The organism is Amycolatopsis sp. NBC_00438 (assembly GCF_036026695.1).
Classification (GTDB): domain Bacteria; phylum Actinomycetota; class Actinomycetes; order Mycobacteriales; family Pseudonocardiaceae; genus Amycolatopsis.
Genome location: NZ_CP107923.1, coordinates 3,472,304 through 3,529,974 on the forward strand (window position 1 = coordinate 3,472,304; position 57,671 = coordinate 3,529,974).

The following is a 57,671-nucleotide window of genomic DNA, read 5'->3' on the forward strand; positions in this document are numbered from 1 at the left end:
TGCCCACTTCGCCGTCGACGCCGACCGAGGCCGTGAGGCGGGTGCAGGCGCCGGCCAGGTAGAGTTGGACGTCGCCCGGCGCGTGGACGCCCAGGCCCTTCGCGTACGCGGTCCCGGCGATCGTCATCGGCTTGCCGTCGCCCGCGTTCGCCTCGCCGTTGCTCGTGTCGCGTTCCACCGGGCCCCAGCCGTTGGCCGCGGTCAGGAACGGCAGGTCGCTCACCGCGTCCTGCCCGGCGGGCGGCGCGGCCGGGACCGCGCCGACAATCCGTTCGTCCGTCACGCTCCCGGGCCGTCCGGCCTGCCGGTAGCCGACGCGCACCGTCAGCGCCGAGGTGTCCATGGTGGCGGGAGCGGTGACCGGCCAGGTGAACGTCGCCGACGCGCCGCCGTCGATCCGCGCGACCGAGGGCGGTGCCGCCGCGCCGACGGTCCACCCGGCCGGCGCGGTCAGGACCGGCCGCACCTCCGACGCCGGGGGCGCGCCCGCCGGGACCCGGACGGTGGCCGAAGCCGTGAACGACTGCCCCGCCGTCGCGGTGTCCGGCACCGCCAGCGAGACCGCGGCCGTGGGTGCCGGCGGCATCGCGTACCGGCCGTCGTAGCCGGGCGACGCGTTCTGCCGCACCGACAACGGCGACCGGTGCGAACCGTAGTTCGTCCAGGTGACGTTCCCGAGCCCGCCCGTGCTGCCGTCCAGGTTCCACACCGCGACGGCGATCGTGTTGCGGCCGCCTGCGTTCAGGATCCCGTTCGGGATCGGGAAGCTGTGCTGCGGCCCCAGGTAGTTGACGTACTGGCCGAGCTGCCACCCGTTGACGAACAGCAGCGCCCGGTACTGCCGCCCCGGGTCGTCGGTGATCGTCAGGCCGAGCGAGGTGTCCTGGCCGCGCGGCAGGTCGAGGTTCGCGGTGGTCCGGTACCACGAGACGCCCGGCGCGCTGTCCTTCGCCGGCAGTGTCGCCGGCTTCCAGCCGGCGTCCGGGAAGCCGGGCAGCGACCACCCCGCCCGCTCGCCGTACAGGCCGCCCGTGTTGAGCGGGCCGCGCACGGTGTCGAGGCCCTGCTCCCCACCGCGGACGCCCTGCAACCGCCAGGTCACCGACGTCAGCGCGGACCCGGTCAGCCGCGCCGACGTCAGGCCGCGCGCGGCCTTGCTGCCGTTGGCCGCGCCGTAATCCTCTTCGTGGCCCATGTTCACGGTGAGGACGGAGATCTCGTTGTCCCCTGCCCGCAGCGCACCGGCCGGGAAGGTGAACGTGTGCTGCTGGGTCGTCGAACTGCCGAGGAAGACGCCGTTCAGCCACGCCGAGAACGCGCCCGCCGGTCCCCCGCTCTGGCTGTTCAGCGTGATGCCAGTCTGCTTGCCGTCGCCGGTGAAGCGGCCGCGGTACCAGGTGTTGCCGGTGTGGAAGCCGTAGTCGTCGGCGAAGAGCACCGGTTTCGTGCCGACAGCGGTGCTGCTGTTGCTGGTGGTCTTGTCGGCGACCGGCCACGCCGAATCGTCGAAGCCCGGCGCGCTCTCCGGCGACTCCTGCTGGTGCTTCCAGCCGGTCAGGGCGGGCAGGGTCACCGGTTTCGCCGTCGGCAGGGTGCCCGTGCGGCTGCCGCTGGACGTCGGCCGGGTGTTCACGGGCTGCCCGTTCCAAGTGACGTTCCCAGGGCCGAAGACCTCGAACGCGCCGTCGGTGCCGGTGTCGCCGGTCAGGTCGAGCCGGCCGGGTCCGGCCGTCGCGGTGCGCAGCAGGTCGGTGCCGCGGACGAGCACCGGACCGGCCGCGGTGTCCTGCCGCCAGAACGTCCCGGCCGTCGCCTTGTCCGCGAGCAGCAGGAGCAGCGGCTTCTTGCCCGGCGCGCTGACGAGCACCCGGGTCAGGCCGTCGTGGGTGTAGTTCAGCCGGAGGTCGCCGCGGGCGGCGTCCCAGGTGCTGGTCGCGGCGCCGTCGAGGACCTGCACCTTCGGCTGCTGCGCGAACCGCAGGACGGTTTCGCCCGGCCCGCCGTGGTCGCCGTAGAGCACCGCGAGGTCGCGGCCGCCGATCGTCGCGGACGTCATGATCTCCGACGTCGAGTACTGCAGCCGCGTCTGCCCGAGGTCGTAGCCGGCGACGACGATCTTGGACTGGCGGCCGTCGAGCGTGAGGCCGGTGCCGGGCTGCTGCGGCACGACCGGGTAGTAGTCGGTGCTCGCCGAGAGCAGGTCGACGGCGTCCACGACGACGAACGGCCCGGTCGCCTGGGCGTTCTTCTGCCCGGTGACGGCGATCTTGAGCGTGTGCGCCCCGGCGGGCAGGCCGCGCACCTCGTAGCCGGTGACCTGGTTCTGCTTGCTCGCCGCGTAGAGGTCGACGGTGCTGACCTTGACGTCGTCGAGGTAGACGTCGGCGATCCCGTGGCTCGGGTCCTTCGAGGTGACCCAGCGGATGCCGGCGCCGGTGAACGGGATGCTCACACTGTCCCCGGTGACCTCGGAGAACGACTCCGTGTGCTGGTAGTCGCCGCCGGTGTAGTCGACCTCGGGCCCGGCGTGGGTCCAGGTGCCGGTGTAGCCGACCTCCGTCGCGCGGTCGTCGTAGCTGTAGCCGGCGCGGGCGGCGAGGTCGAGCGCGAGGCTCGTGGTGTTCTTCGCGTTCGACGTCGAATCGGTGTGGCGCAGGGTGTGGAACTGGGTGCGGGTGTCCGGGTTGATCCGGGCGGTGTCGGTGAGCGCCGGGTCGGTCAGCGGCGCCGCGGCGAGGCCTTCGGTCTTCGTCAGCGGGGCGACGGACTGCGTGAAGTAGCCGATCAGCTTGTCCTCGGTGTACTTCGGGTCGTACTGGCGGGCTTCGGTGATCGCCGCGCCGTAGTCGTAGGAGGTGTAGTTCTGCGGGATCGCGCTCCAGCCCCAGGACGTGCCGCCGTGCAGCATGTAGAAGCTCTGGCCGGTGGCGCCGACCGCGATGTTCTGCTTGTAGAAGACGTTCGCGAACTTGTCGTTGATCAGCTGCGCGCACTTCGCGTACCCGGGGCCGCCCCACGGGTCGAACGCGCCGCCCTGGAACTCGGCGGTGATCAGCGGTTTCCCGGGCACGTGGTCGTAGCTGATGTCCGGGACGCCGTTCCACTTCTCCGGGTTGGAGCAGTCGAAGCCCTGCGGGTAGGAGTCGGCGGCATCGACGTCGAGTGCGGCTTCGCCGGCGTTGAAGGCGCCGTTGTTGTTGCCCACCAAGGGAACCGTGATGCCGTCGCCGTGGGCTTTGTCCTCGAGGTGCTTCATGTAGGCCCGGCCGTCGGCGTCGCCGTTGTAGTACTCGTTCTCGACCTGGTAGGCGAGCACGCTGCCGGTGCCGTTGGTCAGCTGGTGGCGCGCGATGATCCGGTCGATCTGGGTCTGCCACTCGTCGGAGTACTTCAGGTAGACCGGGTCGGCGCTGCGGGTGTGCCCGGGCGTGGTGGACAGCCAGGTCGGGAAGCCGCCGCCGTCGACCTCGGCGTTGATGTAGGGCCCGGGCCGCGCGATGACGTAGAGCCCGGCCTGCTGGGCCATGTCGAGCAGCTTGTCGAGGTCGCGGACGCCGGTGAAGTCGTAGACGCCCTGGCGGGGCGAGTGGTAGCCCCAGTCGAAGTAGAGCGACGTCGCGTTGAAGCCGGCGGCCTTCATCTTCTGGAAGATGTCGAGCCACAGGTCGGGGCTGGGCAGGCGGTAGGAGTGAAACTCCCCCGACCAGAGGTACGTCCGGTTCCCGTCGACCAGGAAGGAGTAGCCGTCGTAGGTGACGGTGTGGTTCGCCTTCGCCGGTGGCGGCGCCGCGGACGCCTGCTGCGGGACGAGCACCCCGGCGAGTGCGAAGACGACCGAAAGCAGGGCGGCGAACAGCGTCCGGACGGTGCGCATGGCGAGGTCCTCCTGGATCGGCGGTGAACCAGAATGTCGGATTCACGCAGAATCGAACACAAACGCTAGGGAACCTCAACAGAAGCCGTCAAGATACGACACCAGGATGGATCAAGCCGGAGGTCGGTCGGTAGTGCAGACGGACGCAGCTCGTGAGTGTTCAGGGCGGTTAGAACCGCCCTGAACACTCACGAGGGCCGGAGTCAGCGCGGGCCGGTGCTCTCCCGCACGATCAGCTCGGCGGCCACGAGGTGGCGCGCGCCGATGTCGCCGCCCGCCATGCGGGCTTCCAGCAGCCCGAACGTGCGGCGGCCGACCTCGATGAAGTCCTGGCGGAGCGTCGTCAGCGGCGGGGAGAAGTACGCCGCCTCGGGGACGTCGTCGAAGCCGGCGACGTGGACGTCCGCCGGGACCCGCAGGCCGGCCTCGGTGAACGCGCGCAGCAGGCCCAGGGCCATCTGGTCGTTGGCCGAGAAGACGGCGCCGAGCCCGCGTTTTCCCGCGAGCGCCCGCCCGGCCTCGTAGCCCGACCGCGGGCTCCAGTCGCCGCGGACCACCGCGGGGACCCGCAGGTCGTGGCGTTCGAGGGTCTCGCGCCAGCCGCGTTCGCGGTCCCGCGCCTCGAGCCAGTCCTCGGGTCCGGCGAGGTGCCAGACCGTCTTGTGGCCCAGGGCCAGGAGGTGTTCGGTCGCGCGGCGGGCGCCGTCGTACTGGTCGACGGAGATCACCGGCACCGGCGCGGCCTCGCCGCCGCCGACCGCGATCACCGGGATGTCCGCGGGCGCGGCGTCCAGGGCGCGGCCCGCCGTCACGTGCGGGGCGATGACCACGATGCCTTCGACGGCCTGACGCCGCAGGTTCTCCACCGCGTCGGCGATCGACGACCGCCCGGGACGGCCGACGCTGCAGATCGCGACGCCGTAACCGGCCTCGCGGGCGGCGTTCTCGATGCCGTAGAGGGTGCTCGCCGGGCCGTAGAGGTTGGACTCCAGCGCGACGACGCCGAGGGTGCCGGACCGGCCCGTGACCAGCGTCCGGGCGGCCGAGTTGGGCCGGTAGCCGAGCTTCTGGACGGCGGCCAGCACCCGGACGCGGGTGTCCGGGTGCACCGGCCCGCTCTCGTTGACCACCCGGGAGACCGTCATGTGCGAGACCCCCGCCAGGCCCGCGACGTCGGCCAGGCTCGGCTGGCGCTCCCCCGTCCGCGTCCGTTCCGCCACCCGGCCCCCTCCAGTCGTGCGATCGCTGTGTTCACGATAACGAGTCCCGGTCGGCGGGGCCGGGAACCGCGGGGGCCCGGCGTTCGTTGCCAGTACCTACGGCACCGTAAGTTACGGTCGCGTAGGTGACGGAAGGACGTCCGCTATGCCGGTCCCCGAAAGCACGCGCCTGATGTTCGAGCTGGAGGGCACGGTCGAGGAAAACCTCAACCGCCACCTCGCGGCCGCCCAGGAGTGGATGCCGCACGAGTACGTCCCGTGGAGCCAGGGGCGTGACTTCGCCGACCTGGGCGGACAGGCGTGGGACCCGGAGCAGTCGCGGGTGACGCCGATCGCGCGGACCGCACTCGAGGTCAACCTCCTCACCGAGGACAACCTCCCCAGCTACCACCGCGAGATCGAGCGCGCCTTCGGCCGCGACGGCGCCTGGGGCACCTGGGTGCACCGCTGGACGGCCGAGGAGGGCCGCCACGGCATCGCCATCCGCGACTACCTGCTCGTGACGCGCGCGGTCGACCCGGTCGAGCTCGAGCGGATGCGCATGGAGACCATGCAGGCCGGGTACGAGACCGGCGACAAGCCGCTGCTGCACGTCTGCGCGTACGTGTCGTTCCAGGAGCTCGCGACGCGCCTGTCCCACCGCAACACCGGCCGTTACACGCAGGACCCGCTGGCCGAGAAGCTGCTCGCCCGGGTGTCCACGGACGAGAACCTGCACATGGTCTTCTACCGCAACCTGGTCAAGGCCGCGCTGGAGATCTCGCCCGACGCCATGGTCCGCGCGATCACCGACGAGGTCGTCGACTTCGCGATGCCGGGCGCGGTCATCCCCAGCTTCGTCCGCAAGGCGGCGCTGATCGCCAAGGCGGGCATCTACGACCTGCGCATCCACCACGACGACGTCGTGATGCCGCTGCTGCGCTACTGGAAGATCTTCGACCTGACGGGCCTCGGCGAGGTCGGCGAGACGGCGCGCCAGGAGCTGGCGGACTTCCTCAAGACCCTCGACGCCCAGGCGTCCCGCTTCGAGGAACGCCGCGACGCCGCTGCCGCACGGGCCGCAGCTCGCGGGTTGCCGGCGATCTGACGGAAGCCGCCGGGCCGCTCTCGGACGACGACGCCGCGTCCGGCCGGCGGCCCGACGATCCGGCGGAGAAGGTTCCGGCCGGTCGGCGCCCCCGCCCGGCTCCGAACGGCACGGGCGGGCGAGCGGCTCCGCGGCCGGCCTGCCGCCGCGGCAAGCCCGCCGCGACGGTCGGCGGCAGCCTGCCCGCACGACCCCCGTCGCGGCCTATCGCCCCAACGCGCGGATCCTCGCGAGCCGGCCCCGCGAAGCCCTCGGTCAACGGTGACGCAAAAGCCACCGCAGCGGCCTGCGCAGCCTCGCACTGCCGACCGACGGCCCACCCGGCCGCCGCGCCGGGCGGCGACAGCCTGCCCGCATGAGCCGTCGCAGCCTGCTCTGCCGACCGACGGCCTCACCCGGGCCGCCGCTGCGGGCGGCGACAGCCTGCCCGCATGAGCGTCGCAGCCTGCTCTGCCAATCGACAGCCCCACCCGGGCCGCCGCTGCGGGCGGCGACAGCCTGCCCGCACGACCCCCGGCGCGGCCTGTCGCCCCAGCGAGCGGATCCTCGCGAGCCTGACCCGACCAGCCCCGGTCGACCGCGCCGCACAACCCGCCGCAGCAGCCGGCACTGCCCAGTACCGCCGGCGGCAACCCCGCCTGGGCCACCACGGCAGGCCACCGCTGCGGCCTGACACCGCCGGCCGGCGACCTCGCCGGGCCACCACGGCAGGCGAGGGCAACCGGCCCGCACGGCCACCGCCGGTGCCCGGCCCGGAACCGTGCGGATCTTCACGAGCGCCGACGGCCGATTGCCCGATACGCTGCGGGAATGGCGGCCGCTCCTCTGCTCAATGTCGTCGATGTCGAGGCGACGTGCTGGGCGGGTGCGCCGCCGCCCGGGCAGTCGGCCGAGATCATCGAGATCGGGCTGACCGTCGTCGACCCGGCGCGGCGGGCCCGGCTCGACCGGCACCGGATCCTGGTGCGTCCGGAACGCTCGGCCGTCGGCGCGTTCTGCACCGAGCTGACCGGGCTCACCCAAGCCGACGTCGACGCCGGTGTCAGCTTCGCGGAGGCGTGCGCGATCCTCGCCGCCGAGCACGCGACGACCCGGCGCGGCTGGGCGAGCTGGGGCGACTACGACCGCCGTCAGTTCGAGCGCCAGTGCGCGGCCGACCCGGCCGCCTACCCCTTCGGCCTGCGTCACCTCAACGCGAAGGCCCTCTTCGCGCGCGCCTACCACCTGGCCCGGCCGGTCGGGATGGATCGCGCGCTGGCCATCGCCGGGCTCCCCCTCGAAGGCCGGCACCACCGCGGGGACGACGACGCGTGGAACATCTCGGCGCTCGTGCTGCACCTCATCGGCCGCGGTGGCTGGCCGCGGCCTCCCCAGAAGTGACCAATGGTCACCAGCAAGTGCAGCGCCGCTACCTGCAATCAGCGTGCCAACAAGGTCTAGACCAAACGACCTAACTTCGTTGACTTTACCAATGGTCACCTGCAAGCTCCTCACCACCCGAGGAGGTTGCCCCGTGAACAGACGCTCCCTTGCCGCCGTGACCGGCACGCTCACCCTCACTCTCGTGCTCACCGCCTGCGGCTCCTCTCCCGAACCGGCCGCGGCGCCGGGTGGCGGGCAGCTCACCGTGTGGCTGATGAACGGCGACCTGAGCGACCAGGCCACCGCCGCGATCAACACCGCGTTCGAGAAGGCCACCGGCGCGAAGGTGACCGTGCAGATCCAAGAGTGGGACAACATCAACACCAAGATCAGCACGGCGCTCGCGCAGGACACCACGCCGGACGTGATCGAGATCGGCAACACCGACGTCTCGCTGTTCGCCGCCAACGGCGCGCTGACCGACCTGACCGGGCACCGCGACGAGCTCGCCGCGGGCCAGACCTGGCTGCCCGGCCTGGCCGGACCGGCCACAGTGGACGGGAAGAGCTACGCCGCGCCGCTGTTCGCCGGCAACCGCGCGGTGATCTACGACAAGCAGCTCTGGGCCGACGCCGGGGTCACCGCGCCGCCGACGACGTTCACCGAGCTGACCGCGGACCTCGACAAGATCAAGGCCAAGCACCCGGAACCGGGCTTCTCCGCGTTCCACTTCCCCGGGCAGTACTGGTACGGCGCGCTGCAGTTCGTCTGGGACGCCGGTGGCGAGCTGGCCACGCAGTCCGGCGGCAAGTGGGCCGGCGCGCTCGAATCGCCCGCCGCGCAGCGGGGACTCCAGGCGTGGAAGGACTTCGAGGCCGCGTACTCGACGCCCGCGTCGCGCAACGTCGACACCAAGGCACCCGACCAGGCCGCGATGTTCGCCGCCGGGGGCGCCGGGGCCATCCTCGACACCAGCGTGAACACCGTGCTGAAGAACAAGCCCGAGCTGAAGGACCGCCTCGGCACGTTCCCCTTCCCCAGCGCGACGCCGGGCAAGAGCCAGCCGGTGTTCCTCGGCGGGTCCGACCTCGGGATCGCCGCGAAGAGCAAGAACCAGGACCTCGCGCTCGCCTACCTGAAGGCCGCGGCGAGCCCGGCCGTGCAGCGCGACGCGATCGTCGGCATCGACGGCTGGACGCCGGTGTCCCCGCAGATCATCGACCAGGTGACGCCGACGCTGCCGCCGGTGCGGGCCGCGTTCTACGCCGCCGCGAAGTCGAGCGGCGCCACGCCGGCCACCCCGGGCTGGGCGACCATCGAGAGCGACAAGTCCGTCAACACCTTCTTCGCCGACATCGCCACCGGCCGCAAGTCCGTGGCCGACGCGGCGCGGGACTTCGACGCCCACCTGAGCCAGGCGCTCAACACCACCCAGTGACCGGGTGGGACGTCCGCGGTGGATTGCCGTCCTGACCGCGGACGTCCCACCCACCTGACGGAGGAACGCCGTGAAGGTCCTGAAGCGGCCCGCGCCGGTCGCGCCGCCACCATCCACGCCCGCCCGGAAACGCCGCCGCCCGCTGCTGCCCTACGGCCTGCTCGTGCCCGCTGTCGTCGTCCTCGGGCTGGTGCTGGGGTATCCGCTGGTCCGGCTGCTGCTGATCTCGGTCCAGGAGTACGGCCTGCGCGCGCTGTTCACCGGCACGGCGGGCTGGGCCGGCTGGGACAACTACGCCGCGGTGCTCGGCGACGACCAGCTGGTGCCGGTGCTGCTGCGCAGTATCGGGTTCTGCGCGGCCTTGGTCATCGGGACGCTCGTGATCGGCCTCGGCGTCGCGCTGATGCTGCGGCGGCTCGGGCGCCGGATGCGGGTCGCGGTCACGATGAGCCTGATCGCGGCGTGGGCGCTGCCGAACGTGGCGTCCACGCTGGTCTGGCAGTGGCTCTTCCAGCCGGGCTACGGCGTGGTGAACTGGCTCCTGTCGCGGCTGGGCCTCGGCGACTTCACCCAGCACGACTGGACGACGACCCCGGCGTCGGCGTTCACCCTCGTGTGGCTGCTGGTGGTGTGGCAGTCGGTGCCGTTCGTGGCGCTCACCCTGCACGCCGGGCTGACGCAGATCCCCCGCTCGTACTACGAAGCGGCCACTTTGGACGGTGCCGGGCCGTGGCGGGTGCACCTGAGCATCACCTGGCCGTTCCTGCAGCCGATCCTCGGCCTGGTCACGATCCTCTCGGTCATCTGGGACTTCACCGTGTTCAACCAGATCTGGATCCTCACCCAGGGCGGCCCCGGCCAGGGCACGACGACGCTCGGGATCTGGACGTTCACCCGCGCCTTCAGCACCAACTCCTTCGGCCAGGGCGCGGCGATCGCCGTCGTCTCGGTCCTGTTGCTGCTGGCCATGACCATCGTGTACGTGCGCCGCCTGGTGCGGGCGGGAGAGGACTTCTGATGCGAGCACGGCGGATCGGCACCAACGTGCTGGCTTCGGCGTTCTGCCTGGTGTGGGTGTTCCCGGTCTACTGGATGGTGAACACGGCGTTCAAACCGCGCGGCGACATCCTGAGCCCGACCCCGCAGTTCCTCCCGGCGCACTTCACGCTCGGCAACTTCGCCGACGCGCTCGCGAAACCGGGCTTCACCCGCGACCTGGTCAACAGCGTGGTCGTGACGGTGTCGGTGGTGCTGCTGGCGATCGTCGTCGCGTTCCTGGCGGCGACGGCGTTGACGCGGTTCCGGTTCTTCGGCCGCCGCGGCTTCCTCATCGGCGTGCTGATCCTGCAGATGGTGCCGGTGCCCGCGCTGGTCATCCCGCTGTTCCTCGGGCTCAAGAGCGCACACCTGCTGAACAACCTGTTCGGCCTCACCCTCACCTACGTGGCGCTGGTGCTGCCGTTCACGATCTGGACGTTGCGGGGTTTCCTCCACGGCATCCCCGTCGAGCTCGAGGAGGCGGCCATGGTGGACGGCGCGTCGCGCGGCCGCATCATGGGTTCGGTGCTGCTGCCGCTCGTGCTGCCGGGGCTGATCGCGACCAGCGTGTTCGCGTTCATCACCGCGTGGAACGACTTCCTGTTCGCCTACGTGATCATGAAGGACCAATCCGGTTACACGCTGCCGGTGTGGCTGGTCTCGTTCAGCACCAGCGCCGGGACCGACTACGGCGGCCTGATCGCCGCGTCGACGCTGTTCGCGCTGCCGGTCGTCGTGTTCTTCGCCCTCGTCCAGCGCCACCTCGTCGAAGGCATGACCGCGGGCGCGGTGAAGGGCTAGTGCTCCCTCTCGTCCCCCGGCCCGCCGAACTGGCGCGCCGCAGCGGATTCTTCGCGCTCCACGCCGGGGCGCGCGTCGTGGCCGGCCCGGGTGCCCATCGCGCGGCGGACCTTCTCACCGGACTGTTCGGTTCCGGCCACGGCCCGGAGATCCGGCTGGACCTGCGCCCCGGGTTCGGGTCCGAAGAGTACGAACTAGACGTCGCCGAGGACCGCGTCACGCTCGTCGCGACGCGGGAAGCCGGGCTGTTCCACGGGGTCCAGACCCTGCGGCAGCTCGGCGCGGACCGCTGGCCCTGCCTGCGGATCCGGGACCGGCCGCGGCTGGCCTGGCGCGGGGTGCTGCTCGACGTCGCCCGGCACTTCATGCCGCTGGAGTTCCTCTACGAGTTCACCGACCTCATCGCGCTGCACAAGTACAACGTGCTGCACCTGCACCTCACCGACGACCAGGGCTGGCGGCTGGAGATCGAGGGCCGGCCGCGGCTGACGGAGATCGGCGCGTGGCGCAGCGAATCGATGGTCGGCGCGGCCGGCAGCACGCTCTTCGACGGCGTCCCGCACGGCGGCTTCTACACCCGCGCCGAGCTGCGCGGGCTGGTCGCCCACGCGGCCGCCCGCGGGGTGCGGGTCGTGCCGGAGATCGACCTGCCCGGCCACGTCCGGGCGGCCCTGGCCGCCTACCCGGAGCTGGGCAACCGCCCGGAGCGGCCGCTGCCGGTGTGGACCGAGTGGGGCATCAGCCCCGACATCCTGGGCATGCACGACGAGGCCCTCGACTTCTGCCGCGACGTCCTGACCCAGACCGCCGCGATCTTCCCCTCGCGGCACCTCCACGTCGGCGGGGACGAATGCCCGACGACGCAGTGGGAAACCGCGCCCGCGGCTCAGGACCGCGCGAGGGCACTCGGGCTGGACGGCACCGCCGGACTGCACAGCTGGTTCCTCGGCGAGCTGCACGGGTTCCTCGGCGAACTCGGCCGGAAATCGGTCTGCTGGGACGAAACGGGCCGGTCGCCGGGCCGCCTGCCACCGGCGATGACCGTGGCCAGCTGGCGCGACGCCGCCCACGGCGCGCAGGCCGTCGCCCGCGGCCACCAGGTGATCATGGCGCCGCACACGTCCACCTACTTCGACTACCCGCAGACCGACGGGCCGGGCGAGCCGCCGCGCGAGCTCGTCACCACGCTCGCCGACGTCCACGCCTACGACCCCCTGGCCGGAAACCTGCCCGCCGCCGACCCCGACGACGGCGGCCGGCCTGGCGTCATCGGCACGCAGGCGCAGCTGTGGACCGAGCACGCGCCGACCCCCGACCACGTGCGGCAGCTGGCCTTCCCGCGGCTGTGCGCGCTCGCCGAGTCGGCCTGGTCCCCCGGCCCGCGCGACTATGCTGACTTCCAAGCCCGCTTGGCCGGTCACCTGGATCTGCTGCGCGCGCTGAACGCCCTGCCGAAGGAGCGCGTCCGGTTCCCGGGTGCGGTCCCCACACCCCGAAAGCCGAGAACTTGACCGCAGACGCGCTCGGACCCGACCGGCCTCCCACCGCGAAACGGGACCGGGTCCGCCGCCACCTGCTGAACGTGATCGAGAAGGCCGGCCCGGGCACCGGGCTGGCCTCGGAACGCGACCTGGCGCAGGAGCTGGGGGTGTCCCGCCCGACCGTCCGCGCGGCCATCGACGAGCTCACCCGCACCGGCCTGCTGGTCCGCCAGCGCGGCCGCGGCACGTTCACCAGCCCGCACAAGGTCACCCAGGAGCTCGCCGGCAGCGCCGCGGGCCTGGGGGTGCCCCCGGCGGAGGGGAACTGGACCAGCGAGGTCGTCGCGTTCACGACGGCGCCGGCGAGCCCGCCCCGCGCCGCGCGGCTGGAGGTGGCCACCGGCGCGCCGGTCCTGCGGGTGACGCGCGTGCGGTACGTCGACGAGGAGCCGATCGCCATCGAGCGGCTGGACCTGCCCGCCGAGCTCGTGCCCGGGCTGGCCCCGGCCGACATGGAAGCCGGGAACTTCTACCGGCTGCTGCGGGAGCGGTTCGGGATCACGGTGGCCGAGGCCGAGCAGACCATGGAGCCGGCGGTGACCAACCCCGAGCAGGCCGAGCTGCTGGACGTCCCGGTCTACGCGCCGATCCTGCAGGTCGAGCGGGTCACCCGCGACACCGGCGGCCGGATCGTCGAGCTGACCCGCTCGGTGTACCGCGGTGACCGCTACCGGATCACCTCGAAGCTGCGATTCGACGCCGACTCCGGCTGAAGGCTCACCTCTCCCAGCCGAGCGGTCCGGAGAGCGCTTTCACGACGGCCGTCACGCGGTCCGACGCCTCCGGCCAGCCGGTGCCGGCGGACTGGGCGCTGAGCACGACGACGATGTAGCGCCGGCCCGCGACGAGGCCGCTGGTGTGCAGGTCGCGGCCGGGATCGCAGCACGACCAGCCCTGCTTGACGGCCCAGTCCGCGGCCGTGACGGCGCCGGGGATGCCGAAGTACTGGTCGAAGCCGTCGGCGCCGTGCTCGGTCGCGCCGTCCAGCGCGTGGAGGACGACCTGCCGGGTCGTCTCCGGCGCTTTGTCCATCAGGTACTCGTAGAGCCGGACCAGGTCGCTCGCCGTCACGACGGTGCTCCCCCAGTGCCCGGGATCGACGGGCGGACGGGTCGAGGTCATACCGATCCGGGACGCCCAGCTCGTGACGAGCCCGGGCCCGCCGAGCTTCGACCACAACTGGCTCGCGACTTCGTCGTCGCTGCGCGAAAGCATCTGCGAGACGGTGCCGGCCGGGACGCCCTGCCGGAGGGCTTCGAACGCGATGAGCAGCTTCACCAGCGACGCCGACGTGTAGGTCGCGTCCGGGCGGTAGGAGACGAGGTCGTCGCCGTTCTTGCGGTCGTGCACGAGCACGCTGAGCTTGCCCGGCAGCAGCTTCGCCAGCTCGCCGCCGGACGGCAGGCCGGACGCGTCCGGCGTCGGCCTGGGCTTGGCGTGCGTGGTCGGCGGCGGCGGCGCCGAGGTCGCTGTCGTCGCGACACTGGTCGTCAGCGGCGGCGCCGTCCCGAGCGCCGGCGCGGAGGCGGCCGCGGGCCCGGTCGGGTGCAGTGTCGCGGCCGCGACCAGCATCGCCACGACCGCCCCCGCACACAGCCCGGCCAGCAGCATCACGTTTCGTCGGTGCATACCCGGCTCTTGTCGGCACGCCCCGGCCGTGTTCTCGCGAACCGGCCGGAATGTGGCCTGCGTCTCATCCGGACGCGAAATCGGGGACGCGGGCGAGCGCCCGCGACAACAACTACCGTGACCAGAATCGTCGAACGGCTGGACCGGCCCGACTTCGCCGCGCGGGACCCGAAAGAGGTCTTCGCGCGGCTCTTCGACGAGTACGCCCACCCCCTGCGCGGTTACCTCGCGGGCCGGGTGGGGGTGCACGCCGCGGACGACCTCGTGGCGGAGACGTTCGTCGTCGCGCTGCGCAGACGCGGCAGCTACGACCCGGAGAAGGCGCCGATCCGCGGCTGGCTCTACGGCATCGCCACCAACCTGCTGCGCAACCACGTCCGCCAGGAGGTCCGCGGCTTCCAGCTGACCGCCCGGGCCGGGGCCGACGACCGGCCCGCCGAGAACCACGACGCCGAGGTCGCCGGCCGGGTCGACGCCGCGGCGCGCCTGCGCACCCTCGCCGGCGAGCTGGCCGCACTGTCCGAACAGGACCGCGACGTCCTGCTGCTCACGTCCTGGGCCGGGCTCGAGCCGGCCGAAGTCGCCGAAGCGCTCGGCGTCCCCGCCAGCACCGTGCGGTCGCGGCTGCACCGCGTGCGCCACCGCCTCCAGGCCCTGCTCGTCCCCACCGAGGAGAATGTCCATGAATGAGCTCGACGAGACCCTCGAGCGGCTGCACCACGACGCCCGCACCGCGCCCGCCGACCTGACCGCGGCCCGCGCGAAGCTGATGGCGGAACTGGACGCCGGCGCCACCGTGCTTCCCCTCCGGCCGCGCCGGGTCTCGCGCGTCGCGGTGCCCGTCGCCGCGGCCGTGGCCGGAGTGGTCGCGGTGACCGCCGTCGTCGTCGTGCAGACCGGCTCGTCCGAGCCGCCCGTCGCCGGCCCGGCGCCGTCCGGGCCCGCCCCTGAGTCCTCCTCTGGGTCCGCCCCCGTGTCGTCGCCGGACATCCGGCTGATGTCGGCCGTCGAGGTGCTCACCCGGGCCGCGGACATCAGCGTCGGCGCCGTCGACCAGCCGCTGGCCCCCGGGCAGTTCCGGTACGTCGTCGAGCACACCTGGGTCGGGCGCGGCGTCCAGACCGGGAACGCGACCGGCTACTCCTACCTGTGGGAACAGCAGATCCAGCGGTGGATCCCGGCCGACGAGCACGATGTCTGGCAGGAGGACCGCAAGATCCTCGGCACCGGGAAGTTCCTCGGCGGCTCGGTGCCGCAAGCGCAGGCCCCCGAACCGGAGATCACCGACACCGACCAGGGTCAGTGGCAGGGCCGCTGCGGCGACTTCTTCCCGAAGTCCAAGCCGGCCAAGAAGTGCGACGACCCCACGGACTGGGACAGCCCGGCCTTCTACGCGACGCTGCCGCACGACCCCGCGCAGCTGTACACGAAACTCCAGGACCTGACCAAGGGCCGCGGCTCGACGCCGACCGCGATGTTCCACTTCGGCACCGAGATCCTGCGCAGCGGGATGATGCCCGCCCCGCTGCGGGCCGAGTGGTACCGGGCGCTGGCGAGGATCCCGGGCATGAAGGTGCTCGCGGCCGAGGCCAACCTCGACGGCCGCACCGGCGTCGCGCTCGGGCTCGACGACCGGCACGAGTTGCGGCAGCTGATCATCGACCCGGTCACCGGCCAGTTCATCGGCGAGCGCACGATCGCCGGGACGCAGCCGGACGATCCGTGGATCAAGCCCGGCACGGAGACCGGCGCCAGCGCGATCACCACGGCGGTCGCGGACCGGCTCGGCGTCGCCCCCGCGAAGTAGGCCTCGCGAAGTAGGCCCCGCAAGTCCGTGAAGGCCTCCTTGAGGGACTCTACGTCCGTGAAGGAGGCCTTCACGGACCTCCGGCGTCCGGGGCGTACTACGGTCGGGGTGTGCTGGCCGTCCTGCTGGTGGCGTTGCCCGTCGGGGTCCTGATCGGGACCGTCGGCGTCGGCGGGGTGGTGCTGCCGCCCGCGCTCACCTGCCTCGGCGGCCTCGACGTCCACGCCGCGGCCGGGACCAGCAGCTGGGCGTTCCTGTTCACCGGGATCGTCGGCACCCTCGGGTACGCGCGCCAGCAGGCCATGCCCTGGCGGTTCGGCGGCCTGCTCACCCTCGGCGCCGCGCCCGCGGCCGCCGCCGGGGCGCTGGTGAACGGGCTGCTGCCGGCCGCGGTGCTGTGGCTGGTGCTCGCCGTGGTGACCGCGGGGTCCGGCGCCTACAACCTGTGGTTCCGCGCGAAGACGTCCCGGGTGCGCGACGACCTGCCCGTCGCCGCCACGGTCGCGATCGGCGTGGTGGTCGGGTTCGGCTCGGCGCTGACCGGGACCGGCGGGCCCGTGCTGCTCGTCCCGGCGCTGCTCGCGCTCGGCGTGCCGGCGCTGACGACCGTCGCGGCCGGGCAGCTGATCCAGCTGCCGCTCGTCGGGTTCGCGACGCTCGGCTACGCGGCGCACGGCTCCGTCCACTTCGGACTCGGCACGCTGCTCGGCGTCATCGCCGGCACCGGCGCGCTGGTCGGCACCCGGCTGGCGAAAAAGCTGCGGCAGCAGCACCTCCACCGCGTCGTCTCGGCGGCGCTGGTCGTCTTCGGCGCGTTCCTGTTCGTCCTGGCCGCGCGAAGCTAGGACGACGTCAGCCGCACGCAGCACCGCCCCGGTCGCGGGTCGAGCCGTGCGGTCAGGTCCGCCGAACCCGCTCCGGTCAGCAAGCCCGTCACCAGCGCCAGGTTCATCTCGCAGACCAGCCGCGGGTGCGCCCGCGCCAGCCGGTGGAACGGGCAGTTCCCGAGCAGCACCCCACCGTCCTCGGTCCGCGGCTCGAAGCCGTGTTCTTCCAGCACCGCCGTGAGGCCGGCCGCCGCGGCGCCCAGGTCCTCCCCCAGCTCACGCGCCCGCAGCGCCAGGATCTCCCGCGCCGAGCCGCCGGTCTCGCCGGCCTCCTCGACCGCCCTCGCCAGGAGGTGACCGGCCAGCTCGTAGTCGCGTTCCGGCAGCGAAACCGTCACCTGCCGGTCCGAGCGGCGGTAGAGCTTCGCCGGGCGGCCGGCACCCGGCCCGGTGCGGCCGGTGCGGCGGCCGTGCCCGACGGCGAGGAGCCGCTCGTCCACCAGACGGTCGAGGTGGAACGCGACGGTCGCGCGAGGCACACTCAGCGCGGCGGCGACGTCGTCACGGCTCACCGGCTCGGGCTGGCGGACGACGTAGTCGTACAGCCGGCGCCGGGTCGGCTCGTCGAGCGCGGCTACCGCGGCCAGCGCGCCGGCCTGGGGTTCGTGCATCACCGCACTCTAAAACAAATAACCGTTGACGAAAAGCCGTTCCGGCTTCTAACGTCGGTAGGACTTGGTTTTAGAAAGAAGGGGCTCCCCGTGACTGTCGAACCCATGAGCGAACCGGTTCCCTTCCGGCACCTCGGTGTCGTCCCCAACCGTGACGCCTTCGATCTCCACGCGGCCGAACGCGCGGTGGCCGACCTGCTGCGCGCCCTGGGCAAGGACCCGACGTCGGAGCACCTCGGCGACACCCCGCGGCGGGTGGCGAACGCCTACGCCGAGATGCTGCGGCCGCGCGACTTCAAGCTGACGACGTTCCCCAACGACGAGGGCTACGACGAGCTCGTGCTCGCCAAGAGCATCCCGGTGCAGTCCCTGTGCGAGCACCACCTGCTGCCCTTCCGCGGCGTCGCGCACGTGGGCTACCTCCCGGGCGAGCGCATCCTCGGCCTGTCGAAGCTCGCCCGCGTCGTCGAGCTGTTCGCGCGCGACCTGCAGGTGCAGGAGCGGCTGACCAAGCAGGTCGCCGACTGGCTCCAGGAGCACCTGGCGCCGAAGGGCGTCGGCGTGGTGATCGAGGCCGAGCACCTCTGCATGTCCCTGCGCGGCGTCCGGGCGAGCGGCGCGCTCACCGTCACCTCGTCCCTGCACGGCCTGCTGCGCGAAGAACCCAAGACGCGCCAGGAGTTCTTCGCGCTGACCGGGGTCAACGCCTAGCCACGCGCGTCGCCGCCCGCTGAAGCTCCGGCAACAGCCGCTCGAGACCGCAACTTCAGCGTCGTGAGTGTTCAGGGCGGTTAGAACCGCCCTGAACACTCACGACCAGCCGCGGCAGACCGCTCACCGGTGCCGAAGAACCTCAGACCCGCGGCGTCTAGTCCCGGCGGTGGCGGCCTCCAGGCCCGGTGCCGAGCGCCTGCACCCGGGTCACGAGGTCGCCTCGCCGGGCGCGGCGGGCGTACTCCAGCAGCGCCTCCACCTGGGCCTCCGGCAGCCAGCCCTGGTCCGCGCCGATCTCCAGCGTCAGCAGGTGCGTCACCAGCTCGCGGGAGTCGTCGTCGCATTCGCCCGCCAGTTCGGCGAACCGCAGTGCCGCGTCGGCCGCGCCGTCGCACCACGCCGTCATGGCCAGCAGTGTCGCCGTCGCGGTCAGGATGTCGCCGCGGTGGACGCCACCTTCCGCGGCCAGGTGCTCGGCCAGCTGGAAGCTGTGGGTGCCGACGCCGCCGGCCCCCTCCTCGCGCACCGCTTTCGCCAGCGCGTGGATCTGCTGCGTGACGTAGTCCCCGCTCGAAAACCCCGACATGCCGTCCCCTCCACCCCGCGACGAGTCCCCTGCGGCCCGTGCGGTCATCCCGACAGGTGTACTCCATTCGCGCCCAGATACCTCGGACGCCCCGCCCGTTTCGCCCGGCCGGTCGTGAGATCAGCCCGGACGTCCCGGTTCGGCCCGCCGTTGTGACACGTACACCGCCGCCGACGTCCGCCGCTCGACGCCGAGTTTGTGCAGCACAGAAGAAACATAGTTCTTGACGGTCTTCTCCGCCAGGAACAGCCGCTCGGCGATCTGCCGGTTGGTCAGCCCTTCGGCGACCAGGTCGAGCACCCGCCGCTCCTGCGGGCTGAGCTGCTCGTACCGCGGATCCGGGGCCGAGGCCGTCTCACCCCGCAACCTGTTCATGACGGACGCGGTGAGCGTGGCGTCCAGCAGGGAGCCGCCGACGGCCACCGTGCGGACGGCGTCGATCAGCGAGCGGCCGGAGACCTGCTTGAGCATGTACCCGGCCGCGCCGGCCATGATCGCGCCGAACAGGGCGTCGTCGTCCGAATAGGACGTCAGCATCAGGCAGGCCGGCGGCGGTTCGAGCGTCGAGCGGATCTCACGGCAGACCTCGATGCCCTGGCCGTCGGGCAGCCGGACGTCCAGGATCGCCACGTCCGGCCGGACCTGCGGGATCCGGACCAGGGCCTCGGCGGCCGTGCCGGCCTCGCCGACCACCTCGATGTCCTCTTCGGACTCGAAGACGGTCTTCAGCCCGGTGCGGACCAGCTCGTGGTCGTCGAGCAGGAACACCGAAATCGTCATCGCGCAATCCCCTGTTCGCCGGCGGTCCGTGCCGGCAGGCCGGCCGTCCATTCCAGCCGGGAGCCGCCGCCGTCGGCGGCCACCAGCGCACAAGTCCCGCCCCACCGGGCGGCGCGGGCGGCCAGGTTGGCGAGCCCGCTCGCCCGTCCGGGTCCCGGCGGCGGACCGGTCCCGTCGTCCCGCACCACCAGGCTCAGCCGGGTGCCGGGCCCGTCCACGGTGACGTCGACCGAGCACGACGTCGCGCCGGCGTGGCGGGCGACGTTCGTCAAGGCTTCCCGCAGCGACGCGATCAGGTCGGAGCGCACCGCGTCCGGCACGGCGGCGTCGAGCGGCCCGTCGAACCCGACGCGTGGCTCGAAGCCCAGCGTGTCCCGGGCGTCGACGGCCACCCGCAGCAGCTCGGCGCGGAGGCTGCCCTGCGCCTGCGCGGGCGCCTGCAAGGAGAAGATGCTGTTGCGGATCTCGCGGATCGTGCCGTCGAGGTCGTGGGCGAACCCGGCGACGCGCGCGCCGACCCCCGGGTCGGAGATCAGCCTGCTGACGCCCTCGAGCCCGAGCCCGGTCGCGAACAGCCGCTGGATCACCAGGTCGTGCAGGTCGCGTGCGATCCGGTCGCGGTCCTCGAAGACCGCGAGCTGCTGGCGCGCTTCCTGTGCCCGGGAGAACTCGACGGCGAGCGCGGCGTGCCCGGCGAACGTCTCGGCCAGCTGGACATCGGAGTCGGTGAACGGCGAGCGGTCCCGGAACTTCGCCACGAGCAGCACCCCGAGAGTCTCCTCGCCGACGATCAGCGGCACCGAGATCGCCGAGTCCAGGTCCTTGATCATCGCGGGCATCGGCCCGACGCGGTCACGCTGCTCGTTCTGGACGTGCTCGCCGTAGTCCCGCACGACGATCGGCCGGCGCGTGGTGAACGCGATCCCGGTGGCCGTGCCCTCGGTCGGGATGGTCAGGCCGGTGAGGCGGTCGGCGTCCTCCCCCGGCGGCTCGACGACGTCGAACACCAGCAGCCCCGGCCCCGCGGGCAGCGCGATCGCCCCGCCGGTACCGCCGGCCACGACGCGGGCGCGTTCGGCGATCAGCCGCAGGGTGGCGCGCAGGCCTTGCGTGCCGAGCAGCGCTTTGGTGACGTCGTAGGACGCTTCGAGCCAGCGTTCGCGGCGGCGCATCCCGTCGACGAGCATGGCTTTCTCGACGGCCATCCCGGTCGCCGCGGTGAGCGCGCCCAGCACTTCGCGCCGGCGGCCGGCGAAGCCGCCGTCACCGGGTTCGACCCGCATCGTGCCGAAGGTCTTCGGCCCGGCGCGCACCGGAAGCTCGACGGCACCGTTCGCGCCGTCGGTGTCGCCGGTGTCGCCGGTGTCGTCCGTGTCGCCGGTCGAGGGCCGGCCGTACTCGGCCACCCCGCCGTCGGGTCCGGTCACCTCGAGCCGGCCGTGGCGCGCCCCGACCAGTTCGCACACCGTCGTCACCGCGCGTTCCAGCAACGCCGGCATCTCCAGCTCCCGCGCGATCCCGGCTACTGCGGCCAGGATCGCCGGCATGCCGATTTCGTCCGCCACTTCCCGTTGACTCCGCTGGCGTCGCCCACTCCCGGGGGTATCCCCGGGCCGTCAAGAGTGCCACAGCTCACTGCCCATGTCGGCCCAAGCCGGTGCGTCCATCCGGTGGGTCGCTCGGTGACACGGCGTTGTTACTCCGCCGGGCAGGCCATTCGGTGACCGGTTATCGCTTCGACGGGGATCTGCAGGAACCGGCGGCCCGCTCGGGACGAGCAGGGGCACAGGCAGGCGATCTCCGCGGCGGAGGAATCCCGGAACTCCCCGGCCCGGCCGAGCAGGCTGACGAACCAGCCGGCACCGAGGTCGTCCGCGAAGTCGTCGGCCTCGAACGCGACGACGGCGTCACGCGCGCCGGCGTAGAGCGGGCTGCCTTCGGGGACGGCGAACACGACGGACTCCCCGACGACGGTGAACCGCACCGGGCGGACAGCCGGCATCGCCCGGTGGGTGAAGATCACCCGCCCGAGGCTCGCCGTCCGGAGCAGCGCGAGGCACTGCGCCCGGTCGAGCAGGAGCCCGAAGCCCACATCGTCAGCCATCTCGTCCCTGTGCTTCTCCTGTGAATATTTCCCGGCCACCAGCGTGATCCGCGGCGCGGGGTCGCCGGTAGGGCCGTTGGACCCGCCCGCGACCGGCCCGGCTACGAAACCCACGTGCAGGCACCGTCCGCCAGTGCCGAAAGACCCGGGTCCGCACGGGCGCCCGGCCGGTGCGGCGGACACGCGGCGCGACCTACCGTCGTGACCGTCCGTTGCCGGCGTGAGTCCGAAGGAAGAGGTGAGGCCGATGCCGCCGCATTCCGCCGGGGGTGACTCCCCGCCCGCGGCGACGTACTCACTCGACACCGCGGTCGTCCGGCAGGCCGTCACCGGCAACCGGGCCGCGGTGGCGGGGCTGCTGCGCGAGCTGCGGCCGATCGTGTTCCGCTACTGCCTCGGCCGGCTCGGGTCGTGGCAGGAAGGCTCGTCCGACGCCGAGGACTGCGCCCAGGAGGTGCTGCTCGCGGTCGTGCGCGCGCTGCCCGGCTACCGCTACGAGCTCGACGGGTTCCTGCCGTTCGTCTTCGGCATCGCCGCGCACAAGGTCTCCGACTTCCACCGCCGCCGCGCCCGCGACCGCACCAGCCCGGTCGCGGACCCGCCGGCCGGCCGCTCGGAGGGCCCGGAAGGCACGGACCCCACCGGCGACGAGGTCGAACGCTCGGCCGCGCTCGACTGGTCGTCCGGCCTGCTCGACACGCTCCCGCCGCGCCAGCGCGAGATCCTGGTGCTGCGCATCATCCTGGGCATGACGGCCGAGGAGACGGCGGTGGCGGTGGGCTTGAGCAGCGCCGGCGCGGTCCGCGTGGCCCAGCACCGGGCGCTCACGGTCCTGCGGCGCAACCTGCTGGCGAAGAAGAGCGCCGGATCCGCTTCGTGACGGGACCTCGGATGCTCTACCGCCTGTGCCCGCCGGGTGTGCTGACCTGGTGCGCCGCGCCCGGCGACGCCGTTTCGCTCGCTCCGGCCGCGCTGGACGGGCTGCCCTGGGCACCCGCCGAGGAGCGCACGTTCGGTGCCGACCTGCTGCGGATCGCCGTCCGCCACGGCGTACCGTCCCCGACCGGTCTGGTGCTCGACGCCCGGCACACCGTCGACCTGGGCCGGGCCGACGGCCTGCGCCGCGACCAGGTCGCCGTCGACGACGCCCAGGAAAAGCTGCGGGACACCACCGCGATGCGGCTGATCGAGCAGGCGTACCCGGGCTCGGGCGACCTGGCCGCCCGGCTCGACGAGAAGCTGCGGACCGCGGCCGAAAACACCGCCCGGCAAGCCGAAGAAGACCTCGCCGAGGTGCTGGCGGCGCCGGTGCGGCCGGAGCTGGCCGAGCACTGGCGACGTCTCGGCGGGCGCTGTCCGGACTGAGCGCCGGCCCGTGCGATCATGCGCTGATGCCTCCAGTGCTGATCGTCGTCGGCGGCCTGCCGGCGTCCGGGAAGACGACCGTGGCGACCGAACTGGCCCGCCGCACCGGGTTCTCCTACCTGCGCGTCGACACGATCGAGCAGGCGATCGTCCGCAGCACGCCCCTGAGCATCCCGCTCGGGCCGGTCGGGTACGTCGTCGCCTACGACGTCGCCGCCGACCTGCTGCGGACCGGCGTCAGCGTGATCGCGGAGTGCGTGAACTCCCTCGAGATCACCCGGGACGCCTGGCGCGACACCGGAACGGCGCACGGCGCGCGGGTATTGGAGACCGAGATCGTCTGCTCGGACCCGGTGGAACACCGGCGCCGCGCGGAAACCCGCGACACCGGCATCCCCGGCCACGTGCCGCCGACGTGGCCGCAGATCGTCGGCCGCGAGTACGAGCCGTGGACCCGCGACCGCCTCGTCGTCGACACCGCGGCGCACTCGGCCGGCGAGGCGGCCGCGCTCATCGAAGCGGCTGCGCGGCCTTGACGTCGTCGTCGAGGCGCTCCAGCCGGCGGCCGGTGGTGCGCTGGCCGAGGACCGCGACCAGCGCTCGCCCGGCCGGGACAGCGAATTGGTGCCGGGCGCGTCCGGCAACGTCGGACCAGCGGCAGCTCGGCAGCGATCCGGCGCACCGAGTCGAGGTTGTTCTGCGAACCGCGTTCCCGGATGGCGCGAGGTCCCGCCGTCGAAGGGCACGACAAGAATGACGACGGCGGCATCGCGATATGCGGCGGCGTCTGCCCAATCGCGCCACTCGGGAATGCGCTGACCGTGCCGCGCGCCCGGATTCCGCCGCGTCGCCGGCGGTACGGCCGGCGGGCATTCGAGGTGCTTCACTGAGGGATACGGCTGCCGGTTCGGATCGGTTCAAAGTATTTTCCGCGGGTTTCGACACACCCCCGAATGCTGGACAACCACCCGGTCGAGGCCCCAGGATGACCGCCGTCACCATCTACTTGAGAGCGCAACCAGCGTACCCGAACGGCTACCCAGCGTGACCCACCTGCGGGCCGCCGCGCGTGCGGTTTTCGTACGCCGCTATTCACGCACGCCATTCTTCGCGCATTTCCGGCGACCATTCACGGCCGAGTCCGACTACGGAAACGGAAACCGGACCTGACGGTTCGTGATGGTCGGAAACACCTTCTTGCCCGGTGTCAAACCCCGGTGTAGCGTCCATAACGGAACGATAACCACCCGGTCGACGGCGTGGTCACGGGCAGGTGACCATCCGCGTCCACTGATGTCGGGTCAGTGGGCCGGCCGGGCGTCGTCCCTTCCCTGCCGACGTCTTTCCTGATGGTACGCCCCTGGGCTCGTACCGGTCAGTGTCGCGCTTTTCCCGCCAGCCCGACCCGGAGGATCCATGTCCCGCACCCAAGGACGCCATCGCCTTTCCCGCAGAACGAAGATCGCCACCGGCGGTCTCGCCCTCGCGATGGCCGTCGGCGGCATCGTCGTCGCCACCACGACCGGCAACACCGGACAGGCCAGCGCCGACGAGGTCGACCCCGCCCTCTTCATCGACATCCTGCAGGTGCAGCCGAACCAGTTCGATCCGCGGCCGGTCTACGGCGCGGCGACGGGCACGTTCACCGTCGACTGCGGCCGCAACGAGAACGGCCACTTCAACCCCGACAACTTCATCGCCCAGCCCGGCGTCCGCAACGGCGCCCAGCACCTGCACGACTACGTCGGCAACCTCTCCACCAACGCCGACTCGAACAACAAGAGCCTCTCCAAGGCCGGCACCACCTGCCGCAACGGCGACAAGTCCGCCTACTTCTGGCCCGTCGTGCGCATCGACACCGGCGAGGAAGAGGCGAAGAACGAGCCCGCGAAGGCGCCGGACGGCGACCGGGCCCGGGCCGATCAGGAGGCGAAGACCGTCCAGGTCGCCTGCCCCGACGTCGCCAGCAAGCTGCCGGACGTCCCCGACCAGGCGATGGCCGAGGTGGAGGACAACCTGGACCAGCTCGACACCCAGACCGACGACGCCAACCAGCGCGTCGCCTCGACGCAGGGCCAGGGCGGCGCGGACTTCGTGCGCAACGCGATCCTGACGCCGCTCAAGGACCGGCGCGCCGCGATCCTGGAGCGGATCGCCATCGCGATCGGCCGGTTCACGCAGAAGCCGCGTGACCTGGGCGGCCTCGCGCCGTGCGCGCCGAAGCCGGGCAAGGACACGGGCACCGGCGCGACTCCCCCGCCGCCGACGACCACCGCGGGCGGCGCGCTGCCCGGGCAGGACGAGAACAACGAGCTGCCGGAGAACGACGGCGTGATCCAGCGGCCGCAGAAGGTCCAGCTCACCTTCCGGGGCAGCCCGGTCGGCAAGGTCGTGGCCATGCCGAAGTTCCTGCGCGTGCTCTACGGCGACGCGAAGGTCTCGACCAACGGGCCGGCCAACGCCCGCGCGAGCTGGACGTGCACCGGCTTCGAGAACCGCGTCACCGACAAGTACCCGATCTGCCCGCAGAACAGCAAGGTCAAGCGCATCCACACGTTCCCCAGCTGCTGGGACGGCCAGAACACCGACAGCGCCAACCACCGCACGCACATCGTGTTCCCGGACCAGAACGGCCGGTGCGCCAAGGGGTTCAAGGCCGTGCCGCAGCTGCAGATCTCGCTGACCTACGACATCCCGCACGACATCCAGGTCAAGAAGCAGTACAAAGTGGACTCATTCCCGCAGGAGCACCACAACCCGTTCTCCGACCACGACGACTTCGCGAACGTGATGTCGCAGCGGATCATGAGCGGCCTGGTCAACTGCGTGAACCGCGGCCGGACCTGCCGGGCCTGATCGTCAGGCCATAACGGACACCGAGCGCCCCGTCACCCACTCCGGGTGGCGGGGCGCTCGGGTGCGCAAGAGGCACCGCTCACGCGACGGCCGTGTGTTCCGCACGAACCGGCCCGTGCGGAACACGCCCCGGGAGGTGCGGATCGCATTCCAGAAGACGTCACGGTGCACGGCGGCGACCGAAACTGTGCACGGTACCGACACCGGAGACACCCGCCCCGCACAGGAGGGAACGCAGTCGCAGCCAGCCGTCACCGTGCCGCGGCCCCTTCCCGGGGCCGCGGCACGACCCGTTCCGACAAGGGATCCGCCATGCCTTCCGACGACGTCCGCCCGGAGCTGACCGGGGTCGAGGTCCACGACCTCGAGCCGGCTCTGTGCCTGCTCATCACCCCGACCGGCCAGTACCCGATCACCGGGCCGGCCACGGAGTTCCGCGCGTGGCTCGCCCGCTGCGACGGCACCCGTACCCGCGCCGAGCTGCTGACCGGGGCGGACTCCCGGTACACCGACGTCCTCGACGTCCTCGCCACCGACGGCTGCCTGCGCCCCGCGACGGACGGCACCCGGGCCCGGCGCGCCGCGGTGACCACCGTCCTCATCGCCGGAACGCCCGAGCTCACTGCGCCCCTCGCGCAGATCCTCGCCCCGGCGGGGTACGCCCGGATCCAGACCCTCGCCGACTTCGACGGCCCCTTCCCGGTCAACCCGGCCGACGCCGTCGTCGTCGCCGCGTTCACCCATCCGGCGTACTCCGAACTCACCGCGCTCGACGCCTTCTGCACCGACCGCCGGGTGCGTCTCCTGCCCTTCCGCTGTGAACGCGGCCAGGGCATCGCCGGACCCGCGATCACCCCCGGTGGCCCGGGTCCCGACTTCGCCGACGCGCTCGGCCGGCGGCAGGCCGCGGCCGCCGACCCTCGCCTGGCCGACGCGTTCGCCACCGCCGGCCCCGCGCCCGGCCGGCGGTTCCGCCCGGGCGACGCGCGCTGGATGCTGACCGTGCTCGCCGTCCAGCTCGAGCGCTGGCTCGCCGGCGAACCCGCCGAGACGACCACCGGCGAGCTCGAGATCGACCCCGTCCGGCTGAGCGTGCTCCCCCGGCCGGTGCTGCCGGTCCCGGACCGCCCCCGGCCGGTCGAAGCGCGCGGCCCGCGCCCGGACCTGCTCGTCGACGACCGGACCGGGATCGTGACGGCGGTCCGCGAGCTCCCGCCCGCGCCGGACCTGCCCGCCCGGCTGAAGGTGTGCGAAGTGGACGTCGCGGACATGCGCCGGGTCGCCGACTGGGCCAACGACCGCGACGCGACCGGCGCCTCGTGGCACGACTTCGAACCAGCTCGCGAAGCCGCGCTCGGCCAGGCCGTCCAGCGGTACTGCGCCAGCTGGCAGCCCCCGGACCGCGAGTTCCGGCACGCGAGCTACCTGCGTCTGTGCCGCGACGGCATCCCCGCGCTCGACCCGCGTCGCCTGAACCTGTACTCACCGCGGCAGTACGACACCCCCGGCTTCCCCTTCGCGCCGCTGACACCCGAGACCGAGTGCAGCTGGATCGAGGCCTTTTCCCACACAACAAGGGAAACGCTGTGGGTGCCGGCCTGTCTCGTCTCCCGGCGGCCCGAGCCGGGCGGTGCCCGGTTCACCGAGCCCCTGGCCGCCGGCCTCGCCGGTGGCACCGGGGAAGAGAACGCCTTGACCGCGGGGCTGGAGGCCGTGCTCACCCACGACACGGCGATGCTGTGGTGGGCCAACACGCCGAAGGTGCCGCGGCTGGCGGTACCGGCCGAGATCCGGGCGCTCGTCGCCGACACGGCCGACACCCACGACGTCACGCTGATCCCGCTGGACAACGAGTTCGGCGTCCCGGTCGTCGCGGCCGCGGTGTTCGACCGGACCCGGCGCCGGCTGTCTCTCGGGTCCGCCACCCGCCCCGACGCGTTCGAAGCGGCCAAGGCCGCCCTCGCCGACGGGTTCCGCCAGCAGCACACCTACCTGGCCCTCGACGACGAGCAAGCACCCGCCCGCCGGCAGGCGGAGCCCGGGTCCCTCAAACCCTACCGCGCCGACCGGCGGTACCTCGACTCCTGCCGCGCCGACTTCGCCGACGTCGTCGATCCCCGGTGCCAGCAGCAGATCTACCTCGATCCCCGGGCTGTGACCCGAGTGGCGCCGTGGGTGCGAGACCTGCCGGTGCGCCCGTGGGAGGGACTGCCGTCGCTGGGCGAACGGGGATTCAAGGCCTACCGGGAACGCGTCGAAGAGCAGGGGTTCGAGGTGATCAGCGTCGATCTGACCACACGGGACGTCGCGGCCGCCGGCTTCCACGCCGCGCACACGATCGTGCCGGGGCTGGTGTCCGGTTTCCCGGCCGGGCTGCCGCGGTGGGGCGACGGGCGGATCCGGCGCGCCGCGGTCGACCTCGGCTGGCGGACGGCGCCGCTGCCGGAGGACCGGCTGAACGTCTTCCCGTTCCCGCACGCGTGAGGCTCACGCGCTCACGGCTTCGCGTTCGGCGGCCGTGAGCGCGTTCTCCGTCACCACGAGAAGCCCGGCCACGACGGTGAAAGCCAGCACCGCCATCACGACGAACACCGCGTGCAGGCCCAGGGTCTGGGAAAGCACGCCGGCCGCGAGGGCGCCGAGGGACTTGGTGCCCCACGACACCAGGCGGTAGCTGCTGTTGAGCCGGCCCAGCAGGCGGTCCGGCGTGACGCGCTGGCGCAGGGACACCATGACGACGTTCGACATCACGATCCCCAAGCCGCCGAGGAAGAAGCCGGCGGCGACGGCGTACGGGTCCGTCGTCACCGCGAGCACGCCGATCGTGAGGCCGCCGGCGAGCCAGGACAGCCAGAGCGTGCCGATCCGGCCGAGGCGGCCCTCCACCGGCTCGGCGAGGAACGACCCGGCGAGGCCGCCCGCGGCGTTGGTGGCCATCACCAGGCCGAACGCCGGTTCGGACAGGCCCATCGCCGAGCCGGGGCCGACCGCGTACAGCACGAACACGGCGAAGGTCGCGCCGGTGGCGAAGTTGAACGTGCCGACCATGACCGAGAACGTCCGCAACACCTTGTGCCGCACCAGGAACCGGACGCCCTCGGCGATGTCCGCGCGCACGGTCGTGCGTTCCGGCCGCTCGACCCGGTAGGTCCCGCGCACCAGCAGCAGCGCCGCGACGGCCACCGCCCACAGTGCCACCGGCGTGACGAACGCGGCGAGCACGCCGGCCGCGACGAGGAGCCCGGCCAGCGGCGGACCGGCGAACTCGTTGGCCGTCTGCTCGGCGGCGTACATCCGGCCGTTGGCGGCCGACAGCCGGTCGCGCCCGACGAACCTGCGGGACGATCGACTGCGCCGCGGTGTCGTAGACGGTCTCGGCGAACCCGACGCCCGCGGCGACGACGTACAGGGCCCAGATCGAGCCGCCGCCGAGGACAGTCATGAGCGTGACGGCCGCGAGCAGCCCGCCGCGGACGAAGTTCGCGCCGAGCATCGCCCGCCGGCGGTCCAGCCGGTCGACCAGCGCGCCGGCGGGCAGCGCGAAGAGCAGCCACGGCAGGGTGAACGCGAACGCCAGCCCGGCGATCAGCCCCGGCGACCGCGTGTAACCGACGGCGACCAGGGGCAACGCGACCTTCAGGACGCCGTCGGCGAGGCTCGACAGCCCGGCCGCAGTCCACAGCCGCCAATAGGTGCTGCCCAAGCCCTTCGTCGCCATGTGATCGAGGATTGCACATCGATGGGGAATTCTCCATCGATGTGTCGGAAGTCGATCGATGGACTACGCTGCGTTCATGACCGAACCCCGCCGGCGGCGGCCGGCGACCCCGCAGGAGGCGAAGGCCCTGGGCCACCCGCTGCGCCTGCGGATCATGCGGATGTGCCTGGTCGAGGAGCTGACGAACAAGCAGCTGGCCGACCGCCTCGACCGGGATCCCGGCACGGTCCTGCACCACGTACGCCAGCTGGTGGCCGCCGGGCTGCTGGAGCCGGCGCCGGTCCGCACCGGCACGAGCGGCGCGCTGGAGAAGCCCTACCGGTCGAACAACGAGACGTGGTGGCTCGACGGCCCGCTGGCCGGCGCCGACCCCGAGACTCGGTTCGCGCCGATCGAGATCTTCCAGGAGGAGCTGCGGACGGCCGGCCCGGAATCGGTGGCGGTGCACGAGAAGTTCCTGCTGCACCTGTCCCCCGACGAGGTCCGGGAGCTGGACCGGCGCATCCTGGCGGTCCTGGACGAGTACGTGGCGACCGACCACGAACGCCCGGACCGCCCCGCTCTGGGCGGGATCTTCGTGCTGCACCACATGGTTTCGGAACCGCCCGGCGGCCGACTCGGTTCGTAAGCCGGCCGGCCACAGCTCCGGTTTCCGGCCTCGGCGCACCGCTTCGCGGACAGCCGCGTACCGCTCCGGATCCGGGTGTGCGGCTCGAATGCCGAAGCGGCCGGGGAATATCCGAGTTCACCCTCCCGATGGCCCGCTCGGCCGTGAGGGGCACCCTCACGGACATAAAGTCCATGAGGGTGCCCCTCACGGCATTACGGGAGTCGGGCACGGGCGTGGGGCGGCCGAGGGTCCACTCGCGACACTCGGGCAGCGACACTCGGGCAGCGACGACGCGGGCAGCCACACTCGTGCAGCTACGGCAAGGGCAGCGACACTCGCGCCACGGCGGCGCGGGCAGCCACACTCGCGCAGCTACAGCGAGGGCAGCGACACTCGTGCAGCTACAGCGAGGGCAGCGACACTCGGGCAGCCACACTCGTGCGGCCGGGCACGGCTCCGGGGACGACTCAGGCCCCTGTCCGGGGATGGTGGACAGGGGCCCGAAGCGCGTCACGACGTCAGTGGTTCACCTTGAACCACGGCTGCGACCAGCCGAGGTAGGTCTGGCCCCACTTGCTCTTGATCTGCGCGATCGTGGTCTCGGTGTAGGTGCCCGCGCCGTTGATGTCGTTCGACAGGAACTTGCCGCCGCCGACGGAGATCATCGTGTGGCCCGAGCCGCCGTTGGAGAAGAACGCCAGGCCGCCGGACGGGACGTCGGTGCTGCCCGCGTGCTTGTACTGGCTGGGGATCTGCGTCCAGTGCACGTACGCCGTGGTCGAGCCGCTCGCGGAGAAGCCGTAGTTCTGGGCGTTGATGCGGTCGCACCAGCCGTCGTAGGCCGGGTCGTTGTTGGTGTGCACCCGCGACTTTGCCTTGGTGACGGCCTGGGCGCACGTGTTCGCGTCGCCCAGTCCGGCGGTCGAGCAGGTCGAGGCCGGCGGAGTCGGGACGTCGGTGCAGTCCGGCGCGATCCGCCCGTCGGATCCGGTGTAGACGTACGTGTCGGTGATGTAGCCGCCCGGCACGTGGTCCCAGACGGTGCTGGTGCCGTACTTGCCGGTGACCGACTCGCCGGTGGTCTGGCAGTCGATGTCGACGGCGGTGCCGTCGGCGATCGTGCCGGTCGAGCTCGCGCCGGTGCTCGGCGACGAGCGCACGGTCAGCGGCGCGCCGGAATCGGTGTGCACCGTGCCCGTGGCCGCCAGCGCCGGAGTGGCGCCGACCAGCACGATCGCCGCGGCGATGCCGACCACCCCGGCCGCACGCTTGCCGATGCGAATTCCCATGTGTCCGTCCTCCGTTGTTTCTGGTGTGACGACACAGTGACGAACGCCGGTACAAGCCCCGTACAAACGCCCGGGCGGCTCATGGAGATACGGCAAAAAGGACAGGCCCCGCCGGGTGAGGCGGGGCCTGTCCCTCAACGGGGGTGCTCAGGCCAGGTACTCGGCCGCCGCGCGCAGGCTGACGTACGAGCCGCTGAACGTGTCCAGCCGCGGTCCGTCCCCGGTCGCCGGGCCCGGCGCGCCCGTCTCGACCCGGATGAAGTCCACAGTGGACAGCGCCGCCAGCAGGTCCCGCACGCGCGGGTGCCGGTGCGCCTCGCGCGTCACGACGACGACGCTCGAGAACCCTTGCGCCGCTTCGAGAATCGCGTCGAGGTCGTCCGGGCCGGCGGTGATCGCCCGGGTCCCCGGCACCAGCTCGGCCAGGTGCGCGCCGAGGCCCCAGGGCATCGGGCCGGCCGCGATGGTCGGCTCCGTCTGGACGTCCACCACCAGGGGCGGGCCGTCCAGCCGGGGCTCGCCGGTGACGCGCAGGGCCTTGCGGGCCGCTTCCAGGCCGAGCCGGCGGTCGACCGGGCCGACCGTCGCCGGCGCGGGATCCGTGCCCAGCGCGGCGGTCCGCGACGCCGCGTCCGCCAGCCGTTCGAGGGGCAGCTCCCCCGACGCCACCGCGGCCACGATCGCCGCGTTGATGGCGTCCAGGGCGTCGGCCTCGAACGCCGCGCCGCCGATGCAGAGCGAGTCCGCGCCGGCGATCAGCGCCCGGACCGCCGAGTGGCCGAGGCCGTCGTGGCGGCCGTACGCGCCGGACACCGCGCCCATCTCCAGCGCGTCGGTGATGATCGCGCCGGTGAAGCCCAGCTCGCCGCGCAGGACGTCGGTGAGCGCCACCCGGTTGAGCGTGGCCGGTTCGTCGCCCCACGCCCGCACGACCAGGTGACCGGTCATCACCGCGCGCACGCCGGCCCGGATCGCCGCGGCGAACGGGACCAGCTCGATCTCACGCAGCTCTTCCGGCGTCCGTGGCAGCACCGGCAGCGCGACGTGCGAGTCCTCCGTCGCCGCGCCGTGGCCCGGGAAGTGCTTGGCGCACGCCGCGACACCGTACTTCTGCAGGCCGGTGACGTACGCCGCGACGTGCGGGGACGCCTTCACGGGGTCCGACCCGAACGCCCGGACGCCGATGATCGGGTCCTCGGCCGCCAGGGTCAGGTCCGCACACGGCGCCAGGTTGATCGTGACGCCGCAGGCCGCGAGCCGCTCGCCGAGCGCGGCGGCGACCGCCGTGGTCAGCTCCGGGTCGTCGGCCGCGCCGAGGGCCAGCGGCCCCGGCACGAACGACCCGGTGTTGACGTCGAGGCGGGTGACGTCGCCGCCCTCCTCGTCGATCCCGACCACGACGCCGTCACGCTCGCCCCGCAGCTGGGCGGTGAGCGCGGCGACCTGCTCGTCGTCGACGACGTTGCGGCCGAACAGGATCACCCCGCCGAGCCCGTCGGCGACGCGGCTGCGCAGCCAATCGGGCGCGGTGGTCCCGGCGAACCCGGGCAGGAGGACGGCCTCGGCGAGTTTCTCGGGTGAAGACAACAGCTACCCCTTCACGGCGCCGGCGGTCACGCCGGACACGAGCTTGCGCTGCACGATCAGGAAGAACACCAGCGCCGGGATCGCGTAGATCACCGACGCGGCCATCACGCCGCCCCAGTCGGTGGCGAACGCCGTGCGGAACGACGCCAGCCACACGGGCAGCGTCTCCTTCTGCTTGTCCCGGATGAACACGAGGGCGAACAGGTACTCGTTCCACGCCGTGATGAAGCTGAACACCGATGTCGTGACCAGCCCGGGCCCGAGCAGCGGCAGCGTCACCCGGCGGAAGGCGCCGGTCTGGCTGCAGCCGTCGATCATCGCGGCCTCTTCCAGCTCGTACGGGATCCCGTTGACGAAGCCGTAGAGCATCCAGACCGTGAACGGCAGCGTGGTGGCGAAGTAGATCAGCAGCAGCGACGGCAGGGTGTTGAGCAGCCCGGCGTCCCGCATCAGCAGGAACAGCGGGATGAACAGCGCCGACACCGGCGCCAGCTGCGCCACCATGACCAGGACCAGGAAGCCCTTGCGGCCGGTGAACCGCAGCCGCGAGAGCGGGATGGCCGCCAGCGTCCCCGCGACCAGCGCGCACAGCACCGACCCGACCGTGACGATCAGGCTGTTGAGCAGGTAGGTCGGGAAGTTGTCCTTGGTCAGCGCGGTGGCGAAGTTGCCGAACGAGAACGACGTGGGGATCAGGTCGTACTTGGGCGAAAGGATCTCACCGGGCGTGCGCAGCGACGTGACGAACATCCAGTACGTCGGGAAGACGACCGCCAGCGCCACGAGGAGGCCGACGACCGAGAGCACGATTCGCTGTGACAGCGACTTCTTCACGCCAGATCACCTTCCTTGGTCCGGGTGAGCAGCTGGATGTAGCGGCCGGTGATGAGCGCCAGCACGATCAGCATCAGGGTCGCGATCGCGCCCGCCGCGCCGAAGTGGTTGCCCGCGATGCCCTTGAGGTACAGCACGACGGCGAGCGTGGTGCTCCCGCCGTCCGGGCCGCCCTCGCGGATCGCCCAGATCTGGGCGAAGGCGTTGAAGTCCCACAACACCGACAGGAAGGTCACCATCGTGGTGATCGGCCGGATCGCGGGCCAGGTGACCGCGCGGAACGTCTGCCACGGCCCGGCGCCGTCGATGCCGGCGGCCTCGTACTGCTCGCGCGGGACGCCGATGAGACCCGCGTAGAGCGAGAACGTCACGAACGGCACGGCCTGCCAGACGATGAGCAGCCCGATCACCGACAGCGTGCTCGCGCCGCTGGAGAACCAGGAGAACCCGATGAAGCTGTGGAACCCGAGCCGGTCGAGGGTCTTGTTGAGGATGCCGTACTGCTCGTCGAAGATCCACTGGAACACCGTGGTCGTCGCGATCACCGGGGTCGCCCAGGCCAGCACGAGCGTCACCTGCACGATGATCCGCACGACCGGGTCGAGGTGGCGCATCAGCACGGCCAGCAGCAGGCCACCGAGGATGGTGGCGGCCACGATGGACGCGGTGAACACCAGTGTCCGGACCGTGATGGTCCAGAACTCCGGGTCCGACAGGGTGTTCGTGTAGTTGTCGAAGCCGATCCAGACGGTCTTGCCGGAGATCAGCTGGCCGATGTCGAGCTTGCGGAAACTGATCGCGAGCACCTGGACCAGCGGCCAGGCGAGCAGCACGAGGATCGCGGCGAGCGCGGGCAGGAGCAGCAGGTACGGGAGGATCCGGTCGCCGAACCGGCCCTTCCTGCGCTTCCTGGCCCGCGTGGCGCGCGGCGATGCCGGCGGGGTCGCCCCCGCCGGCATCGTCACATTGGCGGTCGCTGTCATCCGCCGATGAGCTTGTTCAGCGCTGCGTTGGCGTCGGCGGTCGCCTGGTCGAGCGTCTTCTTGCCGGTCAGGTACGCGGTCAGCATGTCCTTGACCGGGTTCTGGCCGGACTCCACGTCACCCCACTTCGGGCTGGCCGGCACGGCCTTGCCGTTGGTGGAGGCCTTCGCCATCACGGTGCCCAGCGGGTCCTTGTCCAGGCCCGCGAGGTCGGTCGACGTGCCGGGCACGACGCCGGCGGCGGCGAGCTGGCTCTGGTACTTCGCGCTGGAGAGCAGCTTGATGTACTCCTTGGCGGCGGCCACGTTCTTGCTGTTGGCCGGGATCGCCAGGTTCGAGCCACCCAGGAAGACCGGGGCGCTCTGGCCGGCGGTCTTGCTCGGGATCGCGAACGCGCCGGTCTTGGCGGTCAGGCTCGGGTCCGTCTTGGCCGCGGTCGGCAGCTCCCACGGAAGACCGATCATCATGGCCACCTTGCCGGCACCGTAGACCGTCGCCTGCTGCGGCTTGGCCTCGTCGGCGTCCTTCGGCGCCTTGGTGCCGGAGGTGTCGACGAGCTTCTTGTAGAAGTCCAGGCCCGCCTTCGCACCGGCGCTGTCCAGCGTCGCCTTGAAGTTCTTGCCGTCGGGCTGGGCGATGTCGCCGCCGTTGTCCCAGATGAACGAGAGCAGCGCGTACCAGTTCTGGCCCGGCATGTACAAGGGCTGGAAGTCGGGGTCGGACCCGAACTTCGTCTTCAGCTTGGTGATCGCGTCGATCCACTCGTCGTTCGACGTCGGCGTCTTGGTGATGCCGGCCTGCTCGAACATGTCCTTGCGGTAGATGACCTCACGGTTGGCCGCGTAGAACGGGACGCCGTAGGTCTTGCCGTCGTAGGCACCCGAGTCGGCGAGACCCTTCAGCCACTGCGCGCCGTTGAAGCTGTCCTTGTCGGCGGTCAGGTCGGTCAGCACGCCGTCCTGCGAGGCGAACGCCGCCGTCTGGGTGTTGCCGATCTCGATCACGTCCGGCGGCGCACCGCTCGCCAGCGCGGTGGTCAGCTTCTGCTGGATGCCGTCCCACTGCTGGACTTCGTACTTGACCTTGACGCCCGGGTGGGCGGCCTCGAACTCCTTGTTGAGCGCGTCGGTCAGCGTGGCCGGCGCGGAACCCGTCATCAGCCAGACCGTGACGTCGCCGGTGATCTGCGCGGGAGCACCACTCGACGATGCGGCGGTGTCCGTGCCACTGGAACCCGCGCAACCCGCGGTCGCGAGGGTGACTGCGGCGGCGCCCGCCGCCAGCTTGAGCCAGCGTTTCACTCGTTGCCGTCCTTTCGATGCCCGGCCACTGTGGCCAAGCGCCCCAAATGGTGTAGACCAATGTTGGGGTTAGAGTGGTACGTACCACAGGCCCTGTCAAGGCGGTTGCCAAGACGTTGTAATCGCTCCAGGCACTCTGACGGGGAGTAGTCGCACCGTTACCGGCGCCGGGAAGAAAGGTGGTGGAAGTCGTCCGAATAGGAAGGTGTCCCGGACGTTTTTCACGGGCCTGAACGGGGTATTCCGGTGCGCCGGAATACCGCCGCGGGGGCGAAAGAAAGCCGCCCCGGGACAGGTCCCGGGGCGGCGGTCAGGCGAGCGTTTCGGCTGGTGGCCGCGGGTGTCGCCGGGCGCGGTGCGCGGCCATCCGCACCGGCGCGTTGACCACCCCGAAACCGCGATAGCCGCCGATCCGCTGGACCACCTCGAAGAACACGCGCGCGCCCGCGAGGGCGGTGAAGAAATGCAGGAACTCGCCGTGTTCGTCCCGGTCGTGCAGCACGGAGTTCGCGCGCAACGCGGCAATCCGGGCGGCCGGCAGATCGAGCCGCGCCGCGAGGTCGTCGTAGTAGTTGCCCGGGATCTCCAGCAACGGCGCGCCGAGCGCGCGCATCTTCCCGGCCGCCGCGACGGCGTCCTCGCACGCGAAGGCGACGTGCTGCGGCTCGGGCACCGCGGGCGCCCACTCGCCCCGCCGCACCAGCGCGCTGTCCAGGGTCAGCCGGACGTTCCCGGCCGTGACGCCGCGGCTGCGCACCAGCCCGAACGGCGCGGCGAACTCCACGACCGGGGACGGCGTCAGCCCGAGCACCGAGCGGTAGAACAACGCCGCTTCGTCGAAGTGGTCGAAGGGCTGCGTGAGGGCCACGTGATCGATTCCGAAAACCCCGGCGCCGCCCGCAGTCTCACCGGTCGGCTCGAAGTCGCCTCGCCAGTCGTCGTTCCCGCAGAGGAACACCTCGGTGCCGTCCGGCGCGGCGACGGCGGCGAGGTCGGCCTCCCGCGGGCCGTGCGTGCGCGGCAGCACCGGCGCGCGCAGGGCCTCGGCGCGGCGGGCCGACCGCGCGGGGTCGGCGCTCGCCAGCGCGACCGCGCCGATCGAGCCACCGGCGTCACCGCCCTCGTTGACGAGCACCCGGGCCTCGCCCTGTTCCCAGAGCTCGACCGGCTTGCTGCGGTGCACGCCGGTGCGCGCGAAGCCGAGTGACGCGAGCACGGCGCCCGCCCCGGCGCCCGGGCCGGTGACGACCTCGGCGAACGCGTGCCCGGTCAGCTCCGGTGCGGGCGGCAGGTCCAGCACGCCGAGGGACTCCTTCAGCGCGAGCAAGGATCGCATCGCGTCGACGGCGGCCGGGCGCGGGTCGGCCTGGCGGAAGACGTCGTTGAAGACCTCCAGCGACAGCGGGCCGCGGTAGCCCGCGGCGAGGACGTGCCCGGTGAACGCCGTCAGGTCGAACTCGCCCTGGCCGGGGAAGAGCCGGTGGTGGCGGCTCCACGGCAGGACGTCCATCGGGAGCCGCGGCGCGTCGGCCAGCTGCAGGAAGAAGATCTTCTCTCCCGGGATCGCCCGGATCGGCGCCGGGTCGTGGCCCTTGGAGAGGATGTGGAAGCTGTCGAGGCAGACGCCGAGCGCGGGGTGCGCGGCCCGGCGGACGATCCGCCACGCGTGCTCGTAGCCGCTGACGTGCCGGCCCCAGGCGAGCGCCTCGTAGGCGACCCGCAGGCCGCGTCCGGCGGCCAGATCCGCGAGCGCGTGCAGCTGCTCCGCGGCCAGTTCGTCGTCGTCGATCGCGTCCGGCGACACCGAGGAGCAGACCAGCACGGTGTCCGTGCCGAGCTCGGCCATGACGTCGAACTTGTGCGCCGCGCGGCGCAGGTTGGCCCGGTGCAGCTCCGGCGGCACGGCCTCGAAGTCGCGGAACGGCTGGTAGAGGTCGATCGAAAGCCCCAGGTCGGCGCAGAGCTTCCGGACGTCGGCGGGGCCGCGGGGCGAGACGATGAGGTCGTTCTCGAAGATCTCGACGCCGTCGAACCCGGCCGCCGCGGCCGCGGCGAGCTTGTCTTCGAGGGTGCCGGACAGGCAGACGGTGGCGATCGCGGTCCGCGGTTCAGGCAGCACAGGCGGGCGCTCCTTCCAGGGTGTCGAAGTGCCGGAGCATCCGCGCGGGGTCCGGCTCGACGCCGGTGAACAGCCGGAACGACTCGGCGGCCTGCAGCACCACCATGCCGCCACCGTGCAGCACGCGGCAGCCGCGGGCGCGGGCGGCCTCGAGCAGCGCCGTTTCCAGCGGGCGGTAGACGATGTCGGCCACCCACAGGTCCGGGCGCAGCAGCTCGGCCGGGAGTGGCGAGCCGGGGTGCGCGGCCATGCCGGTCGGGGTCGCGTGCACCAGGCCGTCGGCGCGGCGGACGGCGTCGGGGCCGCCGGTGCGCGCCCGGTCCGCGCCGAACCGGTCGTTCAGCGCGCCGGCGAGGTTCGCGGCGCGCTCCTGGTCGACGTCGTGGACGGTCAGCCGGCCGACGCCGGAGGAGAGCAGCGCGTGCGCGACCGCCGCGCCTGCTCCCCCGGCCCCGAGCAGGACGACGTCGTCGCGCCGGACGTCCGGCAGGCCGCGGCCCAGGCTGCGGGCGAAGCCGGTGGCGTCGGTGTTGTGCCCGACGGCGCGGCCACGGTCGAACACGACGGTGTTGACCGCGCCGAGCGCGGCGGCTTCGGGCGAGAGCTCGTCGAGGTGCGGGAGCACGGCCTGCTTGGCCGGGTGGGTGACGTTGAGGCCGTCGAACCCGGCGAGGCGGGCGGCGGCCAGGACGTCGGCGACCGGGCGGCGCAGGACGTCGAGGTCCAGCAGGCGGTAGACGTAGCGCAGGCCGAGCTCGTCGGCCTCGCGCTCGTGCAGGGCCGGGCTGGCGGACGGCCCGATGCCGGTGCCGACGAGTCCGATCAGGTAGCTGGTCACGCGGCGCCCTCCGGATTAATGTACGAACTAGTGAGTTCACAGTAGCGCGGCGTCCGCCCGACCGGAAGTCCTCGACTAGAGTGAGGGCGTCGACCAGCAGCGGAGGGAGCCCGGTGGCCGCACCAGCGTCGGAGGCCGAGCGGCAGCGCGACAAGGAACGCACGCGCGCCGACATCCTCGCGGTGGCCACGCGGGAGTTCGCGGACAAGGGCTACACCGGCGCCCGGGTCGACGAGATCGCCGCCCGCACCAGCACGACCAAGCGGATGATCTACTACTACTTCGGCGGCAAGGAGCAGCTCTACCTCGCCGTGCTGGAGCACTCGTACTCCGCGATCCGCACCCTCGAATCGCAGCTCGACGTCGAGCACCTCGAGCCGGAGGAAGCGCTGCGGGAGCTGGCCGCGCTGACGTTCGACCACCACGAGGCCAACCCCGACTTCATCCGGCTGGTCAGCATCGAGAACATCCACCACGCGGACCACCTGAAGCAGTCGGAGATCCTGGCCGGCCTGGCCGACCCGGCGCTGGGCGGCCTGACCCGCATCCTCGAGCGCGGCCGCGCGGCCGGCCGCTTCCGCGACGACGCCGACCCGCTCGACATCCACATGCTGATCAGCTCGTTCTGCGTGTTCCGGCTGGCGAACCGCCACACGTTCCAGGCCATCTTCGGCCGCGACATGCTGGACCCGGCCCGGCGCGAGCGGTACCGCGAGATGCTGAGCGACCTGGTGATCGGCTACCTGACGGCTCGCTGACCCGTCCCTCTCCGCCCCCACACTCCAGTGCACGGACGGCAGCTTCGCCGGCCCGAAAAGGATCTCTTGACACCCAGGGCGCCTTCTCGCACTCTGTATTAACTAACCAGATCGTACATTAACGACCCGCTTCCCCGCCGACTCTGAGCAACGAAGCACGGACGTCAGGAGCACCCCTGTGACCGCATCGATGCCCCGCAAGGCGGCGCTGGCCGCCTGGATCGGCAGTGCGCTCGAGTACTACGACTTCTTCATCTACGGCACCGCCGCCGCACTGGTGTTCAACAAGGTCTTCTTCCCCGCCTCCTCCCCCGCGACCGGCACACTGCTCGCGCTGGCCACCTTCGGCGTCGGCTACGCCGCCCGGCCGGTCGGCGCGTTCATCCTCGGCCACGTCGGCGACCGCTTCGGCCGCAAGCGCGTCCTGGTGTTCACCCTGCTCCTGATGGGCTTCGCGACGTTCGCCGTCGGCTGCCTGCCCACCTACGCGACCGTCGGTGTGCTCGCGCCGATCCTGCTGGTCGTTCTCCGCCTGCTGCAAGGACTTTCCGCGGCCGGCGAGCAGGCGGGCGCGAACTCGATGTCGCTGGAACACGCGCCCGAACGGCGTCGCGCGTACTTCACCAGCTTCACCCTGAGCGGCACGCAGGCCGGGCAGATCCTGGCCACCGCGATCTTCCTGCCGGTCGCCGCGCTCCCCCAGGCCGACCTGCTGACGTGGGGCTGGCGGATCCCGTTCTGGTGCAGCGCGGCCGTCGTGGTCGTCGGCTTCGTCATCCGCCGCAAGCTCGACGAAACCCCGGTGTTCGCCCGCACGGACGTCGCGAAGCTGCCGGTCGCGGTGCTCTTCCGCAACCACTGGGCCGACGTCCTGCGCGTGATCGTCGCGGCGACGATCGCCTCGGTCAGCACGATCTTCACGGTCTTCGCGCTGAGCTACGCGGTCAACACCATCGGCTTGGCGCGCACCCCGATGCTGTGGGTGGGCGTGCTGGCCAACATCGTGGCCCTGGCGGCGATCCCGCTGCTGGCCGGGCTCGCCGACCGGGTCGGGCGCAAGCCGGTATTCATCACCGGCTGCCTCGCCTGCGGCGTGCTGATCTTCCCGTACCTGTGGTCGATCTCGATCGGCTCGTACGCGCTGCTGTTCGTGCTCGGCATCGTCCTCTTCGGCGTCGCCTACTCCGGCGTCAACGGGGTGTGGCCGTCGCTGTACGGCGAGATGTTCTCGGCGCGCGTCCGCCTGTCCGGCATGGCGATCGGCACCCAGATCGGTTTCGCGGTCGCGGGTTTCGCCCCGAGCGTGGTGGCGGCGATCGGCTCCGGCAAGTCGGACTGGCTGGGCGTCTCGATCTTCACCGCGGCGGTCTGCGTGATGGCCGCGATCGCCGCGGCGACGGCCCGGGAGACCTACAAGGTCCCAACCGCGGATCTCGGGAGCAAGAACCCGGCCGACGCCACGAAGTCCACTATGGTCACTTCCTCTGTGGACGGTTAGCCGGCACCAGCCCGAGCACCGTCACCACCACGCCCACGGTCAGCAGGGTGCCGCCCAGGCCCACCTCCGGCCCGGCTTCGAAGTACCGGAGCAGCCTGGACGCGCCCCGCCCGAACCCGAACGTCACCCGGTCGCCGTCGCGCAGCAGCCGGGCCCGCCGCGACGCCAGCGCCTCGCCGTTGACCAGGGTGCCGGTGCGCGACCCCGCGTCGGACACCCCAGGTGCCGCGCGCGTCGCACCGGATCCAAGCGTGCCGCAGGCTCACCTGGTCCGAGTATAGCCTCAGGTGCGCCTCCGGCCCGCGGCCGACCAGCCATAAGCCATAGCGCACCGCCAACCTCGCCACGGCCCCGTCGAGCGTCTCGATCGTCGCCGTCTCCCGCGGCGCCAGCGCCCCTCCCCCGCTTCCCGGCTCCGGTCAGAGCCGGGAAGCGGCCGGAAGATACGCGGGGGTCAGGGTTTCGGTGCGGCCTCCGGCGCCTTCACGCGCTCCAGCAGCAGCTGGGCGACGTCGCGGACGTCGACGTTCTCCGCTTTCTGCTCGCTCTGGCGCTGGACCAGCCCGTCGGTGAGCATGGAGCGGCAGAAGGGGCAGCCCGTCACGATCGTCTCGGCGTCCGTGGCGATGGCCTCGTCGACGCGCTCCAGGTTGATGCGCTTGCCGATCTGCTCTTCCATCCACATCCGGGCGCCGCCCGCGCCGCAGCAGAGCGCGCGGTCGGCGTGGCGGGGCATCTCTTCGAGCGTGGCGCCCGTCGCCCCGACCAGCTCGCGCGGCGGGGTGTAGACCTTGTTGTGGCGCCCGAGGTAACACGGGTCGTGGTAGGTGACCTTGGGGCCGTCCTCGACCGGCTTGACCGGGGTCAGCCGGCCGGCGCGTACGAGCCGGTTGAGCAGCTGCGTGTGGTGGACCACCTCGTAGTGCCCGTCCAGGTCCGGGTACTCCCGGCTGAGCGTGTTGAGGCAGTGCGGGCACGTCGTGACGATCTTGCGCAGCCGCTCCTCACGACCCTCGAACACCGCGTTGAGCGTCTCCGCCGTCTGCTGCGCCATCATCTGGAACAGGAACTCGTTGCCCGCCCGCCGCGCCGGGTCGCCGGTGCAGGACTCCTCCTTGCCGAGCACGGTGTACTTCACGCCGGCGATGTGCAGCAGCTCCGCCGTGGCGCGGACGGTCTTGCGGGCGTTGTCGTCGAACGCGCCCGCGCAGCCGACCCAGTAGACGTACTCGACGTCCTCGGCCAGCTCGCCGTCGAACACCGGGACGTCGAAGCCGATGTCCTTCGTCCAGGCGAGGCGTTCCGAGTTGTTCTGGCCCCAGGGGTTGCCCTTGGTCTCCAGGTTCTTGAACAGCCCGCCGAGCTCGGTCGGGAACGCCGACTCGATCATCACCTGGTAGCGGCGCATGTCGACGATGTGGTCGACGTGCTCGATGTCCACCGGGCACTGCTCGACGCACGCGCCGCACGTGGTGCACGACCAGAGGACGTCCGGGTCGATGACGCCGTTGTCGGCCTCGGTCCCGACCAGCGGGCGCGCGCCTTCGTGCTCCTCACCGCTGAGGATGTAGGGCGCCTCCTCGAACATGTTGTCGCGCAGGCTCATGATGAGCAGCTTGGGGGACAACGGTTTCCCGGTGTTCCACGCCGGGCACTGCGACTGGCAGCGGCCGCACTCGGTGCACGTCGAGAAGTCGAGCAAACCCTTCCATGTGAAGTCGCCGATCTTGCCGCGGCCGAACGTATCGTCCTCGCCCGGGTCCTCGAAGTCGATCGGCTTGCCGGCGGACTCCATCGGCAGCAGCGGGCCGAGCGCGTCCGGCAGCCGCTTCGCGGTGACGTTGAGCGGGGCCAGGAAGATGTGCAGGTGCTTGGAGTAGAGCACGATGGCCAGGAACACCAGCATCACGCCGATGTGCAGCAGCAGCCCGACGGTCTCCAGCACCTCGGTCGTGCCGTGCCCCAGCGGCTCCAGGAGGTTCCCGACGCCGAGCGAGACGTACGCGCCCGAGTGGTACGGGAAGTTGCCGGACGCCGCGGACGAGCCGCGGAAGAAGAACATCGTCCAGACGACGTTGAAGATCATGAACAGGATCAGCCACGCGCCGCCGGTGTGCGAGCCGAAGAACCGGGACGCGCGGTCCTTGCGTTCGGGGGCCTGCTGGATCCGGAGCACGGCGAACACGCCCAGCGAGACGGCCACCATGACGGCGATGAAGTCCTGCAGGAACCCGAGCGGGCCCCAGTGCCCGATCCACGGGATCGCGAAGTCCTCGTCGAAGAGCGCGCCGTACGCCTCGAGGTAGACCGAAGCGAGGATCACGAAGCCCCAGAACGTGAACAGGTGCGCGAGGCCGGGCACCGACCACTTGAGCAGCTTGCGCTGGCCGAAGACCTCCCGCAGCTGGGCGGTGGCGCGTTTGCCGAGCTCGCCGGAGCGTTTGGTGTCGGGCTGGCCCGCCTTGATCAGGTGGTACAGGAACAGGACCCGGCGCCCGGCGACGGCGAGGCCGACGACGGTCATGAGAAGGCCGAGGATGAGGCGAACGAGCACGAGTCCTCCGTGACGTGCTTAAGGGGAAGGCTCAGTGCGAGCCGGTGTAGTAGCGGCACGCCTTGCACGCGTACCGCATCTTCGCGACCCGCCAGTGTTTCCGGTACAGATCGAGGTCGGGCGACCGGCGGACGCCGAGGCGCTGGTAGCGCCCGGGACGGCGGCGGCCGGTTTCGTACTGCTCGGTCGCGCGGCCGAGGTGGGCGCGCCGCAGCACGCACCCCCGCGTCCGGCAGCGGCCGAGCGCGCTGCGGCAGAAGCGGTGCAGCAGCACCAGATCCGGAGCAGGCCCGTCTCCGGCGACCTGCTCGACGACGCCGTAGCCGGGGTGATCGCCCGGTCCGGTCAGCCGTACGGGCAGCCCGCAGTACGCGCATTTGAGGGTGCAGGTGAGGCAGCCGGTGATGTGCCTGAGCCGCGGGTCGCGCCGGTCTTCGGAGGCCGTTCCTCGCACGCGCGACGCCATGGGGCCTCCTCCGGCGACTCTGAGCGGCTGTGATCGACACCACTTCGTTCTACTGGAGAGTAATGACGGGGTCACTTCGCGCGACAGGACCGAATGGCCCACTTACCTTGCGCTGCATGGCGTAATTTCCGAAGCAAGGTCGCCCTAACCGTCCGGCGAGCGAACGCCGTAGGGTCGCAAATCGTACGTTCGGCCCTGCTGCGCCCGGCGTGTTCCCCGCCACAATTCCGCCATGACCTATCACCCGGTCCCGTACCGGCCCGCCCGCCTGCCCGCCGCCGAAGCCACGTCGAACGTCGCCGAACTCCGGCAGCGCATGGAGCAGCGCCGCTCGGTCCGGATGTTCTCCCCCGACCCGGTCCCCGAGGGCGCGGTGCTCGACGCGATCGCCGTCGCCTCCACCGCCCCCAGCGGCGCGCACCAGCAGCCGTGGACGTTCGTCCTCGTCTCGGATCCGGCGGTGCGCCGCCGGATCCGGGAGGCGGCGGAGGCCGAAGAGAAGATCTCCTACGACGGCCGGCTCGGCGAGGCGTGGCTTGACGCGTTGCGGCCGTTGGGAACGGACGCCGTGAAACCGCACCTGACCGACGCGCCGTACCTGATCGTCGTTTTCCAGCAACGGTTCGCCGTCGACGAGGACGGCGGCGTGCACAAGCACTACTACGTCGACGAGTCGGTGGGCATCGCGGTCGGCATGCTGCTCACGGCGTTGCAGGTGGCCGGCCTGGCCGCGTTGACGCACACGCCGTCCCCGATGCGCTTCCTGGGCGACCTGCTGGGCCGGCCCCGCAACGAACGGGCGTTCGCGGTGATCCCGGTCGGCTACCCGGCGGACGACTGCGTGGTCCCGGACCTGCGGCGTAAGTCCCTGGACGAGGTCCTGGTCCGGATCTGACGCACCGGTCGTGAGCGTTCAGGACGGGTTCCCACCGACCTGGACACTCACGGCTCAGCAGGAGGGCAAGCCGTCCGGCAGGTCCGCGAACGCCGGGCCCGACGCGTAGTCCGCGCCGTGCTCCCGCCACCACGCCGACTGTTCGCGCGTTTCGACGCCCGCCACCGCCACCTTCGCGCCCGCCAGGTGGGCCACCTCGATAAGCGACGCCAGCGACCGCTCCACCAGCGGGTGACTCCGGCGTGACACCACCGACGACGCGATCCGGACGGTGCGGATCGGGAGGTCCGCCAGGAACGTGACGTCGCCCGCCGCGCCGAAGTCGTGGATCTCGGCCGGGATGCCGATCTCCGCCAGGACCTTCAGGTTGTCGACCGCGTCGCCGGTTTCGGCCAGCAACGTCGTCGCCGGGAAGCCCGGGCGGAGACGCTGCGGCGGCAGGTCCGTGTCGGCCAGCACCGCGCGGACCTCGCCGACCAGGTCGGGGTCGGCGGCCTGGTGCGGACCGAGCTCGACGACGAGCGGGACCTCGATGCCCGCCGCCGTCAGGTGCTCGGCCGCCGTGCGCAGCAGCCACGTGCCCAGCGGCAGCGCCAGCCCGGTCTCGCCCGCCAGCCGCACGCACGTCTCGTGCGACAGCTCGCCTTCGGCCGGGTGGGTCCAGCGCAGCCGCGCCTCGATCGCGGCCGGCTCGTCTTCGGCGGCCAGGTCCACCAGCACCCGGTACACGATCTCGACGTCACCGTTCTCCCAGGCACCCGCCATCGACGCCGCGAGGCCGAACTCGTGGCGGTCACGGCGATCCAGCTCGCGGTCGAACAGGCCCCACTGGTTGCCCGCCCGCTGGGCGCGGCGCAGCGTCAGGTCCGACGCGCGGAGCAGCTCGGCCGGCGCGGTGTCGCGCGGCGGCCGGTGGACGACGCCGATGCTGGCCGAGAGCGCGACGCCGTGGGTCCCGTCGACGTACTCCGGCTCGGCGAGCTCGTGGTTGATCCGGCGGACCAGCGACCCGACGTCCGGGGTGTCCTCGCCGTTCTGCACCACCACACCGAACTCGTCGCCGCCGAGCCGCGCGATGAGCGCGTTCTCGTCCTCGAACACGAGTTTCAGCTTCGCCGCGACGCCGCGCAGCAGCTTGTCGCCGAGGTCCTGGCCGAGCCCGCCGGTGATCAGCGAGAAGCCGTCGAGGTCGAGGTGGAAGAGCGTGACGCCGCGGGCCTGGTCGGCCTCGCGCAGCGCGTTTTCCAGCCGGGTGCCGAAGAACTGCCGGTTGGGCAGCCCGGTGAGGACGTCGTGCAGGGCCTGGTGGCTCAGCCGCCGTTGCAGCAGCGCCACTTCGGTGTCGTCGTCGACGAGCGTGATCAGCTGCTGGGCCTCGCCGATCGCGTCGCGGACCACGGCCGCGACGAACGTGGCCCACATCGGCTCGCCGTCCCGGCCGACCAGCCGGCGGCCGGCCCGCAGCCGGTGCAACCGGCCGGACAGCAGATCCGCGTAGCCCTCCCGCAGCACGTCGACGTCGTCCGGGTGGACGAACTCGAACAGGGTCCGCGCGGCGAGCTCGGCCGGGGTGCGGTTGAGCGTCTTGGCGAGCGCCGCGTTGACACGCAGCACCCGGCCGTCCAGGTCGGTGATCGCGACGCCGGTGGCAGAGCCGGCGAAGACCTCCTCGAACTGCGCGCGCGTGAGGACCTGCTTGCGCCGGGTCTCCTGCTCCACCTTCAGCAACGCTCGGCTCAGGCCCTCCTGCCGCTTCTGGATGTCCTCGCGCAGCGCCTCGCTGTACCCGGAGCTCAACGCGCCGAGGACCAGCACGACCCGCTCCGCCAGCTTGGCGACTCCGCGCAGCTCCGGCTCGCGCAGCAGGCCCTTGCCGAGCACCTCCATGGAGCGGCGCAGGCTCTCCGGGCCGACGCAGCGCAGCTCCACCAGGCGCCCACCGGCCGCCGCCGCCTCTTCGACACCTTGCGGGTCGCTCGCGACCGCCTCGAAGAGCCAGCCGACCAGGATCGACAGCTCCTGCTCGATCTCGTCGGGCGTGTACGGCAGGTACGCCGTGGTGCTGACCAGGTAACCCCATTTGCGCGCGAGGGTACGGAGCCGTCGCGCCGCTCGTTCGGCGGACGGCTTCGCGCGCGAAGCGCCGTGGGGGTGGGGAGCAGTCACTTCAGCCTGTCCAAGGGTCTAGTGCGCACTCCAGCTCGGGGAACCGATATATCTTGGCGCGAAATGGCGTCACGCGCACTGATCAGTGTTCATCCAATCGAGTGATAACCCTGAGCAGTTACGCCGATCCGGTCATTCAGCCACGTTCGGGTGGCATCCCGGTACTGTCCGGCGTTTTCGTGCAGCGCAACGGAATGCCCCGCGCCGGGGAGCACGAACATCGACAGCTTCGACGGGTCTCGGTAATACGGCGCCTCCTGGGCCCGCAGTGTCGCGGCGCTCGAACAGTCGCGAAGGGCGAGCAGCCCGCAGAAAAGCACGTCCTTTTCCCCGACCACCTGGAAAACCGGGACGGTGATTCCCCACGTCGCGGGCAGCACGATGCCGAACAACGCCACCGTGCCCATCCCCGGCACCGAGACCTGGTCCTTCGTGGCTTCGTCGGCCGCGATCACGCCCGGGTCGGCGTCACCGGCGGCGTAGAACAGCCCGGCCCGCGCCCCCGGCCGCGTCGTGAAGTACAGCGGGTCGCTGCCCAGGTGGGCCAGCTGGTCGTCGAACGACGCCGGCTGCAGCCCGAGCGCCGCGCCCAGCGCCAGCACCGGCAGCGCGGGCAGGTGCGTGACGCCGGTCAGGATCACGCCGTCGACGTCGTGGTAGGTCCCCGCCTCCACGGCGACGACCCCGGACCCGACCGAGTGGCCGACGATGACGACCTTCGCGAACGCCGTGCCGCCGACGTGCCCGGCGCGCAGGTGGCCGATCACCTCGTGCAGCGCCTCGGCTTCGGCCTGCACCGTCAGCGGCAGGCTGAGCGGGTGGCTGCTGCCGCCGGCGCCGAGCTGGTCGGCGGCGAACGTCGCGTAGCCGTGCGAAGCCATGTCGCGCTGGTAGGAGTAGCGCTCCGGCTGGTACGGCAGATCCCAGTACGCGCTGTTGTACGTGCCGCCGTGCACGAGCAGCTGGACGGCGGCCGGCACCGCGCCGGCGGGCAGGCACAGCCGGCCGTGCACCGTCGCGGGCGCGCCGGGCACGAGCGGCGGCAGCCCGGGCCCGGTGACCGGCAGATCCGTGTCGGCGCAGGAGATCGCGGCCGCTTCGGCGGGGACCGCGGCGGTCAGGGACCCGAGCAGGACGACGCAGGCGAACAACGCCGACGTCAGCTTGACCGGCAGTCTCACGCCGTTCTTCCCTCCGGACGGGTGACGAGCTGAGGACCACGAAACACTACACCTGGTAGCCGATCAGGCACCGTCAGGTCTGCCGCGGCACCACGGTCATCGGCAGCCGGTTCGGCTGCATCGTGGCCTTGAGCTGCGCCCGGACCTTCTTGCCCGGCACCGGGACCAGCCGCCAGCGGGCGCCGATGGTCGCGGCGACGATGGCGATCTCGGTCGGCGCGAACACGTGCCCGGGACACAGCCGCGCGCCGGCCCCGAACGGGATGTACGCGCCCTTCGGCAGTTCCGCGGCCCGTCCGGGCGCCCAGCGGTCCGGGTCGAACCGCCCGGGCTCGGGGAACCAGCGCGGATCCCGGTGCAGCGTGTGCTGGCTGACCGCCACCTCGCTGCCCGCGGGGATCGTGACACCGCCGAGTTCGACGTCTTCACGCGCCCGGCGCATGAGGATCAGCGGCGGGGTGCGGCGGACGATCTCGTTCACGATCTGGTTCGTGTAGACCAGTTCCGGCAGGTCCTCGAAGCGTGCGGGACGGCCGTCGAGGACCTCGTCCACCTCCGCGTGGAACCGCCGTTCGACATCCGGGTGCTGCCCGAGCTCGTGGAAGAACCAGGCCAGCGCCACGGCGGTCGTTTCGGCGCCGGTGGTGAGGATCGTGATGACCTCGTCGTGCACCTGGCGGTCGGACATGCCCTCGCCGGTGTCCTCGTCCCGCGCCGCCAGCAGCATCGACAGCAGGTCACCGTGGTCGGCGCCCTCCTTCCGCGCGGCGACGACGGTCGCGCCGATCACCTCGCGCAGCCGGGCCGCGGCGGCGTCGAACCGGCGGTTCGCCGGGATCGGCAGCTTCTCGACGAACTTCGGCGAGAACGCCCGGACCAGCACGTACTTCAGCATGATCGGGATCGAGCGGCGGATCTCGGCGAGCACGTCGTCGCTGAGGGCGGTGGAGAACAGCGTCTGCCCGGCGATGGTGAGCACCAGGTCCTGCATCCGCTGGTCGAACTCGACGACTTCGCCGGGCCGCCAGGAGCCGGCCAGCTCGTCGGCCAGGGCGGTCATCGTGTTCTCGGCGTAGCCCGCGATCCGCGTCCGGCCGAAGGCGGGCATGACCATCCGGCGCTGCCGGCGGTTGAGCTCGCCGTTCGAGGTGGCCAGCCCGTCGCCGAACAGCGGGCGCATCTTGTCGAAGACGAGGCCCTTGTCGAACTTGCCGGCGTCGGTGGCCAGTACCCGCCAGGCCAGTTCGGGGCTGGTGACGACGCGCACCGGCAGCGGCCCGAGGCGCAGTTCGACGACATCTCCGTGCGCGGGCAGGGAATCGAACAGTTTCAGCGGGTCGCGCAGCAGCGCCACCGTGTGCCCGAGCACCGGCCGGCGACCGGGGACGGCGCGCGGGTCGTTCGTCACCGGGCACACCCTAGGACCGGCGGGGAGAACACCGGCAGTGCCGCCACACGAACGGATGAGCGGGGCTACACTCCGCCGTCAATCGATGCCGCCGATCGATATCGCCGGCCGATGTCGCCGGCAAGTCCGCGAGGGGTGGAGGTCAGGGTGACCGGGGAAACGAGCTGGGTACCGTCGGAGGTCGACACCTCGGTGCCGAATCCCGCGCGGGTGTACGACTTCTGGCTCGACGGCGACCACAACTTCGCCGCCGACCGCGCGCTCGGGGAGCAGATCCTCAAGATCATGCCGGGTATCCGCGACGCCGCGAGGCTCAACCGCGCGTTCCTGCGCCGCGCCGCGCGGCACATGGTCGACGCCGGGATCCGGCAGTTCCTCGACGTCGGGGCGGGCATCCCGACGGTGGGGAACCTGCACGAGATCGTCCAGCAGGCCGACCCGTCGTGCCGCGTGGTGTACGTCGACCGCGAGCCGGTCGCGGTCGCGCACAGCGAGCTGCTGCTGCAGGACAACGACCGTTGCGCGGTGATCCAGGCGGACCTGCGCGACGTCGACGAGATCTTCGCGGGTGCCGGCAAGCTGCTCGACCCGGGCCAGCCGACCGGCCTGTTCATGTTGCTGCTGCTGCACTTCGTGCCCGATTCGTGGGACCCGGTGAGCATCCTCGCCCGCTACCGCGAAAGGCTGGCGCCCGGCAGCTTCCTGGCCCTGACGCACGTCGCGGCCGACACCGAGTCGGCGACGGAGCTCGGCGAGGCGGTGCAGGTCTACACCACCCAGCAGAACCAGCAGAACCAGCCGTTTCCGCGCACCCACGAAGAGGTCCTCCGCTTCTTCGACGGCTTCGAGCTGGTCGAGCCGGGCCTGGTCGGCTGTGCGCTGTGGAACCCCGAGGGTGCCGGCGACATGTCCGACGACCCGGCGATCAACGTCCTTCCTTACGCGGGAGTAGGCCGGAAACCGGATTCGCCGTAACCGGTAACCTTCCCGGGATTCGTCGAAACGATTCGACCGGCGGCCGATCCAATACCCCCGGACACGGGGTCGCCGGCACCCGATCCGGGTAAGGTCAAGTCCTCCCGGACACGCTCCCAGGTAATTTCGATTTCCCAAAGAACCTCGTTCTGACCTGCTGAAACATCGACCCACAAGAGTGTTCGACGAATTCGACGAGTGACACTCACGTCGAAGGTGAATCGAATTGTTGGCCGACTGGCAATAGTCCTTGTGTTCCGGCCGAGTGTCCCCTACCTTCGTCCCATCGTCGATGCGCTTCGACTCGCACTTCCCCTGCCCCATGTCTCCAGGAGGCCGCCCGTGGTCACGATCAACGACGTCGCCAATGCCGCGGGGGTGGCCCCCAGCACGGTGTCGTACGTGATCAGCGGCAAGCGCTCGATCTCGCCGAAGACCCGCCGGCTGGTCGAAGAGAGCATCCGCAAGCTCGGTTACCACCCGCACGCGGGCGCCCGCGCGCTCGCGAGCAGCAAGACGAACGTGCTGGCCCTGGTCGTGCCGCTGCGCACCGACCTCAACGTCGCCGTCGTGATGGAGTTCGTCGCCGCGGCGGTCACCGCGGCCCGCGCGCACGACCAGGACCTGTTGCTGCTCACCAAGGACGAGGGCCCTGCCGCGCTGCAGCGGGTGGCGTCGTCGGCGATCGCCGACGCGCTGATGGTGATGGACGTCGAAGCCGCCGACCCGCGGGTGCCGATGCTCATCGCGCTCGACCTGCCCGTGGTGCTCATCGGCGTGCCCGATCACCCGGCCGGGCTGAGCTGCGTCGACCTCGACTTCACCGCCGCCGGTTCGGCGTGCGTCGCGCACCTGGCCGACCTCGGCCACCGCTCGGTCGCGCTGATCGGCCCCTCCCCCGCGGTCTACCGGCGCGGCACCAGCTACGCGACGCGGTTCCTGCAGGGGTTCGACGACACCGCGCGGAGCCGGGGCGTCCGCGCGACGAACCGGCCGTGCGCGCACTCCTACGAAGCCGTGAGCGCCTGTGTGGACGAACTGCTCGCCGCCGACCCGGGCCTGACCGGCCTCGTCGTGCACAACGAAGCCGTCCTCCCCGGACTGCTTACGCACCTGCGCCAACGCGGTCTTCGTGTCCCCCAGGACATTTCGGTGATCGCCGTCTGCCCCGACAGCATGGCCGAGCAGCACCCGGTCGCGCTCACCTCCGTCGCCATCCCGGCCGAAGAGGTCGGCGCCCAGGCCGTGGAGATGACCATGCGCCGGCTCGGCGGCCATTCCACGCCGGAGGTCCGGCTGCTCGACCCGCGGCTGACCCGGCGCGAGAGCACGGCCGCGCCGCGCACCTGACCCGGTTCTGCTCCGCCGTCGAAGGGGAATCACCATGTCCGCAGCCCGTCGCGCCCTTTTGCTGGTCGCGAGCGCCGCGCTCCTGACCGCGTGCAGCCCCACCGCCCCGCCGTCGTCGAACGCCCCGGCCGCCACCTCGATCACCGAGCTCGACTACTACGCCGACGAGCAGGGATCCGCGGCGTGGCAGAAGGTCCTCGACGCCTGCGCCGCGCAGACCGGCATCAGGATCGAGCGCCGGACGGTGCCGACCGCGCAGATGCTGCCGAAGATCCTGCAGGGCGCGAGCTCGAAGACCCTGCCGGACCTGCTCTTCACCGACAACCCGACGCTGCAGCAGGTCGCCGCCACCGGCGCGCTGACCCCGCTGTCCGACTACGGCATCTCCGCCGACGGCTACTACCCGGGCATCGTCAAGGCCGGGACCTACCGGGACAAGCTCTACGGCGTCGCCCCCGGCGTCAACGGGCTGGCCCTGATCTACAACAAGGACCTGCTGACCGCCGCCGGCGTGCGGCCGCCGTCCACCTGGGACGAGCTGACGGCCGCCGCGGCCGGGCTGACCGGGGACGGCAAGTACGGCCTCGCCTTCTCGGCGATCCCGTCGGAGGAGGGCACCTGGCAGTTCCTCCCGTTCTTCTGGAGCAACGGCGCCGAACTGTCCCGGTTGGACTCGCCGCAGAGCACGCAGGCGCTGGCCTACGTCACCGGTCTCGTGACGAGCGGGTCGGCGTCGAAGTCCGTGGTGACGTGGAACCAGAACGACGTCGCCGACCAGTTCGTCGCGGGCAACGCGGCGATGATGGTCAACGGCTCGTGGAACCTGGCCCGGCTCGACGAGCAGAAGTCGCTGCACTACGGCGTGGTGCCGATCCCGGTGCCGAAGGCGGGCGCCAAGCCCGTGGTCGCCCTCGGCGGCGAGGTCGGCGCGGTGCCGGTGACCGGCGGGCCGACGCAGCAGGCCGCCGGGAAGGTGCTGACCTGCGTCCTCGCCGAGCCGACCATGCTGCAGTGGAGCAAGGCCCACGCCTACGTCCCGTCGAAGACGGCCGTCGCCGCGAAGTTCGGCGCCGAGCAGCCGGCGATGCGGGCGTTCGTCGACGAGGTCGGCTCGGCCCGCTCCCGCACCGCCGAACTCGGCGAGAAGTACCCGAAGGTCTCGCAGGCGCTGGCCGACGCGATCCAGGCGTCGCTGACCGGGAAGCTGCCCGCCGACCAGGCCTTGAAGACCGCCCAGCAAGCGGCCGGGTCGTGACGCTCGCGGCCCCGGTGCCGCGGCGGGGACCACGGCGGGACGACCGGTTCACCGCGTGGGCGTTCCTCTTGCCCGCCGTGGCCTACGTCGTGGTGTTCTTCGGCTACCCGCTGGCCGCGAACGTCGTGATGAGCACGCAGGACTACACGGTCAAGTCGTTCTACACCGGCGAAGCGCCTTTCGTCGGCCTGGCCAACTACGCCGCGGTACTCGCGAACCCGCTCTTCTCGACGGCCGTGCTCAACACGGTCCTGTTCACCGCCGGGTCCCTCGTCTTCCAGTTCGGCATCGGCCTCGCGCTGGCGGTGTTCTTCGCCGGCCGGTTCCCCGGGGGCGCGCTGCTGCGGTCGCTGCTCCTGCTCCCCTGGCTGCTGCCGCTGGTGGTCAGCGGCGCGGTCTGGCGGTGGATGTTCGACCAGGACCACGGGGTGCTCAACGCCGCATCGCGCCTGATCGGCGTCGGCGCGGTGCCGTGGCTGAGCAGCACGGCCTGGGCGCTGCCGGCGGTGATCCTCACCAACATCTGGATCGGCATCCCGTTCAACCTGGTGATCCTGCACGGCGGGCTCCGCGCGATCCCGGCGTCGCTGCACGAAGCCGCCGCGCTCGACGGCGCCGGCGCGTGGCAGCGGTTCCGGCACGTCACCTGGCCGTTGCTGCGCCCGGTCACCGGGATCGTGCTCATGCTCGGGCTGGTCTACACGATCAAGGTGTTCGACGTGATCATGGTCGTCACCGGCGGCGGCCCGGCCAACGCGACCCAGACGCTCACGACGTGGTCCTACCGGCTGTCCTTCCACGACTTCGCGTTCGGGCAGGGCGCCGCGGTCGGCAACGTCCTCATCCTGGCGGCGACCGCGTTCGGCCTGCTCTACCTGCGCTCGGCGAAGGCGACGCTGGCCGAGGCGGCGGCGTGAAGACCGCGGCCGGGGTGGTGATCGTCGCGGTGCTGCTGTTCCCGCTGTACTGGATGGTCAACGCGTCCCTGCAGCCCAGCGGCGCGCTGCTGCGGCCCGACCCGGCGTTCTTCCCCGTCGGCGGCACGCTCGAGGGCTACCGCAAGGCCCTCGCGACGCAGGGGCCGAACCTCGTCTCCAGCGTCGTCATCGCACTCGGCACGGTGGTGGTGTCGCTGGTGATCGCGGCGCCCGCGTCGTACGCGCTGGCGCAGCTGAAGGTCCGCGGCGGGACCGTGCTGGTGTTCGTGCTGCTCATCGTGCAGCTGATCCCGGGCATCGTGATGGCGAACGCGCTGTACACCGTGTTCGGCAACCTCGGGCTGATCGACAGCTACGCCGGGCTGGTGCTGGCGGACGCCACCGCGACCATCCCGTTCGCCGTGCTCCTGTTGCGCGCGTTCATGATCTCGGTGCCGCGGGAGCTCACCGAAGCGTCCCGGGTGGACGGTGCCGGGTACTGGCGGACGTTCTTCTCGATCATCCTCCCGGTCAGCCGCAACGCGCTGGTCACGGCCGGGCTGTTCGCGTTCCTGTTCGCCTGGGCGGACTTCCTGTTCGCCGTCACCCTGACCACCGGGCAGTCGTTCGAGCCCATCACGGTGGGCATCTACCGGTTCGTCGGCAACCAGTCCGCCGACTGGAACGGGATCATGGCCACCGCCGTCCTCGCAGCGATCCCGGCGGCCGTCCTGCTCGTCGTCGCCCAGCGCTACGTCGTCGCCGGCCTGACCAGCGGCGCCGTCAAGGATTGAGGAGGCCCCCGTGATCGCCACGACCGAAGACGGCCGTTCGCTCGAAGTCCGCGTCCGGCACGAAGTGCTGCTCATCGAACCGTGGGGCGCCGACAGCCTGCGCGTGCGGGTGGGCCGGCACCGGATCCTCGACGACGTCCCCGGCGCGCTCCTGCCCGCGAAGCCGTCCGCCGGGACCGCGGGCGCGGAGGGGCGGTCCGCCTGGGTGGTGAACGGCGCGCTCACCGCGCTGGTCGAGATCGCCGACACCGACACCGGCGTCGACGCGCAGCTGCGGTTCGTCCGCACGGACACCGGCGAAGAGCTGCTGTCCGAGCAGCGCGCGCACTTCTGGTGGCCCGGCGCGCGGGTCTTCATGCCCTCGCGCAACGGCTACGGCCGGCTCGAACAGCGCTTCACGGCCTATGACGACGAGCGGCTCTACGGCCTCGGCCAGCACCCGCACGGCCGGCTCGACCAGAAGGGCCTGGTCCTGGACCTGGTGCAGCGCAACGGCGAGGTCTCGGTGCCGTTCCTGCTGTCGAGCCGCGGGTACGGGTTCCTCTGGAACAGCCCCGCCGTCGGCCGGGTCGAGCTGGCCGCCAACGGCACCCGCTGGGTCGCCGACGACGCCCGCCAGCTCGACTACTGGGTCACCACCGGCGACGGCCCGCGGCAGATCCTGAGCCACTACGCCGACGCGACCGGGCACGCACCGATGCTGCCCGCGTGGGCAGCGGGGTTCTGGCAGTCGAAGCTGCGCTACCGCACCCAGGAGGAGCTGCTGGCCGTGGCCCGGGAGCACCACGAGCGCGGCCTGCCGCTGTCGGTGATCGTCGCCGACTTCTTCCACTGGACGCACCTCGGCGACTGGAAGTTCGACCCGGCCGAGTGGCCCGACCCGGCCGGGCTGATGCGGGAACTGGACGAGCTGGGCGTCAAGCTGATGGTGTCGGTGTGGCCGTCGGTCAGCCCGCTGTCGGAGAACCACGACGAGATGCACGAGAACGGCCTGCTCGTCGCGGCCGAGAGCGGGGTCGCGGCGCACGCGCCGTGGAAGGACAAGGGGTTCGACGTCGAGCTGCCCGTCGCCTTCTACGACCCGACGAACCCGGCGGCCCGGTGGTTCCTCTGGGAGAAGGTCAAGGAGAACTACTACGACCTGGGCGTGCGCGCGTGGTGGCTGGACGGGGACGAGCCGGAGATCCGGCCGGGCCACCCGCACAACCTCGGTTTCCACGCCGGCCCCGGCTCCGAGGTCGTCAACATCTACCCCCAGGTCCACGCGCAGGCGTTCCACGACGGCATCCGCGGCGAGGGTGACGACGAGGTCGTGCTGCTGAGCCGGTCGGCGTGGGCGGGCAGCCAGCGCTTCGGCGCCGCCTTGTGGTCCGGCGACGTCCCGGCGACCTGGGCGTCGCTGCGGGCGCAGGTGCGGGCCGGCCTGAACGTCGCGATCGCCGGGATCCCCTGGTGGACCACGGACATCGGCGGCTTCCACGGCGGCGACCCGGACTCGCCGGAGTACCGGGAGCTGCTGGTCCGGTGGTTCCAGTACGGCGTCTGCTGCCCGCTGCTGCGGCTGCACGGCTTCCGCGACCCGCGCCCGCCGTTCGGGCCGGAGATGACCGGCGGGCCCAACGAGGTGTGGTCCTACGGCGCCGAAGCGCTGGTCTCCATCGAGGACGCGCTGCGGCTGCGCGAACGGCTGCGGCCGTACCTGATGGCGCAGATGCGGGTGGCGCACGAGCAGGGCGTCCCGCCGATGCGCCCGCTGTTCGTCGACTTCCCCGCCGACGCCGCGGCGTGGGCCGTCGAGGACCAGTTCCTGCTCGGCCCGGACCTGCTGGTGGCCCCGGTGCTCGCGCCCGGCGCCACCGGCCGGCCGGTGTACCTCCCCGAAGGTGCACAGTGGACGGACGCGGTCACCGGGGACCGGCACCCGGGCGGGACGACCGTCGAGGCGGCCGCCCCGGCCGAGCGCATCCCGCTGTTCCTGCGCGACCACGCGCGCCTGCCGATCGGGAAGCCGTGACACCCCGCTTTCCGGCCCAGTGCCGACCAGGCCGTCGAACCGCGCCGGCGGTCCCGGTTCGTCCAGCACCGGCGACGACCCCGGCGGCGGATTAAAGTGGACCTGTGAGTCCAACTCAGGCGAAGCCCCTGACCGCGAAGGGCGCCGCGACGCGGCAGCGGATCATCGAAGGCGCGGCGGCGGAGATCCGCGAGCGCGGGGTCGCCGTCACGACGCTGGACGACGTCCGGGCGCGGACGGGCACCAGCAAGAGCCAGCTGTTCCACTACTTCCCGGACGGCAAGGACGAGCTGCTGCTGGCCGTGGCGCGGTTCGAGGCCGACCAGGTGCTGGCCGTGCAACAGCCGCAACTGGGCCGGCTGACAACGTGGGCGGCGTGGCGGCGCTGGCGCGACACCGTCGTCTCGCACTACCGCGGGCGGGGGCAACACTGCCCGCTGAACGTGCTGATCTCCCAGCTG

General features: G+C 71.8%; 48 protein-coding genes and 2 pseudogenes (2 of these 50 running past the window's edge). 27 read left to right on the plus strand and 23 right to left on the minus strand.

Features of this window, described 5'->3' with window-relative positions:
- Both OG494_RS15185 and OG494_RS15190 read right to left on the minus strand, forming a co-directional pair.
- Positions 1 to 3,874, minus strand: partial view of a beta-galactosidase gene (locus OG494_RS15185; RefSeq protein ID WP_328456125.1) — the 5' portion only. It extends 218 nt beyond the left edge of the window; the window shows 3,874 of its 4,092 coding nt (coding positions 1-3,874); the start codon lies at positions 3,872 to 3,874; its stop codon lies off the left edge, out of view.
- A 203-nt stretch (positions 3,875 to 4,077) separates the two neighbouring features.
- A complete protein-coding gene (locus OG494_RS15190) occupies positions 4,078 to 5,094 on the minus strand; it encodes a LacI family DNA-binding transcriptional regulator (protein ID WP_328456128.1) in 1,017 nt (338 codons plus the stop codon).
- A 145-nt stretch (positions 5,095 to 5,239) separates the two neighbouring features.
- Here OG494_RS15190 and OG494_RS15195 point away from each other — a divergent pair, with 145 nt between their 5' ends.
- The 7 genes from OG494_RS15195 (at position 5,240) to OG494_RS15225 (ending at position 13,074) form a co-directional block, all read left to right on the plus strand.
- Entirely contained in the window at positions 5,240 to 6,181 is a 942-nt protein-coding gene (locus tag OG494_RS15195) for an acyl-ACP desaturase (protein WP_328456130.1), read from the plus strand.
- An 810-nt stretch (positions 6,182 to 6,991) separates the two neighbouring features.
- Positions 6,992 to 7,561, plus strand: a complete 570-nt coding sequence (locus tag OG494_RS15200; RefSeq protein WP_328456132.1) for a 3'-5' exonuclease — start codon at positions 6,992 to 6,994, stop codon at positions 7,559 to 7,561.
- A gap of 133 nt (positions 7,562 to 7,694) precedes the next feature.
- A complete protein-coding gene (locus tag OG494_RS15205; RefSeq protein WP_328456134.1) occupies positions 7,695 to 8,981 on the plus strand; it encodes an extracellular solute-binding protein in 1,287 nt (428 codons plus the stop codon).
- A 70-nt stretch (positions 8,982 to 9,051) separates the two neighbouring features.
- Positions 9,052 to 9,999: a carbohydrate ABC transporter permease gene (locus tag OG494_RS15210; protein ID WP_328456136.1), complete on the plus strand. Its 948-nt coding sequence runs from the start codon at positions 9,052 to 9,054 to the stop codon at positions 9,997 to 9,999.
- Entirely contained in the window at positions 9,999 to 10,820 is an 822-nt protein-coding gene (locus OG494_RS15215; RefSeq protein ID WP_328456139.1) for a carbohydrate ABC transporter permease, read from the plus strand. Before OG494_RS15210 ends, OG494_RS15215 begins: the two co-directional genes overlap by 1 nt.
- Positions 10,820 to 12,331, plus strand: a complete 1,512-nt coding sequence (locus OG494_RS15220; protein ID WP_328456140.1) for a beta-N-acetylhexosaminidase — start codon at positions 10,820 to 10,822, stop codon at positions 12,329 to 12,331. The genes OG494_RS15215 and OG494_RS15220 overlap by 1 nt, the downstream gene beginning before the upstream one ends.
- On the plus strand, positions 12,328 to 13,074 hold the full coding sequence (locus OG494_RS15225; protein ID WP_328456143.1) for a GntR family transcriptional regulator: 747 nt from the start codon (positions 12,328 to 12,330) through the stop codon (positions 13,072 to 13,074). The genes OG494_RS15220 and OG494_RS15225 overlap by 4 nt, the downstream gene beginning before the upstream one ends.
- Positions 13,075 to 13,078: 4 nt before the next feature.
- Here the strand turns inward: OG494_RS15225 and OG494_RS15230 are convergent, their stop codons facing one another.
- Positions 13,079 to 13,990, minus strand: a complete 912-nt coding sequence (locus OG494_RS15230) for a hypothetical protein (protein ID WP_328456145.1) — start codon at positions 13,988 to 13,990, stop codon at positions 13,079 to 13,081.
- A 117-nt stretch (positions 13,991 to 14,107) separates the two neighbouring features.
- Between OG494_RS15230 and OG494_RS15235 the strand changes: the two genes are divergently transcribed.
- From OG494_RS15235 to OG494_RS15245, 3 genes and pseudogenes are all read left to right on the plus strand, one after another.
- Positions 14,108 to 14,680 (plus strand): RNA polymerase sigma factor, encoded by a 573-nt coding sequence (locus OG494_RS15235; protein WP_442874410.1) that lies wholly within the window; start codon positions 14,108 to 14,110, stop codon positions 14,678 to 14,680.
- Complete coding sequence (locus OG494_RS15240; RefSeq protein WP_328456147.1) at positions 14,673 to 15,797, plus strand: CU044_5270 family protein; 1,125 nt, start codon at positions 14,673 to 14,675, stop codon at positions 15,795 to 15,797. Before OG494_RS15235 ends, OG494_RS15240 begins: the two co-directional genes overlap by 8 nt.
- A 107-nt stretch (positions 15,798 to 15,904) precedes the next feature.
- Positions 15,905 to 16,642 (plus strand): annotated as a pseudogene (locus OG494_RS15245) (sulfite exporter TauE/SafE family protein); the annotation flags it as partial.
- Here OG494_RS15245 and OG494_RS15250 read toward each other — a convergent pair.
- Complete coding sequence (locus OG494_RS15250) at positions 16,639 to 17,295, minus strand: helix-turn-helix transcriptional regulator (RefSeq protein WP_328456151.1); 657 nt, start codon at positions 17,293 to 17,295, stop codon at positions 16,639 to 16,641. The pseudogene OG494_RS15245 and the gene OG494_RS15250 sit on opposite strands and share 4 nt — an antisense overlap.
- Before the next feature lie 105 nt (positions 17,296 to 17,400).
- Here OG494_RS15250 and folE point away from each other — a divergent pair, with 105 nt between their 5' ends.
- Positions 17,401 to 18,006, plus strand: a complete 606-nt coding sequence (gene folE, locus OG494_RS15255; protein WP_328456153.1) for a GTP cyclohydrolase I FolE — start codon at positions 17,401 to 17,403, stop codon at positions 18,004 to 18,006.
- 157 nt (positions 18,007 to 18,163) lie between these two features.
- Here the strand turns inward: folE and OG494_RS15260 are convergent, their stop codons facing one another.
- The 4 genes from OG494_RS15260 to OG494_RS15275 all read right to left on the minus strand — a co-directional run bounded on the left by OG494_RS15260 (position 18,164) and on the right by OG494_RS15275 (position 21,479).
- Positions 18,164 to 18,595, minus strand: coding sequence for a hypothetical protein (locus OG494_RS15260; protein ID WP_328456154.1), 432 nt, complete (start codon positions 18,593 to 18,595; stop codon positions 18,164 to 18,166).
- 120 nt (positions 18,596 to 18,715) lie between these two features.
- Positions 18,716 to 19,375 (minus strand): response regulator transcription factor, encoded by a 660-nt coding sequence (locus OG494_RS15265; protein ID WP_328456156.1) that lies wholly within the window; start codon positions 19,373 to 19,375, stop codon positions 18,716 to 18,718.
- Entirely contained in the window at positions 19,372 to 20,922 is a 1,551-nt protein-coding gene (locus tag OG494_RS15270) for a GAF domain-containing sensor histidine kinase (protein ID WP_328458944.1), read from the minus strand. Before OG494_RS15270 ends, OG494_RS15265 begins: the two co-directional genes overlap by 4 nt.
- A gap of 149 nt (positions 20,923 to 21,071) precedes the next feature.
- The gene (locus tag OG494_RS15275; protein WP_328456158.1) at positions 21,072 to 21,479 is read right to left on the minus strand and encodes a pyridoxamine 5'-phosphate oxidase family protein; all 408 of its coding nucleotides are present in this window, start codon (positions 21,477 to 21,479) and stop codon (positions 21,072 to 21,074) included.
- A gap of 247 nt (positions 21,480 to 21,726) precedes the next feature.
- Here OG494_RS15275 and OG494_RS15280 point away from each other — a divergent pair, with 247 nt between their 5' ends.
- The 5 genes from OG494_RS15280 to OG494_RS15300 all read left to right on the plus strand — a co-directional run bounded on the left by OG494_RS15280 (position 21,727) and on the right by OG494_RS15300 (position 28,184).
- Positions 21,727 to 22,359 carry a sigma-70 family RNA polymerase sigma factor gene (locus OG494_RS15280; RefSeq protein WP_328456160.1) on the plus strand — a complete coding sequence of 211 codons (633 nt, stop codon included), beginning with the start codon at positions 21,727 to 21,729 and terminating at the stop codon, positions 22,357 to 22,359.
- Complete coding sequence (locus OG494_RS15285; RefSeq protein WP_328456162.1) at positions 22,356 to 22,844, plus strand: hypothetical protein; 489 nt, start codon at positions 22,356 to 22,358, stop codon at positions 22,842 to 22,844. Before OG494_RS15280 ends, OG494_RS15285 begins: the two co-directional genes overlap by 4 nt.
- Before the next feature lie 26 nt (positions 22,845 to 22,870).
- Positions 22,871 to 23,380, plus strand: coding sequence for an AAA family ATPase (locus OG494_RS15290; protein WP_328456164.1), 510 nt, complete (start codon positions 22,871 to 22,873; stop codon positions 23,378 to 23,380).
- Positions 23,381 to 24,260: 880 nt separating this feature from the next.
- A complete protein-coding gene (locus OG494_RS15295) occupies positions 24,261 to 25,700 on the plus strand; it encodes a DUF1996 domain-containing protein (protein ID WP_328456166.1) in 1,440 nt (479 codons plus the stop codon).
- Between the two features lie 312 nt (positions 25,701 to 26,012).
- Complete coding sequence (locus OG494_RS15300) at positions 26,013 to 28,184, plus strand: YcaO-like family protein (protein WP_328456168.1); 2,172 nt, start codon at positions 26,013 to 26,015, stop codon at positions 28,182 to 28,184.
- A 3-nt stretch (positions 28,185 to 28,187) separates the two neighbouring features.
- Here OG494_RS15300 and OG494_RS15305 read toward each other — a convergent pair whose 3' ends face one another.
- Complete coding sequence (locus OG494_RS15305) at positions 28,188 to 28,994, minus strand: MFS transporter (protein ID WP_328456169.1); 807 nt, start codon at positions 28,992 to 28,994, stop codon at positions 28,188 to 28,190.
- A 97-nt stretch (positions 28,995 to 29,091) separates the two neighbouring features.
- Positions 29,092 to 29,418, minus strand: a pseudogene (locus tag OG494_RS15310) (MFS transporter); the annotation flags it as partial.
- Between the two features lie 76 nt (positions 29,419 to 29,494).
- On the opposite strand from OG494_RS15310, the gene OG494_RS15315 reads away from it, so the two are divergent.
- The gene (locus OG494_RS15315) at positions 29,495 to 30,046 is read left to right on the plus strand and encodes an ArsR/SmtB family transcription factor (RefSeq protein WP_328456171.1); all 552 of its coding nucleotides are present in this window, start codon (positions 29,495 to 29,497) and stop codon (positions 30,044 to 30,046) included.
- Positions 30,047 to 30,546: 500 nt separating this feature from the next.
- Here OG494_RS15315 and OG494_RS15320 read toward each other — a convergent pair whose 3' ends face one another.
- From OG494_RS15320 to OG494_RS15350, 7 genes are all read right to left on the minus strand, one after another.
- Positions 30,547 to 31,317, minus strand: a complete 771-nt coding sequence (locus OG494_RS15320; RefSeq protein ID WP_328456173.1) for a hypothetical protein — start codon at positions 31,315 to 31,317, stop codon at positions 30,547 to 30,549.
- Positions 31,318 to 31,464: 147 nt separating this feature from the next.
- Entirely contained in the window at positions 31,465 to 32,904 is a 1,440-nt protein-coding gene (locus tag OG494_RS15325) for a glycoside hydrolase family 3 protein (protein ID WP_328456175.1), read from the minus strand.
- A 3-nt stretch (positions 32,905 to 32,907) separates the two neighbouring features.
- Positions 32,908 to 33,738, minus strand: coding sequence for a carbohydrate ABC transporter permease (locus tag OG494_RS15330; protein ID WP_247052525.1), 831 nt, complete (start codon positions 33,736 to 33,738; stop codon positions 32,908 to 32,910).
- Positions 33,735 to 34,721 (minus strand): carbohydrate ABC transporter permease, encoded by a 987-nt coding sequence (locus tag OG494_RS15335; RefSeq protein ID WP_328456182.1) that lies wholly within the window; start codon positions 34,719 to 34,721, stop codon positions 33,735 to 33,737. The genes OG494_RS15330 and OG494_RS15335 overlap by 4 nt, the downstream gene beginning before the upstream one ends.
- Entirely contained in the window at positions 34,718 to 36,022 is a 1,305-nt protein-coding gene (locus OG494_RS15340) for a sugar ABC transporter substrate-binding protein (protein ID WP_328456184.1), read from the minus strand. The genes OG494_RS15335 and OG494_RS15340 overlap by 4 nt, the downstream gene beginning before the upstream one ends.
- A 310-nt stretch (positions 36,023 to 36,332) precedes the next feature.
- Entirely contained in the window at positions 36,333 to 38,141 is a 1,809-nt protein-coding gene (locus OG494_RS15345) for a bifunctional sugar phosphate isomerase/epimerase/4-hydroxyphenylpyruvate dioxygenase family protein (RefSeq protein ID WP_328456186.1), read from the minus strand.
- Positions 38,131 to 38,979, minus strand: coding sequence for a shikimate dehydrogenase (locus OG494_RS15350; RefSeq protein WP_328456188.1), 849 nt, complete (start codon positions 38,977 to 38,979; stop codon positions 38,131 to 38,133). The genes OG494_RS15345 and OG494_RS15350 overlap by 11 nt, the downstream gene beginning before the upstream one ends.
- 113 nt (positions 38,980 to 39,092) lie before the next feature.
- Between OG494_RS15350 and OG494_RS15355 the strand changes: the two genes are divergently transcribed.
- A complete protein-coding gene (locus OG494_RS15355; RefSeq protein ID WP_328456190.1) occupies positions 39,093 to 39,737 on the plus strand; it encodes a TetR/AcrR family transcriptional regulator in 645 nt (214 codons plus the stop codon).
- 178 nt (positions 39,738 to 39,915) lie between these two features.
- Positions 39,916 to 41,235 carry an MFS transporter gene (locus OG494_RS15360; protein WP_328456192.1) on the plus strand — a complete coding sequence of 440 codons (1,320 nt, stop codon included), beginning with the start codon at positions 39,916 to 39,918 and terminating at the stop codon, positions 41,233 to 41,235.
- Here the strand turns inward: OG494_RS15360 and OG494_RS15365 are convergent.
- The 3 genes from OG494_RS15365 to OG494_RS15375 all read right to left on the minus strand — a co-directional run bounded on the left by OG494_RS15365 (position 41,213) and on the right by OG494_RS15375 (position 44,255).
- Positions 41,213 to 41,452: an FHA domain-containing protein gene (locus OG494_RS15365; protein WP_328456194.1), complete on the minus strand. Its 240-nt coding sequence runs from the start codon at positions 41,450 to 41,452 to the stop codon at positions 41,213 to 41,215. The two genes, OG494_RS15360 and OG494_RS15365, sit on opposite strands and share 23 nt — an antisense overlap.
- 237 nt (positions 41,453 to 41,689) lie before the next feature.
- Positions 41,690 to 43,789 carry a (Fe-S)-binding protein gene (locus OG494_RS15370; RefSeq protein WP_328456196.1) on the minus strand — a complete coding sequence of 700 codons (2,100 nt, stop codon included), beginning with the start codon at positions 43,787 to 43,789 and terminating at the stop codon, positions 41,690 to 41,692.
- A gap of 31 nt (positions 43,790 to 43,820) precedes the next feature.
- Complete coding sequence (locus OG494_RS15375; RefSeq protein ID WP_328456198.1) at positions 43,821 to 44,255, minus strand: hypothetical protein; 435 nt, start codon at positions 44,253 to 44,255, stop codon at positions 43,821 to 43,823.
- A gap of 232 nt (positions 44,256 to 44,487) precedes the next feature.
- On the opposite strand from OG494_RS15375, the gene OG494_RS15380 reads away from it, so the two are divergent.
- Positions 44,488 to 45,150: a nitroreductase family protein gene (locus OG494_RS15380; RefSeq protein ID WP_328456200.1), complete on the plus strand. Its 663-nt coding sequence runs from the start codon at positions 44,488 to 44,490 to the stop codon at positions 45,148 to 45,150.
- A gap of 54 nt (positions 45,151 to 45,204) precedes the next feature.
- On the opposite strand, the gene OG494_RS15385 is transcribed toward OG494_RS15380, so the two are convergent.
- The 3 genes from OG494_RS15385 to OG494_RS15395 all read right to left on the minus strand — a co-directional run bounded on the left by OG494_RS15385 (position 45,205) and on the right by OG494_RS15395 (position 49,905).
- Positions 45,205 to 47,316 (minus strand): putative bifunctional diguanylate cyclase/phosphodiesterase, encoded by a 2,112-nt coding sequence (locus OG494_RS15385; RefSeq protein ID WP_328456202.1) that lies wholly within the window; start codon positions 47,314 to 47,316, stop codon positions 45,205 to 45,207.
- Between the two features lie 89 nt (positions 47,317 to 47,405).
- A complete protein-coding gene (locus tag OG494_RS15390) occupies positions 47,406 to 48,497 on the minus strand; it encodes an alpha/beta hydrolase (protein WP_328456204.1) in 1,092 nt (363 codons plus the stop codon).
- 73 nt (positions 48,498 to 48,570) lie between these two features.
- Positions 48,571 to 49,905 carry a cytochrome P450 gene (locus tag OG494_RS15395; protein WP_328456206.1) on the minus strand — a complete coding sequence of 445 codons (1,335 nt, stop codon included), beginning with the start codon at positions 49,903 to 49,905 and terminating at the stop codon, positions 48,571 to 48,573.
- Positions 49,906 to 50,052: 147 nt separating this feature from the next.
- Between OG494_RS15395 and OG494_RS15400 the strand changes: the two genes are divergently transcribed.
- The 7 genes from OG494_RS15400 to OG494_RS15430 all read left to right on the plus strand — a co-directional run.
- A complete protein-coding gene (locus OG494_RS15400) occupies positions 50,053 to 50,880 on the plus strand; it encodes an SAM-dependent methyltransferase (RefSeq protein WP_328456208.1) in 828 nt (275 codons plus the stop codon).
- Positions 50,881 to 51,222: 342 nt separating this feature from the next.
- Positions 51,223 to 52,230, plus strand: a complete 1,008-nt coding sequence (locus tag OG494_RS15405) for a LacI family DNA-binding transcriptional regulator (protein ID WP_328456210.1) — start codon at positions 51,223 to 51,225, stop codon at positions 52,228 to 52,230.
- A gap of 34 nt (positions 52,231 to 52,264) precedes the next feature.
- On the plus strand, positions 52,265 to 53,485 hold the full coding sequence (locus OG494_RS15410) for a sugar ABC transporter substrate-binding protein (RefSeq protein WP_328456212.1): 1,221 nt from the start codon (positions 52,265 to 52,267) through the stop codon (positions 53,483 to 53,485).
- Positions 53,482 to 54,402, plus strand: a complete 921-nt coding sequence (locus OG494_RS15415) for a carbohydrate ABC transporter permease (RefSeq protein WP_328456214.1) — start codon at positions 53,482 to 53,484, stop codon at positions 54,400 to 54,402. Before OG494_RS15410 ends, OG494_RS15415 begins: the two co-directional genes overlap by 4 nt.
- A 53-nt stretch (positions 54,403 to 54,455) precedes the next feature.
- The gene (locus OG494_RS15420; protein WP_328458945.1) at positions 54,456 to 55,196 is read left to right on the plus strand and encodes a carbohydrate ABC transporter permease; all 741 of its coding nucleotides are present in this window, start codon (positions 54,456 to 54,458) and stop codon (positions 55,194 to 55,196) included.
- Positions 55,197 to 55,206: 10 nt separating this feature from the next.
- Positions 55,207 to 57,210, plus strand: a complete 2,004-nt coding sequence (locus OG494_RS15425) for a glycoside hydrolase family 31 protein (protein WP_328456216.1) — start codon at positions 55,207 to 55,209, stop codon at positions 57,208 to 57,210.
- Positions 57,211 to 57,314: 104 nt separating this feature from the next.
- Positions 57,315 to 57,671, plus strand: partial view of a TetR/AcrR family transcriptional regulator gene (locus OG494_RS15430; protein WP_328456217.1) — the 5' portion only. It continues 261 nt past the right edge of the window; the window shows 357 of its 618 coding nt (coding positions 1-357); its start codon is at positions 57,315 to 57,317; its stop codon lies off the right edge, out of view.

Excerpts from the sequence above, each read along its gene's own strand:
- OG494_RS15195 (WP_328456130.1), top strand. The coding sequence starts at position 5,240 with ATGCCGGTCCCCGAAAGCACGCGCCTGATGTTCGAGCTGGAGGGCACG.
- OG494_RS15200 (WP_328456132.1), top strand. The coding sequence starts at position 6,992 with ATGGCGGCCGCTCCTCTGCTCAATGTCGTCGATGTCGAGGCGACGTGC.
- OG494_RS15215 (WP_328456139.1), top strand. The coding sequence starts at position 9,999 with ATGCGAGCACGGCGGATCGGCACCAACGTGCTGGCTTCGGCGTTCTGC.
- OG494_RS15230 (WP_328456145.1), bottom strand. The coding sequence starts at position 13,990 with ATGCACCGACGAAACGTGATGCTGCTGGCCGGGCTGTGTGCGGGGGCG.
- OG494_RS15240 (WP_328456147.1), top strand. The coding sequence starts at position 14,673 with ATGAATGAGCTCGACGAGACCCTCGAGCGGCTGCACCACGACGCCCGC.
- OG494_RS15250 (WP_328456151.1), bottom strand. The coding sequence starts at position 17,295 with ATGCACGAACCCCAGGCCGGCGCGCTGGCCGCGGTAGCCGCGCTCGAC.
- folE (WP_328456153.1), top strand. The coding sequence starts at position 17,401 with ATGAGCGAACCGGTTCCCTTCCGGCACCTCGGTGTCGTCCCCAACCGT.
- OG494_RS15260 (WP_328456154.1), bottom strand. The coding sequence starts at position 18,595 with ATGTCGGGGTTTTCGAGCGGGGACTACGTCACGCAGCAGATCCACGCG.
- OG494_RS15265 (WP_328456156.1), bottom strand. The coding sequence starts at position 19,375 with ATGACGATTTCGGTGTTCCTGCTCGACGACCACGAGCTGGTCCGCACC.
- OG494_RS15270 (WP_328458944.1), bottom strand. The coding sequence starts at position 20,922 with ATGCCGGCGATCCTGGCCGCAGTAGCCGGGATCGCGCGGGAGCTGGAG.
- OG494_RS15275 (WP_328456158.1), bottom strand. The coding sequence starts at position 21,479 with ATGGCTGACGATGTGGGCTTCGGGCTCCTGCTCGACCGGGCGCAGTGC.
- OG494_RS15280 (WP_328456160.1), top strand. The coding sequence starts at position 21,727 with ATGCCGCCGCATTCCGCCGGGGGTGACTCCCCGCCCGCGGCGACGTAC.
- OG494_RS15290 (WP_328456164.1), top strand. The coding sequence starts at position 22,871 with ATGCCTCCAGTGCTGATCGTCGTCGGCGGCCTGCCGGCGTCCGGGAAG.
- OG494_RS15295 (WP_328456166.1), top strand. The coding sequence starts at position 24,261 with ATGTCCCGCACCCAAGGACGCCATCGCCTTTCCCGCAGAACGAAGATC.
- OG494_RS15300 (WP_328456168.1), top strand. The coding sequence starts at position 26,013 with ATGCCTTCCGACGACGTCCGCCCGGAGCTGACCGGGGTCGAGGTCCAC.
- OG494_RS15305 (WP_328456169.1), bottom strand. The coding sequence starts at position 28,994 with ATGTACGCCGCCGAGCAGACGGCCAACGAGTTCGCCGGTCCGCCGCTG.
- OG494_RS15315 (WP_328456171.1), top strand. The coding sequence starts at position 29,495 with ATGACCGAACCCCGCCGGCGGCGGCCGGCGACCCCGCAGGAGGCGAAG.
- OG494_RS15320 (WP_328456173.1), bottom strand. The coding sequence starts at position 31,317 with ATGGGAATTCGCATCGGCAAGCGTGCGGCCGGGGTGGTCGGCATCGCC.
- OG494_RS15335 (WP_328456182.1), bottom strand. The coding sequence starts at position 34,721 with ATGACAGCGACCGCCAATGTGACGATGCCGGCGGGGGCGACCCCGCCG.
- OG494_RS15375 (WP_328456198.1), bottom strand. The coding sequence starts at position 44,255 with ATGGCGTCGCGCGTGCGAGGAACGGCCTCCGAAGACCGGCGCGACCCG.
- OG494_RS15380 (WP_328456200.1), top strand. The coding sequence starts at position 44,488 with ATGACCTATCACCCGGTCCCGTACCGGCCCGCCCGCCTGCCCGCCGCC.
- OG494_RS15410 (WP_328456212.1), top strand. The coding sequence starts at position 52,265 with ATGTCCGCAGCCCGTCGCGCCCTTTTGCTGGTCGCGAGCGCCGCGCTC.
- OG494_RS15420 (WP_328458945.1), top strand. The coding sequence starts at position 54,456 with ATGGTCAACGCGTCCCTGCAGCCCAGCGGCGCGCTGCTGCGGCCCGAC.